Here is a 54530-nt window from a genome sequence, read left to right as displayed (position 1 = left end):
GCGCGGCAGAACAGGTTCCGTTTAAGCCCTCCCTGGAATGTTCCGATCCAGATGGCGGGCTTGGCCGTCCCCGACCTTGCGGCTAGTATGGAGCTCTTCCCTTTCGCGAGATGAACAGCAATATGCGCAGCTACCTCAGGATGATGCTGTTTGCCCTTGGCCTGCTGGCCGGCGTGCAGATCCCGGGTCTGATCGACCTCTACTACCAGCGGCTGGATGCCCGGCTGCAACAGGCCAGCCTCAGCCTTGCCCCCTTTCAGGAGACGGCGGATCAGCACTTCAACGGCGATCTGACGGCCCTGGTCAACCACTACCGCACCAACCCGGATCCGGTCTTCGCCAAGGATGCAGCCAGCCTGCAACTGCTGGTCAGCCAGCGTCAGACCCTGCAGCAGGAGAGCGTCTACAAGAACGCCCCCTGGTACCGGCAGCTCGCCCACCTGCTGCTGCGTGCCGAGCCCCAGCTCTGGCAAGATACCCTGCAAAACTACAGCTACGTGGTACCGCTCAAGCAGGCCGCCATCGTCTGCGGCATGGCGGCGGGGTTGCTCTCGGCCCTTGTCGGCGATCTGCTGCTCGGCCTCCTGCTGCTGCCGTTTCGCCAGCGCCAGTCCAGGGTACGCTACGGCCAGCGCTGATCCCTCAGCCAGTACCCGCCAACAACAAGGGGGCCCGCGGCCCCCTTGTCGTCTCTTGCTCTCCCCTACAGCTCGTAGGGCAAGCGCGATTCGCTGACCAGCCGGTTGAGCGCCTTCACCACCTCGGGATCGAACTGACTGCCTGAGCGCGACATGATGTACTCCATGGTCTGGGCCAGCGACCAGGGCTCCTTGTAGGGGCGCTTGCTGAGCAGGGCGTCAAACACGTCGACCACCGCCACGATGCGGGCCGACAGCGGGATCTGCTCGCCGGCCAGCTGCTCCGGGTAACCCTTGCCATCGAAGTGCTCATGGTGGCCACGGGCGATCTCGGCCCCCAGCGACAGATAACTGGTCCCCTCCACCATCTCCCCCGCCTTGTGCAATATGCTGGCACCGATGTCCGCATGCTGCTCCATGATGGCCCGCTCATCCGGCTCGAACCGCCCCGGCTTGTGCAGGATATGGTCCGGCGTGCCCACCTTGCCCACGTCGTGCAGTATGCTGGCCATGCCGATCATGTCGACGAAGCCGGGGGTCAGTTCGTCGGGATAGGCCCCCGCCTGTTGCAGCTCGGCCACGATGGCATCGGAAAGCTTCTGCACCCGCAGCACGTGATCGCCGGTATCCGAATCGCGAAACTCCGCCAGCGCCGCCAGCGCCACCACGGTTGCCTCCTGGGCACGCAGCAGCTGGTTGTAGAGATAGAGGTTGTCATACGCTGCAGAGATCCGCTGGCAAAACACGTCCAGCAGATCGCACTCGAGCGGGTCGAGCGGCTGAGTGGGGGTGAAGTTGAGCACGAACTCGCGCCCGTTCTGGGCGGCGATGTAGAGCGCATCCTGGGGATGCTCGAAGCGGTTGCAGCGATTGGCCAGCGCACTCATCACAGAGTCGTGCAGGGCCGGGAAGGCAGTGAGCGGCACGTCGCTCAGCAGGGATTCATAGTCACCGGTAGCGGCCAGGATCTCCAGCTCCTGCGAGCCGGGCCGGCGCTCGGCGCAGATGGCCCCCTCGGTGCCCACATCGAGAATGGCGCTGATCTGCTTGAGCACCCCGGAGGCAAATTCCCGCAGCGAATGCAGGTGATAGAGATCCCCCGCCCCCTCCAGTATCTTGCCGAGCCCCTGCCGGCTCTTGTCGATGGCACAAAGGGTCTCGTAGGAGCGCAAGGAGGCGATGACGGTGGTGTAGAGCTTCTGCACCGTCAGCTCGGTCTTGGTCTTGTAGTCGTTGATGTCGTAATCGAGGATCACCCGCTGCTCGGGGGCCTGCCCGGGCTGGCCAGTGCGCAGCACGATGCGGACCAGGCCGTTCTTCATCTCGTTGCGGATCTGGTGCACCAGCCGCAGGCCGGCGTCCTCGGTCTCCATTACCACGTCGAGCAGGATCAGGGCGATGCGCGGGTTGGCTTGCAGCATGCGGGCAGCCTCGGCACCGCTGTAGGCGTTGAGCAGGGCTAGCGGGCGGGATTTGTACTGAATGTTGGAGAGTGCCAGCCGGGTGGCATGATGAATGTCCGGTTCGTCATCGACGATCAGCACCTGCCAGGGGTTGGCCATCCTGGTCACCACGGCCTCATCGTCATCCAGCTCGATGATGTCGTCATCCAGCCAGATCTCGTCCTTGTCTTGGGCACTGCTCATATCGTTCACGCCTCCAGGCGCTGCATGAGGGTACAGACAGTATGTACCATCAGGCCGCGATGGATCACAAGCCCCGCGCGATCCGCCTGCCACCATCCATGAACAGATGACTCACTCGAACGGTTCGAGATAGGCCTGGATCGCCTTGCGCAGCCAGGCCAGCACCCTGCCGTGGTAGGCATTTTCCGACAGATAGACGCCGTAGTCCCGCCACTGCAGGCTGAACTTGTGCTTGAGGGTGAGCAGGGAGCCTTGACGCAGCTGGCTCTGGATCAGCGGCGATGGCAGTACGGCCCAACCGAGGCCGTCGAGCACCGCATCGCGCATCAGCTCGAAACTCGACAGCCCGATGTGGTGGCCGCCGATGGGCAGCAGGCTCTTGACCGAGAATTCGTCCACGTAGGAGAGGGTGACCTGGGTGTGGCCGGTCAGATCCTGCTGCAGTACCCGCTTCAGGCTGGCCAGCGGATGGCTCGGCGCCACCACCATCAGGGTACGGATCGGGTTGAGCACCTCGATGTTGAGGCCGCTGCGCTCCTGCTCCTCGGTGATGAGGCCGAAAGCGGCGTCGACAAACCCCTCCTCCACCAACGCGGGCAGCTCGGGCGGCGAGGCCAGCACCAGCGAGATGCTGGTGCCGGGAAACCGGTGACGCAGCTGGCCCAGCATCTCCCGCCACACCGCCTCGGGAATGGCATCATCCCGCGCCACCCGCAGCGCCACCTCGGCGCCGGAGGCGTAATGTTCGCACTTGAGCTTGAGACTGTTGGCCGCCTGCAGCAGCCGCTTGCAGTCGTCCAGCACTTGCTCGCCAATCTCGGTCAATCGACTCTGGTTGGCCCCTCGTTCAAAAAGTTCGACGCCAAGCTCCACCTCCAGTGCCGCTATCGCCGTACTGACCGCACTGCGACTCTTGCCAAGCCGTCGCGCCGTGTTGGCAATAGAGCCGCTACTGGCTGATTCCACAAAGAGTTGTATCTGGTAGAGCTTCATGATCCGGGTCGAGAGCTGGGTATCCGATATTCACCTTACCTCGCCCGCTTCTGCCAAGGCAAACCGTCAGCGTCTGAATTATCGACGCTCAGCGATTCCAGCCTCCCGCCGGGTGGCGACTATCATGGCCCCCGTCGCAGCAACAAAAGGACATTTTATGTTATTCAACCGCATGCTCCTGGCCCGCATCTTCCTGACGGGCGCCATCCTGACCGAGGTCGCCGGCACCTCCAGCATGGCCATGATCCCGGAGAACGAAGCCGGCTGGCTCAACTACCTGCCCATGTGGCTGCTCATCTCCTTCTCCTACCTGTTGTTGGCCAAAGCCGCCAAAACAATCTCCATTGGCATTGCCTTCGCGCTCTGGGAGGGACTGGGGATCGCGCTGATCACCGTCGTCTCCGTGCTGTTCCTCGACTACCAGCTGAATGCTCAGGAGTTGATCGGACTGGCGCTGGCCATAGTGGGGATTGTTCTGGTGACGATGGGCGAGCGCCACGATGAACCGGCCGCTCGCACACCCCGTGCCAACGAGGAGGCCGTATGCACCCGCTGATGATAGTACTGGGCGCGGCCTTGCTGGATATCGGCGCCAACATGGCGATCAACCGTTCGGTCGGTTTTCGTCACAAGGGGTGGGGATTCCTCGGCATCCTGCTGGTGCTGTGTGCCTTCACCCTGCTGTCGGAAGCGGTCAGCACCGGCAAGATCGATCTGGCCGTGGCCTACGCCACCTGGGGCGCCATCGGCATCCTGGGCACCGCCCTCGGCGGCCTGCTGCTGTTTGGCGAGCGACTCAAGCCCATCGGCTGGATCGGCATGCTGGTGATGGCCGTCGCGGTCACCCTGCTCACCACCGCCTGATCCCGAGAATGCATCCATGAAAAGCAGCCGCCAGGTACACCGGGCGGCTGCTTGTTTTTGGGCATGATTTCATGATGGCGAGCGCCTCGTCACTAGGCTTCGTACAGCTCCATCGGCAGGCCGTCGGGGTCGGCGAAGAAGGTAAAACGGCGGCCGGTCAGCTCGTCCACCCGCACCGGCTCCACCTCGACGCCATGACCCTGCAGATGGGCGATGACCCGGTCGAGATCCGAGACCCGAAAGGCCAGGTGGCGCAAACCGCACGCCTCCGGCCGGGAGGGGCGCGGGGGCGGCGCCGGGAAGCTGAACAGCTCCAGCTGGCTGCCGTCCGGCAGCGCCAGATCCAGCTTCCACGACTGGCGCTCGGCCCGCAGGGTCTCGGCGATGATGGGCAGCCCCAGCACCTGGTGGTAGAAGTGGCGCGAGCGCGCATAATCGCTGGCGATGATGGCCACGTGGTGGATGGCATCAAACAGAGGATGTGACATGAGCACTCCGGGCAGACGGGCAGCCAGAGCTGCCCGCCGCGGTCAGTTGAAGAAACCGTTGAACCAGTTGTCCAGCGCATTGACCGGGCTGGACACCGGAGTGGCACAGCTCATGGGCTCGGCCAGCCCGGCCAGCTTGGCCGGCACCTGCAGACTGCCGGGGCAGTCGCTGGCAACTCGGGCGCCGCTGGTGCGAGAGAAGCTGGCCCAACTCACCCCCTGCGGCATGTTCATGGCCAGGCTGTTGACCCCGCGCTGGCTCATGTAGCCACTGAACAGCTGCAGGGCACCGCTGGCGCCTGTCAGGCCGGCCGGGGTGTTGTCGTCGCGACCGACCCAGATGCTGACCAGCTCGTTGTTGTCGAGCCCGGTAAACCAGGAGTCGCGCAGCTCGTTGGTAGTGCCCGTCTTGGCCGCCATGGTGGCGCCAGGGAACTTGGCACCAAGCGCCCGCGCCGTGCCCTGGCTTACCGTCTTGGTCATGGCGAACAGGGTCAGCCAGCTGGCCTGCTCGTCGGTCACCCGCTTGGCCGCCTCATCATGCTGATAGAGCTTGCTGCCGTCGCTGTTGACCACGGCCCGGATCGCCGACAGCGGCTGGGTCAGCCCCTGGTTGGCGATGGGCAGGTACATCTGGTTCACCTCCATCGGCGAGAGGGCCACCGCCCCCAGCACCAGGGACGGATAGGGCTGGATCTCCTGCTCCACCCCCAACTTGTGCAGGGTGTCCACCACCTTGTCCAGCCCCACCTGCAGCCCCAAGTTGACGGTCGGCACGTTGAGGGAGCTGGCCAGCGCATCCATCAGCGGCACGCTCTGGCGGAACTTGCGGTCGTAGTTTTGCGGGGTCCAGATCTGGCCATCCTTGCCGCGAATGCGGATCGGCTGATCTTTAAGCGGCGTGCCCAGAGTCAGGCCGTTGGAGAGACCGGTCAGGTAGACCGCGGGCTTGACCAGCGAGCCTATCTGGCGGCGGGCATCCAGCGCCCGGTTGAAGCCGGCGTAGCGCGGATCCCGGCCCCCCACCATGGCCACCACCTCGCCCTTGTGCCAGTCGGAGACCACCATGGCCGCCTCCAGCTTCTTCTTGCCACGTTGCTTCTCGATGGTGGCCAGACCCGACTCCACCGCCTGCTCGGCGGCGTGCTGGGCGATGGGATCCAGACTGGTGAAGATCTTGAGGCCGGACTGTTTGAGCAGATCCGGGCCGAAGCGGCTCTGGATCTCCCGCTTGAGCAGCCCCATGAAGGCCGGGGTACGGCCATAACTCATCTGGCCGCGGGTAATGATGCCGAGCGGCTGCTTGCTGGCCAGTTCATACTCGGCCGGCTGCAGGCTGCCGTGATCCATCAGCAGCTTGAGCACCAGATCACGGCGCGCCTTGGCCCGCTCCGGGAAGCGCCAGGGATCGTAATAGGAGGGGCCCTTCACCATGCCCACCAGCAGGGCCACCTGATCGATGTCCAGCTCGTTGACCGGAATGCCGAAGTAGAAGTAGGAGGCGAGCCCGAAGCCATAGACCCCCTGGGAGAAGTTCTGCCCCAGATAGACCTCGTTGAGGTAGGCTTCCAGGATCTCGTCCTTGCTGTAGCGATAGTCGATGAGCACCGCCATGTAGGCTTCCTGCGCCTTGCGCCACAGGCTGCGTTCCCGGGTCAGGAAGAAGTTCTTGGCCAGCTGCTGGGTCAGGGTACTGCCGCCCTGCACGGTGCGCCCCGCCAGCAGGTTGGCCGCCATGGCGCGCATGATGGCCACCGGCGAGACGCCGCCGTGCTGGTAGAAGTCCCGATCCTCGGTGGTGAGCAATGTGATCAGCAGGCTGTCCGGCACCTCGGCGAGGCGCACCAGCAGGCGATCCTCCCGATCCTCGGTGTTGAGGCGATCGAGCAGCACCGGGTCCATCTGGGCGTAACCGAGCTGACGCTGGTTCTCCAGCGACTGGATCCCCTCCAACCGCGCGCCGTTGAAGGTGAGGCGCAGGCCGCGGGCGGCATCGGCCCCGTCATGGAAGGCAAACGGCCGGCGAACAAGCTCGATGCTGTTGCCGCTCACCGCATACTCGCCCGGGGAGTGGGGCTGGCGCACCTGCTTGTAGCTCAGCATGTTGAGCTCGCGCAGCATCTGGGTCTGGGAGAGGCGCTGGCTGGGATAGAGCTCCAGCGGCCGGCTGTAGACCATCACTGGCAACTGCCACTTCTCGCCGTCGAAGCGTTCACGCACCTTGGTATCCAGGTAGATGCCAAACACCACCATGAAGGCCGCTCCCACCAGGGAGAGCTTGAAGCCCAGCCAGAACAGCGTGCGCCAGATGGTGCGTTTGGGCGCCACCTTCTTGGGAGTGCGCTTGCGTCGTTGCGTTGCCATAAATCCTCTTTGCTTCTCTTTCTACTTATGTTGTCGCATTCGCGAACGTCCGATCGGGCCTGACCAATCGAACCGGGATCCTGAGTTTCATTTCGCCAGACCAAGGGATACCCCCTCATCCCCAACCCTTCTCCCATCTCGTTGAAAAAGGCAGAGGAAAAGGGCGCAAACACCCAGCGCGATCGGTTCCCTCTCTCTGGGAACGAGTCAGGGTGAGGAGCGTCTGCTGGCGCTGGGCTTCGCCATGCCCGGCAGCAATCTACAACCCCATCTTCTTCTTGGTGACTCTGGTCGGCATCGCTTCCAGCGGGTTGTCCGGCCAGTAGTGGCGGGGGTAGCGTCCCTTCATCTCTTTTTTCACCAGCTCGTAGGAGCCGGCCCAGAAAGCGGCCAGATCGGCGGTGATCTGCAGCGGCCGCTGGGCCGGGGAGAGCAGCTCCACCACCAGCGCCACCCGGCCGTCAGCCACGCACGGAGTCGTGGCCTGACCGAACATCTCCTGGATGCGCACCGGGATCACCGGCGCCTGACCCGGCTGATAGCGGATCCGCACCCGACTGCCGGTCGGCGCGGTGAAGTGGCCAGGCAGCGCCTCGTCCAGCCGTCTTGGCAGGGGCCAGGGCAGAGACTGGCGCAGGATGTCGGCAAGGTCGAGCTTTTTCAACTGCTCCAGCCGGGTCATGCCGCTCACCGCCGGCAGCAGCCATTGCTCGAGGTTGGCCAGCAGGCTCGCCTCATCCATGGCTGGCCACCCTTCGTCGGGCAGCCAGTCGGCGGCGCAACGCAAGCGGGCCAGCAGCCCCTCGCTGGTGTCATCCCAAGGCAGCACATGCAGCCCCTTGCGCCGGATCCCCTGCAGCAGGCAGCGCCCCTTCTGTTCATCAGAGAGTTCCGTCAGCGGTCGCTGGCTCAGCACCAGCTCGCCGATCACCTGCTGGCGTTCGGCCCGCACCCGCTCCTCGCGCTCGTCCCAGTCGAACCACTGGCGCTCGCCGACCAGCTCGGGCAGCTGGCGCACCAGCTCATCCAGCTCCACCGGCTCGGCGATGAAGATACGGCTGCCGCGCTCGTTCTGGCCCATCTCGATGGCAATGAGCGCCCCCTGCCCCTGACAGGGGTGACCTTCTACCAGATCGCAGCTCACCCCGCCACTGAGCTGATAACGGCTGCCGCTGCGCAGCTTGCCGATGCGATCGGGCCAGGCGAGGGCGCACAGCAGCCCCAGCCATTGCCCCTGGGCATTGGCGGGGCGAGTGCCGAGCCGCTCGAACCAGCGGGCCGCACTCTGGCGCAGGGCCCCCTGGCGGCGGTGGAACAGCACAGAGAGGCGCTCCGATCCTCGCAGATCTTCTTCCAGCAGCGCCACCAGGAAAGCCGCATCGGCGACAATCCCTGTCAGACCCTCGGCCTCCAGCTCGCGCGCGCGCAGCAGCATGCGGGCAAGCCGGGGATGGGTACCGAAGGTCGCCATGGCGCGGCCGGCCGGGGTAAGTTGTTGCTCACCCTCCGGCTTCATGGCGCCGAGGCTCACCAGCAGCCGCTGGGCGCTGGCCACGGCGGCGGCCGGCGGCATGTCCAGCAGCGGCAGATCTTCGACCTTGGCCCCCCACTGGGCGGCGTCCAGCAGCAGGCCGGTCAGCTCCTGGGTGAGGATGTCGGGCGGGCTCTGCTCGGCGAGGCGCTCCTGCACCTCGCTGCTCCAGAGCCGGTAGCAGACACCGGGGCCGAGACGCCCGGCACGACCCGCCCGCTGGGTGGCGGAGGCTTTGGCGATGGGGCGGGTCTCCAGCCGGGTGACGCCGCTCTTGAGGTCGAAGGAGGCGCGCCGCTCCAGCCCGCTGTCGACCACCACCGAGATCCCCTCGATGGTGAGGGAGGTCTCCGCCACATTGGTGGTGAGCACCAGCTTACGACGCCCAGCAGGCGCCGGCTCGATGGCCGCCTGCTGGGCCGCCATGTCGAGGCGGCCGTAGAGGGGGGCGAGGGTCACCTCGTCCGGCAGCCGTCCTTCCAGCCACTGCGCCAGCCGCTCGATCTCCCCTTGGCCCGGCAGGAACACCAGCAGGCTGCCGGCGTGGGCGGCCAACGCCTCCAGCACCACGGCGCCGACCTGGGGCTCCAGCCACTGCTGGCGATTGGCGGGGCGGTAGTGGTAGTCGATGGGAAAACCGCGCCCCTCGGAGCGCACCACAGGTGCCTCCGGCAGCAGCGCCTCGAGCGCCATACCGTCCAGGGTGGCAGACATCACCAAGAGCTTGAGGTCATCGCGCAGCCCCTGCTGGCTCTCGATGGCGAAGGCCAGCGCGGTGTCGGCGTGCAGGCTGCGCTCGTGGAACTCATCGAAGATGACCAGGGAGACGCCGGTGAGTTCGGGATCCTGCTGCAACATCCGGGTCAGCACCCCCTCGGTGACGATCTCGAGCCGGGTCTGGCTGCTGGTGCGGCTCTCGCCGCGTACCCGCAGGCCAATGCGCTCGCCCACCTTCTCCCCGAGCTGGCGCGCCAGAAAGCCCGCGATATTGCGCGCCGCCAGACGTCTGGGCTCCAGCATGATGATGCGACCGGGCAGCCGGTGCTGGCGCACCAGCTCCAGCGGCAGCAGGGTCGATTTGCCCGCGCCGGGGGGCGCCTGCAGGATCACGCTGGCATGGTTGTCGATGGCGGCAAAGAGTGCGGGCAGCACCGACACTATGGGGAAGGAAGACAAAGGGATCAGCACCTTCTTGTTGCAAGCCGTAAAACGGCGCCTATTCTGCCACAGCCTGCCCGGCCACCGTGAGTGGATGTCGGCCGGCGAGACAGGAGCGGACGGCTGCCATAGAATGGGCCACCCGTCCGCATCAAAGAGGCACCCTCACCCGAATGGCCAAACTCTTCTTTGCCCTGCCCGCCGAGGCGCTGGCCGCCGATATCGTCGCCTGGCGCGATCAACTGCCCTGGCCGGGCCAGCCGGTCCCCGCCGCCAACCTCCACCTGACGCTGGCCTTCCTCGGCGAAGCGAACGAGACCACCACCGCGCAGCTGATGGCTGCCGTCGAGCGCCAGCACTGTCCGCCGCTCACCATAGCGCTCAATGAAACCGGCTGGTTCGGCCGTGCCAAGGCCGCCTGGATTGGCCCGAGAGAGTGGCCCAACGAGCTGACCGTGCTGGCCAGGGCGCTGCGTCGCCATGGCGAGAAGCTGGGGCTTGGCAACGGCGAGCAGGGCTATCGCCCCCACGTCACCCTGTCACGCAAGGCGAGCGAACCGCCGGCGCTGCTGCCCGCCCCCGACTTTGTGCTGCGGGCCGACCGCTTCTGCCTCTATCAATCCCTCTCGACCCCGGATGGGGTGCGCTATGAGCCCCTCGCCTGCTGGCCGCTGCGGGCCAGAGAGAAGATGGCATCCTGACCGGCTGCCATGCCCAGACTCATCGATTAAGAGAGCCATACCATGATCTTCGATCCCCCCCTGCAATCCGGGCAGCTGGTCGCCCGCTACAAGCGCTTCCTGACCGACGTGCGACTCGACAACGGCGAGGTGATCACCATCCACTGCGCCAATACCGGCGCCATGACCGGCTGTGCCGAGCCGGGCACCCGGGTCTGGTACTCCACATCAAGCAACCCAAAGCGCAAGCTGCCCCACAGCTGGGAGATCGCCGAGAGCCCGGCCGGTCACTTCATCTGCGTCAACACGGCCCGCGCCAACCAGCTGGCCCGGGAGCTTATCGAGCAGGATGCCCTCGCCCCGCTGCGCGGCTATGCCAGACTGCGCACCGAGGTGAAATACGGCGAAGAGAACAGTCGCATCGATCTGCTGCTGGAAGATGACCACCTACCTGCCTGTTATATCGAGGTGAAATCGGTGACCCTGCTCGACGAGCGGGAGCAAGCCGGCATGGGTTACTTCCCCGATGCGGTAACCACCCGTGGCGCCAAGCACTTGCGTGAATTAATGGCCATGAAGGCGGCAGGGCACAGAGCCGTGCTGTTATTTATGGTTTTGCACTCCGGAATCGTGAGAATGCGCCCGGCAGCGCATATAGATCCGCACTATAGTCTGCTTATTGAGCAAGCAATTGCGGCAGGGGTTGAAATTTTATGCTATCGACCCCATGTTGGGGTGCAGAGCATGGTGGCACAAGATTTTATCCCGTTTGAATCTTGTCACCTGCTACCCGAGGGCAGCGAATAAATGTTGGAGTGGGTAACATTATTGGTACGGCTTGTTTGCCTCCAAGTTACCCTTCTGCTATAGATGTCGCCCTCAATTTATGGATGGCACGGGTAGCGTGCTGAATTAGGAGACAGGGCATGCCAACAGGCGAAAACAGGAAATCTCTGGGCCCCCTGGCCATTGCGGGTGTGGCGCCTTACCAGGAAAAACCGGGTGAGGAGTACATGAATGACCAACAAAAGGCACATTTTCGCAAGATCCTGGGAGCCTGGCGCAACCAACTGATGCAGGAAGTTGACCGCACCGTTGACCACATGAAGGATGAGGCTGCCAACTTTCCGGATCCAGTGGATCGCGCCGCGCAGGAAGAAGAGTTCGCGCTGGAACTGCGTACCCGCGACCGTGAGCGCAAGCTGATCAAGAAGATCGAGAAGACCTTGCTGCTGCTCGAAGACGACGACTTCGGTTACTGCGAACACTGCGGCATCGAGATCGGCATCCGCCGTCTGGAAGCCCGTCCGACCGCCGACCTCTGCGTTGACTGCAAGACGCTGGCCGAGATCAAGGAAAAACAGATGGCCGGTTGATACCGACCTCTGGCATGACACAAAAAAGGGAGCTCGCGGGCTCCCTTTTTTATTGAGCTTTTGGCCGGGTCGTCCCAGAATGCTGCCTCAATGCCTTTTTTATCCGAATGACCATGTCCGTGAATGCCACCCCGTCATCCCCGCCCCTCCCTTATATAGGCCGCTTTGCCCCCTCCCCTTCGGGTCCGCTCCACTTCGGCTCCCTGATTGCGGCGCTCGGCAGCTTCTTGCAGGCCAGGGCACAACAGGGGCGCTGGCTGGTGCGCATCGAAGATATCGATCCGCCGCGGGAGATGGCTGGGGCCGCCGACCTTATCCTCAAGACCCTTGAGGCCCATGGCCTGCAGTGGGATGGCGAGGTGATGTACCAGAGCCGGCGTCACGCCCGCTACGACGAAATCATCGAGCAGCTCTACCGGGCCGGCGATCTCTACTGGTGCCGCTGTACCCGGCGCGAAATCATGGCGAGCGGCGGTTTTTACAACGGCCACTGTCGCACCCTCGGACTGAGTGCAGAGGGCTGCGCCGCCCGCCTGCGCCAGCATCACCCGGTCTACGACTTCGAGGATGGCCTGCAGGGTCGTATCGCGGTACCGGCGGCGCTGGCCGAGGAGGATTTCATCGTGCGCCGGCGCGATGGGCTCTACGCCTACAACCTGGCGGTGGTGGTGGACGATATGGACTGCGGCATCACCGAGATAGTGCGCGGTGCCGACCTGCTGGAGCCGACGGTGCGCCAGATTGCCCTCTACCAGACCCTGGGCGCCCCCGTGCCCGCCTGGGTGCATCTGCCGCTGGCGGTGCAGGCCGACGGCAACAAGCTCTCCAAGCAGAATCACGCGCCAGCGCTGGCACAGGACGAGGTGCGCCCGGCCCTGTGGCGGGCACTGCACTTCCTCGGTCAATGTCCGCCCCCCGAGCTGCTGGCGAGCCGGGTCGACGAGCTCATCGACTGGGGCATAAGCCACTGGCAACTGGCCAAGGTGCCCGCCAGCGAGAAGATCCCGCTGGCTGACGGCTGAGCCGAACCGGCCGTGTTTATCTGATTGGACGTGAATCGCCCGAGGTTGGTCGTGATTTTACCGGGATAATCCGTTTCAAACGGGATCAATTGCCAGCACGGTTTTTCATTTGGTTAGACGTGAGCTATTGAATAGACCGCTATTTTTTGCGGCAATCCTGATTCAAACGGGATCAATTACCAGCACGGTTTTTCATTTGGTTAGGCGTGAGCTATTGAATAGACCGCTATTTTTTGCGGCAACACTGATTCAAACGGGATCAATTGCCAGCACGGTTTTTCATTTGGTGAGGCGTGAGCTATGATAGGCCGCTATTTTTTTGGCCTCCCGTCAATTTGAAGTCATAACGAGGTGTACCATTTTTTCCCAGATCGCAAACTTTTGCCGCAAGGTGCTCGGCAAGGAAGACGGCGAGCAGTCGGTGGAGTCCCCCATTCCGGCCCGTGTCGCCGGGCAACGTCGTACCTTAAGCCGTGACCAGCACCTGATTTCGCGCAAAGAGATCAGCGAGAATGCACTCAAGGTGCTCTATCGCCTGAACAAGGGCGGCTACGAAGCCTACCTGGTCGGCGGCGGGGTACGGGATCTGCTGCTCGGGAAGACGCCCAAGGATTTCGACATCGCCACCGATGCGACGCCGGAGCAGATCAAGTCACTGTTCAGCAACTGCCGCCTGATCGGCCGCCGTTTCCGGCTGGCCCACATCGTCTTTGGTCGTGACGTGATCGAAGTGGCCACCTTCCGCGGTCACCACCATCAGGTCAATACCAGCAAACATGTGTCGGCCCAGTCCGATGAAGGGATGCTGCTGCGCGACAACGTCTACGGCACCATCGAAGAGGATGCCGAACGTCGCGACTTTACCGTCAACGCCCTCTACTACAGCGCCAAGGACTTCACCCTGCACGATTTCGAGGGTGGGCTGGAAGACCTGGCCGAACGCAAGCTGGAACTCATCGGCGACCCCGAGACCCGCTACCGGGAAGATCCGGTGCGGATGCTGCGCGCCGTGCGCTTCGCCGCCAAGCTGGACATGACCATCAGCCCGCGCACCGCCGCCCCCATCAAGGAGCTGGCGCCGCTGCTGCAGGATATTCCGGCGGCCCGCCTGTTTGAGGAGACCCTCAAGCTGTTCCTGGCCGGCGATGCCCTGACCACCTACAAGCTGCTGCGCGAGTACGGTCTGTTCCAGCAGCTGTTCCCGCAGGTAGCCGCGCTGTTTACCCCGCACGGCAACTCGCCCTACGAGCAGTTCATCGAGCAGGCGCTGATCGATACCGACACTCGCGTTCGTGAAGAGAAGCGCGTCACCCCCGCCTTCCTCTACGCCACCCTGCTGTGGGGCTGCGTCGAGGCCCGGGGCCGGGTGCTGGAGAACGAGAGCGGCCTGCCCTGGTATGACGCCTTCATGTTGGCGATCAACGAGGTGCTGGACAACCAGGTGCGGATCATCGCCGTCCCGCGCCGTTTCACCACCGATGTGCGCGATATCTGGGCCCTGCAGCAGCGGCTGACCCGCCGTCAGGGCCGCCACCCCGAGCGGGCCATGGAGCATCCAAAGTTCCGCGCGGCGTTCGACTTCCTGCTGCTACGCAACCGGGTCGAACGTGGCCTCGGCGAGCTGGCCAGCTGGTGGGAACGCTACGTGGAGTCCAACCCGGACGTGCGCCCGCAGCTGCAACGGGAAGCGACTCGCCGCCCGGCCAGCGGTGAGCGTGGTCAGAGCGGTGCGGCCCGCAGCAACGATGGCGAGAAACGCAGCAGCAACAGCCGCAACCGTCGTCGCCCCCGTCGCCGCAAACCGAAAGCGGCCGAGTGACAACTGACGTGATGACCGAGGTCTTCGTCGCCATCGGCTCCAACCTGGCCGACCCCGTCGGCCAGGCTCGCCGCGCCATCGCCGCGCTGGCGACCCTGCCGGATTCCGTGCTGGTGCAGGCCTCGTCGCTTTACAGCAGCCGCCCCATGGGGCCTGCTGATCAACCGGACTACGTCAATGCCGTGGCCCGGCTCAACACCCGGCTGGCGCCGCTGGCGCTGCTGGATCAACTGCAAAAAATCGAGCTGGAACAAGGACGTGTGCGCAAGGATGAGCGGTGGGGGCCGAGAACCCTGGATCTCGATCTGCTGCTCTATGGCGATCAGGTGATCAACTCTGAGCGCCTCATCGTTCCCCATTACGGCATGCAGGAGCGGGAGTTCGTGCTGCTGCCCCTGGCCGAAATCGCGCCCGCTCTGGTGCTGCCCTGCGGCACGCCGCTCGCACAACTGGTTGCCCGCTGCCCGCGCAATGGCCTTGCCATCATTGCCGCAAGTGCAGACGAACAGGAGCCTCTATGAGCAAGATCACCACCACCAACCTGCTGAAGATGAAGCAGGAAGGCCAACGAATCACCGCCATCACCGCCTATGATGCCACCTTTGCCAAGCTGTTCGACGACGAGGGCGCTCACGTGCTGCTCATCGGCGATTCGCTGGGCATGGTGCTGCAGGGTGGCCAGGATACCCTGGCGGTCAACATGGACGAGATGGTCTATCACACCCGTTGCGTGGTGCGCGGCACGACCAATGCCCTGGTGGTGAGCGACATGCCGTTCATGAGCTATGCCACCCCAGAGCAGACCTATCAGAATGCCGCCCGGCTGATGGCGGCCGGCGCCCGCATGGTGAAGATGGAAGGGGGTGACTGGCTGTGCGACTCCATCCGCCATCTGACCCGCAACGGCGTGCCGGTGTGCGGCCACCTCGGCCTCACCCCGCAATCCGTGCACGTGTTTGGCGGCTTCAAGGTGCAGGGGCGCGACGAGTTCCAGGCCCAGGAGATCTACCGTCAGGCCCTTGAGCTGCAGGCCGCCGGCATCCAGCTGCTGGTGCTCGAGTGCGTGCCCACTTCGCTGGCCGAGCGCATCAGCAAGGCGCTGCGCATTCCGGTGATCGGCATAGGTGCCGGCCCGGCCACCGACGGCCAGATCCTGGTGATGCACGATGCCTTCGGCATCACCTCCGGCTATGTGCCCAAGTTCACCAAGAACTTCCTGGCCGAGACCGGCGACATGCGCGCCGCCATCCGGCTCTATGTGAAGCAGGTGAGCGAAGGGACCTTCCCGGGCCCGGAGCACTGCTTCAACTGATGTGATGCCGTGACGAGAGCGGGGGCCTGCGCCCCCGTTTCGCCCTCCGGGGCAGAGTGAGCCCCCTCTTTTGATGATTCATCCCAAGGTAACCGCCGATGATGATGCCGCGCGTTGACACTTCGCGCTTATCCGCACGGGCTCCTGCCCGCCTCTCTTTGATCTTTTCGAAGGTGAACAGTTGATGTTGGTCGTTAACAATCCCGCCGCTCTGCGTGAACAGATCGGCCAATGGCGCCGTGAAGGGCGCGCCATCGCATTCGTGCCCACCATGGGCAACCTGCACCAGGGCCACCTTACCCTGGTGAAGGAGGCGCACAGCCACGCCGAGAAGGTGGTGGTCAGCATCTTCGTCAACCCGATGCAGTTCGACAAGGCCGAGGATCTCGCCAACTACCCGCGCACCCTGGAGCAGGATTGCGCCGCGCTGGAGGCGGCCGGGGTGGACATGGTGTTCACGCCGACCCCGGAGATCATGTATCCGCAGGGGCTGGCCAGCCAGACCTTCGTCGAGGTGCCGGGTCTCTCCACGCTGCTGGAGGGGGCGCTGCGTCCGGGCCACTTCCGCGGCGTCAGCACCGTCGTTACCAAGCTGTTCAATCTGGTGCAGCCTGACGTGGCCTGCTTCGGACAGAAGGATTACCAGCAGCTGGCGCTCATTCGCAAGATGGTGGCCGACATGGCGATGCCCATCGAGATCGTCGGCGTGCCCACGGTGCGGGCCGAAGACGGGCTGGCGCTCTCCTCGCGCAACGGCTACCTGACCGCCGCCGAGAGAGCTATTGCCCCTGAGCTGGCGCGCACCATGAACTGGATCGCCGAGCAGATTGAAGCGGGTGACCACCACCTGCCCTCCCTGGTGGCCCAGGCCAGCCAGCGCCTCGACAAGGTCGGTTTTCGGACCGATGCCATCGACATCGTCGATGCCGCCACCCTGGAAGCGGCCACTGACGAGAGCGAGCAGCTAGTGATCCTGATGGCGGCGTATCTCGGCAAGGCCCGCCTCATCGACAACCGGGTGGTGGCGCTGGCCCGCCCCTGAGTCGCTGCGCCACTGACAACAAAGCCCGCATGTGCGGGCTTTGTTGTATCTGAGCACTTCCTGCCTACTCGGCGCTGATCGGGTAACCCGCCCCTTTCCAGGCGAAGATGCCGCCCGGCACCCGATAGACCTGCTGATACCCCTGAGTGACCGCCCAGGCTGCCCCGTTGTGGCTGCGGCCACACTTGACGAAGCCGCAGTAGAACACCACGGGCCGGGTCTTGTCGTCTCCCAGCAGGGCCAACAGCTGCTCGGGTGTGCCGCTCCCCTCGACGATCTGGCTCCAGTCATCGCCGGACTTGGCCTCCTTCACGAAGGCAAAATTCCTGGCCCCCGGAATATGCTCCTTCTTGTAGGAGTCCTCGAACGGCATGGTGTCGATGATCACCAGCGCCTCTCCTTTATCCGTCCGGGTCTTCAGCTCGGCCACGGTCAACAGCTGATAGCCCCCCTGCTGGGTCTCCTGGGAGAGCTGTACCGCCGCCTGCTCCAGTTTGGTCTCCTGCTCGAACTGGTTGTCGCCACAGCCACCGAGGGCAAAGCTGGCCGCAATCAGCGAGGCCATCAGGGTGCGGGATTGCAATCTCATCATGTCACTGCTCCTTTGGAACGGTAAAAACGGGGCGGGAGTGACGCAGCAAGGCGCCCGCAAGCGTCAACAGCAGCAGATCCCGCAAGAGGGCCTGTGGCAGCGAGCCGAGATCAGCCCTGCCAAGACAGCCGCAAGAGATGTCGAGCCCGATGGCGATGCCATAGCCCAACACCGGAATAAACAGGGCGAGCAGCCCGATCACCAGCCACAGTCCCCAGCGCCGGTTGGCGATGACCGCCACGCCTGCGCAGAGCTCCAGCCCGATAAGCCCCCAGACGGCAAGGGGAATGAACGGCGACCAGAGCAGACCGAAGGCGCCGATCTGCTCGGCGAACAGCTCCGGCGCAGCCAGCTTGAACCCGGCGGAGGCGACGAAAAATCCCCCCAGCGCCAACCTGGCCAGCACCCGCAGATACACGGCCACGGGATAGCTCTTTATCATCCATGCCCTCCACTGCCAACTCCCCGAGCAGGACTCACCATGCCCTAGCCGGCGGCCGGATAGCGGGCCAGTTCGCAATACTCACCGTCTTCGTCACAGCGAAAGACGGCGGCGGTTTCGCCGCGCTGGCACCACTGCTGCCACTCCTCGGGCGGGCAGTGCAGGCGGATGGCGAGGCCGCAGCCGGCACTGAGCCGGCGCGGTACGTCGCAGACCCGAAACGGGTGGGGCTGCTGCTCCAGCCGCTTGCGCAGCCTGACCGTACCGAGGGTGGAGTGAAACAGGTAGAGGAACTCTGCGTTCATGACTTACCTCCCGTGCGGGCACGCGCACCGAACAAGGCCGCCCCCAGCGCACCGGCAAACTGGGCGTCAGGGTGGGTGGCCACGTCGCAACCCAATCCTTGCGCCAGATAGTGGCGGAAGGTGGCGCAGTGGCTGACACCGCCGGTAAAGAGCACAGTCGGCCTGGCGCCGAGGCGGCCGATGAAGTTGGCACTGCGCCGGGCCATGGAGCGGACGATGCCGGCCAGGATCGACTCGGCCGGAATGCCCGCCGAGCGCAGGCTGATCGCCTCCGATTCTGCAAACACGGTGCACATGCTGCTGATGTCATGGGGCTCTGCCCCTTCCAGCAGCTCGTCGAGCTGTTCGACCCGCGCCCCCAGGGTGCGGGTGATCACCTCGAGAAAGCGGCCGGTACCGGCGGCGCACTTGTCGTTCATCAGAAAGTCGGTGAGGTTGCCGTCGCCATCGAGCTGGATCACCTTGCTGTCCTGGCCGCCGATGTCGATGACGGTGTGCACCGACGGACAGAGCAGGCGCGCCCCCAGCCCATGACAGGAGATCTCGGTGACCCGCCGATCGGCGAACGACGCCAGATCGCGGCCATAACCGGTCAGGGTCAGATGGGGGCGCTCCGGCAGCCCGGCCGAGAGCGTCTCCCAGCCTTGCTCGATGGCGGCCAGCGGACGAAAGGGGGTCGGCACCAGAAAGCGGCGAACGATGCGCCCGCCCTCTCTGTGGTCGAACAGGATCCCCTTGGTCGCGGTGGAGCCGGAGTCAATCCCGATGGTGAGTGACACGGCACCTCCTCACAGCATTTCGATAAAGGCCGCCAGCCGGGTAGCCAGCTGTCCCTTGTCGGCACTGGAGTAGTCGGTCTCCACCGCCATGTAGGGGATGCCGTGGCGATCACGCACGTGGCGTTTGATAGCGAGCGACTCCACCGCATAGGTGTGACAGGCCTGCAGGATCACGTCGATCACCCCGTCTGCCTGATACTCCTCCACCATCTGGCTCAGCAGATTCATGCGCTGGTGGTTGGGGGAGATGCAGGAGCAGCCGATGGCCAGATACTTGTCGGTCAGCGCATCGAACGGGTCACCCTGTTCGCTCACGCACTGCTCGGTCGCCTTGGCGCCGGTGCAGTTCTCATAACCCACCACCCAGCCGCCGTGCTCTTCAATGAGACGCACCACCTTATCGGCGGCGCCGCCGATGGGGCAGCCGGTGATGAGGATGCGCGGACGGGCATCGAGCCGCTTGCCGTCGGCGTACTCGGCCTTGATGCGGCGGGTCATCTCCTGCAGCTCGCCGATGAGCTGCTCCTTGTCGAAGCGGAAGGTGGCGCCATAGACCACCTTGAGGATGTCGGTGCCGCTCAGCGCCGGCGGGTTGAGCTGACCCAGCCGGTAGAAGTCGGCCAGCGCGCGGCGCTCGCGGTTCTTCAGCACGATGGCGTCGCGCAGCGCGTGCTCGCTGATGGGTTGGCCAAACTGCTGCTCCAGCAACTCCTTGAAGCGGACTATTTCGCTGCGCCACAGGGTGCGGGAGGCCTCGTCATCGGCGCGGTTGGGCAGCTGCATCACGTGCACCGGTTTGAACTCGGCCATGTACTCGTACATCTTCTTCTTGCCGTCGCAGGTGGTTTCCCCCACCACCAGATCAGAGAAGTAGAAGTAGGGGCACTTGTCGGTCTTGCCGAAACCGTAGCTGCTCTTGATCAGCGGGCATAGGTTGCGGGGCAGATCTTTCTCGGCCTCCTCTATGGTCTCGTCGCTGGTGGAGCAGAGCGATACCACCACGGCGCCGGCGGCCATCACCACTTCTTGCGGCATGAAGGTGCAGTAGGTGCCGACCAGGGGGATCTGTCGCTCCTTGAGTGCCATCACGGCCAGAAAGCCCTGCCGGCGGGCATCTGAAAAACTGTCGAAAATGGCTGGCAACTCGGTGATCAGTGACATAGGCGATCCTGCCCTGGTGAGAAAAAGAAGAGACGGAGGGCCGCCATTGCGCAGACCTTCCAACCGCGGGAATTATACCTTTGGGGGTAATCTGAAAATTGCGGTGGATCACAAGGTGCCGGATAAAGCCTTGATAAAAGGGTGGTTATTGGCCCTGTTCGAGATGGGGCCAGCGCAGGAGAGGTAAAAGAGGCAACAAAGAAACGGGCACCGAAAGGTGCCCGTTGCATTGCATCAGTGGCGCAGCCCGGTGCCGCGTGAGATGAGCCACCAGGCCAGACCGTAGAGAGCCACAATGAAGCCGATGATGATGAGGTAGGCGGTGCCGAGCGGCACGTCGGAAATCCCGAGAAAGCCGTAACGGAATGCGTTCACCATGTAGATGATCGGGTTCACCTGGGAGACCCCCTGCCAGAAGGGTGGCAGCAGGCTGATGGAGTAGAAGACCCCGCCCAGGTAGGTGAGCGGCGTCAGCACGAAGGTGGGGATGATGCTGATGTCGTCGAAGGTCTTGGCAAACACCGCATTGATGAGGCCGCCCAGCGAGAAGAGGATGGCGGTCAGCAGCACGGTGAAGCAGACGCTGAACAGGTGGTGGATCTGCAGCGGCACAAAGAACAGCGACACCAGGGTGACGATGAGGCCGACACAGAGGCCGCGCGCCACGCCACCGCCGACGTAACCGGCGATGATGACGTAGTTGGGCACAGGCGCCACCAGCAGCTCCTCCACGTTGCGCTGGAACTTGGCGCTGAAGAAGGAGGAGGCGACGTTGGAGTAGGAGTTGGTGATGACCGACATCATGATGAGGCCGGGCACGATGAACTCCATGTAGCTGAAGCCCCCCATGTCACCGATGCGGCCGCCGATGAGGTTGCCGAAGATGACGAAGTAGAGGCTCATGGTGATGGCGGGCGGCACCAGGGTCTGGATCCAGATCCGGGTGAAGCGGCTGATCTCCTTGGCCAGAATGCTCTTGAAGGCGATGTAGTAAGTGGTCAGGTTCATGCTTTTCTCCCCTCCTCGACCAGGCTGACGAACAGCTCTTCCAGCCGGTTGGCCTTGTTGCGCATGCTCAGTACCTGCACCTGCTGGCTCGACAGCTGATCGAACAGGCTGTTGAGGGACTGGCTCTTGTCCAGATCCACCTCCAGGGTGCGCTCGTCCTGCATGCGGCCGTTGAACTCGGGCAGGTTCGGCACGGCGGAGCCCGGCGCCAGATCCAGCATGAAGGTCTCGCGGCCCAGCTTGCCCAGCAGCTTCTTCATGCTGGTGTTCTCGATGAGGCGCCCTTTGTCGATGATGCCGATGTTGCGACACAACATCTCCGCCTCTTCCAGATAGTGGGTGGTGAGTATGATGGTGACGCCCTGCTCGTTGAGATCCTTGAGGAAATTCCACATGGAGCGACGGATCTCGATGTCCACCCCGGCGGTCGGCTCGTCGAGGATCAGCAGCTTGGGCTCATGCATCAGGGCGCGGGCGATCATCAGCCGGCGCTTCATGCCGCCGGAGAGAGTGCGGGCTGGCATGTCGCGCTTGTCCCACAGGTCGAGCTGACGCAGGTACTTCTCGGCGCGGATCTTGGCCTCGGCCCGCGGCACGCCATAGAAGCCGGCCTGATGGGTGACGATCTGGATCACCTTCTCGAACTGGCTGAAGTTGAACTCCTGCGGCACCAGCCCGAGCTGGGCCTTGGCCTCTTCCAGGTGAGTGTCGATGTCGTAGCCGAACACCTTCACCTTGCCGGCACTCTTGTTCACCAGCGAGCTGATGATGCCGATGGTGGTGGACTTGCCCGCCCCGTTGGGGCCGAGCAGGGCGAAGAAATCCCCCTGTTTGACAGTGAGATCAATGCCTTTAAGGGCTTCGACGCCCCCCTGATAGGTCTTCTTCAGGCCGCTGATTTCCAGTGCGTTCATTGCAACCCCTGTGATGGCTCATCCCATCTCGAGACAGAAAAGGCGGCCAAGGCCGCCTGCAGACAGAAAATGGCGCTCTGCCACCTTGCCCGTCATATTCTTGAACCTTGCTTACTCTTGCGGTATTACCTTGCCGATGAACGGCAGATTGCGGTACTTCTGGGCATAATCGATGCCGCAGCCCACCACGAATTCATCCGGAATGGAGAAACCGATCCAGTCCACCGGCACCTGTACTTCACGGCGGGACGGCTTGTCCAGCAGGGTGCAGATGGCCAGGGATTTCGGCTCGCGCAGAGAGAGGATCTCGCGCACCTTGTTGAGGGTGTAGCCGGTGTCGATGATGTCTTCGACGATCACCACGTCCTTCCCTTTGATGTCGTCATCCAGGTCTTTCAGGATGCGCACGTCACGGGTACTGTGCATGCCGGAGCCATAGCTGGAGGCGGTCATAAAATCCAGGGTGATGGGCAGCTGGGTCTGGCGGCACAGGTCGGCCAGGAAGACGCAGGAGCCGCGCAGCAGGCCGATCATGACCACTTCATCAGAGCCCTGGTAACGGGCGGTGATCTCTTCACCCAATTTGGCGATCCGGGCGGCGACTTCAGCCTCGGAGATCATCACCTCGACAGTGTGTTTCATCACTTACTCCATAATGGCCAAAGCAAATTTGGCCGTTCATTAACGTCAAAACCGATGATTCTACCATTCAAGCCGAAGGGCGTCAGGCATACGTGATGCTTTTATCGGCTTATTTTAATTGATAGAGTTAGCAGGCCCTCGGGCATTATCGGTGACAATACTATAAACACCATAATCAATAACTATTAGATGAAAAAACTATGGAACCACGCGCAGAAATTAGACGTCGAACCCGGCTTTCGCCGGAGGCCCGACGCAATCAATTGATGGAATGTGCCATCGAGGTGTTCTCCCGTCGCGGCATCGGCCGTGCGGGTCACGCCGAAATCGCAGAACAGGCCAAGGTCTCAGTTGCTACCGTGTTCAACTATTTCAACACCCGTGAAGAGCTGGTGGATGAAGTGTTGGCCGAGATCGAACGTTTCGTGCATCAAATGCTGGAACAGGCCTACTCCGGCCAGGGCCCGGTCAGCGACAGCATTCGCCGCCACGTGAAGCTGTTTGTTGACGCCGCCTACGATCAGCCTGACCACGCCAGCATCTGGCTGGAGTGGAGCTCATCGGTGCGGGAAGAGGTCTGGCCCCGTTACGCCAAGCTGCTGGACAAGGCTCTGGAACGCATTGCACCTCACCTGCAACGCGCCATGGATGCCGGCGAGATCCAGAGTGTGCTGTCGGCGCAGGATCTGGCCCGCTCCCTGACCGGCTTCGGCTACGTCATGATGCAGATGATCAATCAGCCACAACGCCCGAGCCGGGAAGAGGTGACCGATTTTCTGTTCAAGTACGTAACCGCCCCCATCCAGGCAGCCTAATCCGCTCCAGCAAAAAAGCGGCGCCGAACTGTTCAGGTCGGCGCCGCTTTTGTTTGTCCGCTATCCGCTCATCTCACCCTTTGTCGTAGCCCCAGCGGCGAGTCAGTGCGTGCTCGATCCCCAGATGATCGAGGATCCGCGCCACCATGAAGTCCACCAGATCCGCGATGCTTTTTGGCTCATGATAAAAGCCCGGCGCCGCCGGCATGATGGTCACGCCAAGGCGGGCCAGTTTCAGCATGTTCTCCAGGTGGATCGCCGAGAAGGGGCTCTCGCGGGGCACCAGAATGAGCTGGCCACGCTCCTTGATCACCACGTCCGCCGCCCGCTCCAGCAGGTTGTCGGAGGTGCCGTTGGCAATGGCCGAGACGGTGCCCATGGAGCAGGGGCAGACCACCATCTGCTTGGGCGCTGCCGAGCCGGAAGCCACCGGTGAGAACCACTCCTCCTTGCCACAGGCGACGATCTGCCCCTCCTTGGCGCCATATTGGCGACAGAGGTAGGCTGAGAGCTCTTTCGGCGAGCCCGGCCACTCCTGCTGCTGCTCGGTCTTGAGCACCACACGAGCCGCCGAGGAGGCGAGCAGGTAGACCCGATAGTCCGCCTGTACCAGGCATTCCAGCAGGCGCAGGGCATAGGGGGCGCCGGAGGCTCCGGTCAGCGCCAGGGTGATCGCTTTGTTCATAGCTGGCCGTGATAGTCCTTGAGGCGGGCGATCAGCTTGTCATGAATGCCGCCGAAGCCGCCGTTGCTCATGATCAGAATATGATCGCCATCGCGGCACTCGGCCACCAGCCGGTTGATCAGGGTCTCCAGATCGTTGAACACCTTGGCCGGTCGAGTCATGTGGGCGGTCACCTCGCCGAGATCCCAGCCGATGTTGGGCGGCTGGAAGAAGAACACCTCGTCGGCGCCGTCGAAACAGCCGGCCAGCTCTTCCTTGTGCACTCCCAGCTTCATGGTGTTGGAGCGGGGCTCCAGCACCGCCAGGATGCGGGCCTTGCCCACCTTGGCGCGCAGGCCGCCGAGAGTGGTTTCGATGGCGGTGGGGTGGTGGGCGAAGTCGTCATAGATACTGATGCCGGCCACTTCCCCCTTGAGCTCCATCCGTCGCTTGGGAGACTTGAACTGGCAGAGGGCCGCAATGCCGTGCTCCACCATGACACCGGCGTGACGGGCGGCGGCGATGGCCATCAGGCCGTTGTTGACGTTGTGCTCGCCGATGCACTCCCAGTGCACCTCGCCCTGTTTCACGCCATCCAGCCATACCTCGAAGGCAGAGCCATCGTCGGCCAGCTTGACCGCCTTCCACTTGGCATCGTCCTGACCCACCAGCTCCACTTCGCTCCAGCAGCCCATCTTGCGCACGGCGGTGAGGTTCTCATCCCCCTTGGGGAAGAGCACTCGACCGTTGCTCGGCACGGTGCGCATCAGGTGGTGGAACTGGCGCTGGATGGCGGCGAGATCCGGGAAGATATCCGCATGGTCAAACTCCAGGTTGTTCATCACCAGGGTACGCGGGTGGTAGTGGACGAACTTGGAGCGCTTGTCGAAGAAGGCGCAGTCATACTCGTCCGCCTCGATGACAAAGAAGGGAGCCGAGCCGAGACGGGCGGAGACCGGGAAGTTGCCGGGCACGCCGCCGATGAGGAAACCGGGCTCCAGCTTGGCGTATTCCAGTACCCAGGCCAGCATGCTGGCGGTGGTGGTCTTGCCGTGGGTGCCGGCGACGGCCAGCACCCAGCGATCCTGCAGCACGTGTTCCAGCAGCCACTGGGGGCCGGAGATATAGGGCAGATTGCGATCCAGCACATACTCCACACAGGGGTTGCCGCGGCTCATGGCGTTGCCGACCACCACCAGATCCGGCGCCGGATCGAGCTGGGAAGGATCGTAGCCTTCGGTCAGTTCGATGCCCTGTTGCTCGAGCTGGGTACTCATGGGGGGATAGACGTTGGCGTCAGAGCCGGTGACCCGATAACCAAGCTGTTTTGCCAACACCGCCAGACCACCCATGAAGGTGCCGCAGATCCCGAGAATGTGAATATGCATACCGCTTCCTTTCGCAGTAAAGGGAAGTGCGCATTCTAACAAGGTGACGGCAATTTGGCAGACCCAAGCTGCACGGTATCCAACAACTCTGTCGCAGTGGCCCTGAAATATGGTCATTTGACGCGACATCGCTATAATATCGGCCTGCAAACTTGACTCCAACACTCAAAGGAAACGTCATGAGCCTGAATCTGGTACCGGCTGGCAAGAGCCTGCCCGACGACATCTACGTCATCATCGAAATCCCGCAGAACGCCGACCCGATCAAATACGAAGTCGACAAGGACAGCGGTGCCATCTTCGTTGATCGCTTCATGTCTACCCCGATGTTCTATCCGTGCAACTACGGCTACGTGAACGCCACCCTGTCTCTGGATGGTGATCCGGTTGACGTGCTGGTTCCGACTCCCTACCCGCTGCTGGCCGGCTCCGTCATTCGCTGCCGCCCGGTTGGCGTGCTGAAGATGACCGACGAATCTGGCGAAGACGCCAAGATCGTGGCCGTTCCGCACTCCAAGTTGACCAAGCAGTACGACCACATCCAGGATGTGAACGATCTGCCCGAGCTGCTGCGCGCCCAGATCCAGCACTTCTTCGAGCGCTACAAAGAGCTGGAAGCTGGCAAGTGGGTCAAGGTTGAAGGCTGGGGCGACAAAGCCGCTGCCGAAGCAGAGATCAAGAGCTCTGCCGAGCGTTACGCTGCCAAGTAAGCGTAACCTTCGTGAAAAAGGCGCCTCAGGGCGCCTTTTTCGTGGGCTGTTGCTGGGGCTGACCCGGCGTCACACCGCTGGGATCCCCCTGTATATAAATGTCACGTCCATCCTGCTGATAGGGCCGATAGTAATTCCCCCCGCAGCGATAACTGCCGCCAGCATCGCTCATCAGCTCGCAGTTTACCGGCAGCACCTCCAGCCACTTGATGGCCTGCTGAAAGCGCAGCCACTCCTGCCACTCATGTTCCTTCGCCAGCTTGTCGCGCAGGGCAAAGGTATCCGCGCTGGACATTCCCTGGTTGACGATGACAGGCCCCGCCGCGGCCGGCAGCGTGGCCAACAGCAGCAACAAGGGTGTGATTCGCTTCATGACGGTTTCCTGCATGACTTATTTCCAGAATTAAATTAAAAGCCCGATCAATCTGTTATCAAAATCACAAATGTCAGACTCATCCAAAATCGGCCAGCTCACCTAGTTGTTTATTATCACCCCGAGCAGGATGCACATCATGAAACTGGCACAAGGTCTGTTGTTGAGTCTAGTGTTCGCGTCCATGGCCGGGGCCAACGAGGTCACCCTGAGCTGGCAATGGCAATCGAGCGACGGTCAGCAGAAGCATCTGCAACTGAACGCAGACGAGCGGGTCATCGCCGCCAGCCGCCACGAGATGATCCTGCTCGATGCCTCCCTCAACTATCCGCTGGAAACCCTCTACTCCTACATCAGCCCGCGGCTCTACAACAGCATCAACCTCATCAATCAAACCAGCCCCGAGACAGCCACCAAGTTTCGCAATCTGGAGCAGGCCTTCACCCTGCACGACGACAGCATGGAGTCGACCCTGTTCTGGCAGGCCTATCAGCAATATCAGGACGACGCCTTCTATCAGATGCGGGTGGTGCCCTGCGTTCACCCCGCCAACCGCAAGCTGCCTTGTGTGCGCCCCAACTATTCCCAGCTGTTCTACCAGTTCAAGGGCGACCTGAGGCCCCTGGCGAAACAGTTCCTGGCCAAAGATCTCGCCACCAGTGTCGGCCTGCTGCAGGAGTGGCTGAGCGGCATTCCCACTCCGCCCGAACAGATGGATCACTTCGCACCGCCGCTGCAGGCCTTGCAGAACAACAAGGCGGACAGCGACGAGAAGGCGCTGCTGATGGCAAGCCTCTTGGCCGAGCTGGCTCCCCAGTACATGCTCAGCATCATCTATCCGAACATCAGCATCGGCAGCGTCTCGCCAGCCTGGCTGGCCATCACCGCCGACAGCGGTTTGAAAGGAGATACAGTGGTGATCGGCAATCAGCGTCACATTCTGCTGACCGGCTCTCCTTTGCTGGCCCAGCAGATGACCATGGCCAAGATCCCGCTGGTGAGCGAGCCGCTCTACTGAGGCCTATCCCCTTCCTCAAGTCTGGCTGCAGACCGCGGCCAGACTCCTCAAACCAGTTGATAAGCAATTGATTTTTATCGACTGCGTGCCATCCTAGCCGCCTTTGTCCACCAGCCCCCGTGCTGGCGGGCAGTCGAACACCTCAATGCCGGCTTTTATTTAACACTTTTTAAACAGATCCGATCAGTTTAGGATGAGTTCCGCCCCATTCCCTCAATGCAAAAATCGTTATAACATAACAAAAGGAGTGTCATCAGGATGAAACATCTCGTACTTACTCTGGCGCTGCTGCCAACGCTGGCCCTGGCTCACAACATCAAGGAGTCGGCCCAGGTGCCGCTGGTCAACATCGGCGACAAGGGTGAGCTGGTACTGAAAGAGAAAGAGATCGGCTATCAGCCCTGGCAAAGCAAGGTACTGACCGGCAAGGTCTTTCTGATCCAGCACATCGCCGGTCGCTCCAGCGCCAAGGAGCTCAACGCCCCCATGATCGAAGCGATCAAGGCGGCCAAGCTGCCCCACGACAAGTACCAGACCGTCACCATCATCAACAGCAATGACGCCATCTGGGGCACCTCCGGCTTCGTGAAGAGCAGTGCCGAAGACAGCAAGAAGGAATTCCCCTGGTCCGCCATGGTGCTGGATGCCAAGGGCATGGCCCGCAACGCCTGGGATCTGGCGCCGGAAAGCTCGGCCATCATCCTGCTGGACAAAGAGGGCAAGGTGCTGTTCGTCAAGGACGGTCAGCTCGATGCCAACAATATCGCTACCGTGATGGGGCTCATCCAGTCCCATCTCTAAGCCAGAGAAAAGGGGCGCTGATGGCGCCCCTTTGATAGGGGTCTATGGGTCGTACCAAGCTGAAAATCTGGTTGCTGCTGCTGGGCTGGTTGTGGTTGCAACCCGTGCTGGCACAACATCCGCTGGAAGCCGACCTGCCCGGCCACAACCACGCCTGCGTCCTCTGCGCCCTGCATCTGGATGGCAAGCTGGCACTCACCCCGACCCTGGTCATCCCCTCGCCACAAATCGTCATCGGCAAGCGCCTTGACGCCGCCTTGCCCAAACCTCATGCCACCCCCTCAGGCCAGTGCCGCATCCGCGCGCCGCCACAGCTTCATCGCTTATCCGGCTAAATCCATTTTTCAATAAACTTTTCAAAGGATTAACGATGAAAGCAGTCACCCTGTTACTGGCGGCCGCCGCATTTGGCGTGCAGGCAAACCACGATGAACACGACAGTCACGGCCACGGTGCCCACGAGCACGGCCACGGCCACCTCAACCTGGTGCTCGATGGCAACCAGCTGATGATCGAGCTGCAGGCCCCCGCCGCCGATCTGGTGGGCTTCGAGCATGCCGCCAAGAGCGATGAAGAGAAGGCTCAATACGCCAAGGCCGTGGCCCAGCTCAAGCAACCCGATGCCCTGCTGCGCTTCGACCCGGCCGCCGGCTGCACGCTGACCCAGCAGGCGTTGCAGGCCGCCAAGGAAGATCACGACCATGACCATGACCATGACCATGACCATGACCATGACCATGACCATGACCACCAGAAGTCTGACGGCAAGCACGACGAACACCAGCACGACGATGCTGGTCACGCCGACATGGGTGCCATGTACACCTACACCTGCGCGGAGCCAGCCAAGCTGACCGGACTGGAAGCCACCCTGTTCAGCGTCTATCCGAGCCTGGAGAAGCTGAGCGTGCAGGGCATACTGCCCAGCGGCCAGACCGCGGCCGAGCTGACCCCCTCCGCCAACAAACTGAGCTGGTAACGCCATGAAAAATGCCGTGGTTGAGATCCGCGATCTGGCCTTTGCCTGGCCGGGTCACGAGGTTGTACTCGATCTGCCCGCCCTCACCATCGGCGAGGGGGAACGGGTGTTCATCAAGGGACCGTCCGGTTCGGGCAAGTCGACCCTGCTCGGCCTGCTGGCCGGGATCCAGACCGCCAACCACGGCACCCTGGAGGTGCTGGGCCAACCGCTGGCCCGGCTCTCCGGCCGTGCCCGTGACCACTTCCGGGCGGCCAATCTGGGTTACATCTTCCAGCAGTTCAACCTGCTGCCGTTTTTATCCGTGCAGGACAACGTCACCAGCGCCCTCACCTTCTCCCCCGAGAAGCGGGCCCGGCTGCAGGGCAGCCCGGCCGAGGAGGCGCGCCGCCTGCTGCGGGAATTACAACTGCCCGAGGAGGCGCTGCACAGGCCCGTCCATGCCCTCAGCATCGGCCAGCAGCAACGGGTGGCCGCCGCCCGCGCGCTCATCGGCTCACCGCCGCTGGTGATCGCCGACGAGCCCACCTCGGCGCTGGATACCGACAACCGGGCCGCCTTCATCAAGCTGTTGTTCGAGGAGTGCGACAAGCAGGGCTCGACCCTGATCTTCGTCAGCCACGACCCCTACCTCGAACCGCTCTTTCCGCGGGTGGAAAACCTGCAACAACTGAACAGGAGGGCAACATGCTGAAACTCGCCCTGCAAAGCCTCTGGGCCCGCCGCCTCACCGCCGGGCTCACCCTGCTGGCGGTCGCCATCAGCGTCACCCTGCTGCTCGGGGTGGAGCGAGTGCGCAATCAGGCCCGCGAGAGCTTCGCCAATACGGTGTCGGGCACGGACCTCATCGTCGGCGCCCGCTCCGGCCAGGTGAACCTGCTGCTCTATTCGGTGTTTCGCATCGGCAATCCCACCAACAACGTTGGCTGGGACGCCTATCAGGCCATCAAGCAACAACCCGGCATCGCCTGGACCATCCCGCTTTCCCTTGGTGACTCCCACAAGGGGTTTCGCGTGCTTGGCACCAATGGCGACTACTTCACCCACCTCAAATATGGCCAGCAGCAGGCACTGGTCATGCGTGAAGGGCGAGCATTCGAGACGCCGTTCGAGGCGGTGCTCGGCGCCCAGGTGGCCGAGAAGCTCGGCTATCACCTGGGGCAGTCCATCGTCATCGCCCACGGCGCCGGCAATACCTCGTTCAGCCAGCACGACAACCTGCCGTTCAAGGTGGTGGGGATCCTGGCACCGACCGGCACCCCCATCGATCGCACCATCCATGTGCCGCTGGCCGGTATCGAGGCGATCCACCTGGGCTGGGACACCGGCCGTCACAGCAAGAACGTGACCGCCGAGCAGGCACTGGCGCAGGATCTCACCCCCAAGACCATCACCGCCTTCATGGTGGGGCTCAGCAACCGGATCCTGGCGTTCCAGCTGCAGCGCAGCGTCAATACCTACCGGGGCGAGCCGCTGATGGCGATCCTGCCGGGGGCCGCCCTGCAGGAGCTATGGAGCCTGATGAGCGTGGCGGAAACTGCGCTGTCGGTGATCGCCGGCTTCGTGGTGGTGGCAGGCCTCATCGGCATGCTGACCACCCTGCTGGCCGGCCTCAACGAGCGGCGCCGGGAGCTTGCCATCTTGCGCTCCCTCGGCGCCGGCCCCTCCCACCTGTTCCTGCTGCTGGCGCTGGAGGCGATGGCCCTCACCACTGCCGGCATTGCGCTCGGGGTGGCCGCACTCTACCTGGGCCAAGCCCTTGCCACCCCCTGGCTGCTCGGTCACTATGGCCTGCAATTGAGCCTGGGGCTGCCAAGCGCCCACGAGTGGCAACTGCTGGGGCTGGTCTGGCTGGCCGGCATGGTGATAGGCCTGTTGCCCGCCGCCCGCGCCTATCGCTACAGCCTGAGCGATGGCATGAGCATTCGCGTCTAGCCAGGCGCCCATAAGAAACGAGAAGGACAGATGATGAAGTGGAAAATCGTGGCGCTGCTGGCCGCCCTGCTGACGCTGCCGGCCATGGCCGCCGACTACAAGACCATCGACTGGGACGTGCTCATTCCGGAAGGTGAAAAACTGCTGCCCCCACCCCAGGTGAGCCACGATGGCAATCTTGCCTCCGTGCCGCAGCCGGTGGGCGGGGTCAACAAGAAGCTGGACAACCAAGAGGTGCGTATCCCGGGTTTCGTGGTACCGCTGGAGGGGGATGCCAAGAAGATCACCGCCTTCCTGCTGGTGCCCTACTTCGGCGCCTGCATCCATGTGCCGCCCCCGCCCACCAACCAGGTGGTCTATGTGAGCTACCCCAAGGGGGCGCCGGTGGACGACCTGTGGGACGCCATCTGGGTGAAGGGCAAGATGCGCACGGTCAGCTCCAGTCACGAGATGGCCACCGCCTCCTATTCGCTGGAGGCGGTCGAAGTCAGCGTCTACGAAGAGCAGTAACCAGGCACACACGGCCTCCCACGGGGGGCCGTTTTGTTATCCGCGACGGCAAGAACCCGGCCAGCCCCTGCCTGAGGGATTGCCCGCCATCCCGGTTGGAGTAACATTCAAGGCTAGACCTTGCGATCACGGAGCCAGCATGGCTGACCTGCCCCCGCCCAAGAAAGAGAGTTCCATCCTGAGCAGCCAGGAGCAGACCCTGCGCCTGGCCCGCAGCCGCGGCATCGACGGCATGCTCACCCGCAACAGCGACAGCACCTTCGAGCAGCGCGCCGCTTTTCGCCAACTGGCGGATCAGGCCGCCCGCCAGCGCAACCTGGAATCCATCATGGTGATGGCCTCCCGCCACTGCGAGGAGACCGCCGCCGGCGGCGAGATGGACAGCGACTGGCTGACCCACTTCCTGCAACTGGCGGAAGACATCAGCATGGTGCCCATGCAGCAGCTGTGGGGCCGCATCTTCGCCATCGAGATCGCCACCCCGGGCCGCTTCTCCATCCGGGCGCTCACCACCCTCAAGGAGATGACCCAGCGCGAGGCCCAGCTGTTCCAGCGCATCTGCTCCCTCTCCTGCCACTACGTGGGCAGCGACGAGCAACGCCTGCTGCTGGGGCTGCACAAGGGGGCCAGCCTGCTCAGCCGCGCCAGGGTCACCCGGCTCGGCCTTGGCAAATACCGCATCCCCTACAACGCCCTGCTGCAGTTGTTCGAACTCGGCCTGCTGCACCGCGGCGAGCTGGAGTCTGGCCCGCTGCCCGCCGACGGGGTGGAGCTGGAGTTCGGCGATCAGCGCTGGCGCCTGCAGCGCAAGCAGGCCAACATCACCCTGCTCTACTACCGGTTGACGCCGGTCGGCAACGAGCTCGCCCAGCTGCTGCAGGAGCCGCCGCTGGAGGAGTACCTGCAGGATCTGAAAACCGTGCTGGTGCAGGGGCTGCAGATCGAGACCATGATGCTGACCCCGCCCGCCGGGCCTGAGCCGACCCCGGCCGAACCAACCCCCTGATCCTCCGGAGCCCGTCAGGGCTCCGCTGTTTTACGCCTCCCGCCGCCGCTCGCGAAATGGCGCCATCGTTGCCAAAACGGTTCCTGAAATGCAAATCCCCCCCCTCTGACTCACCAGCCCCACACCCGCAGATCCGCTCGCCACCGGCCATCCCCCCCCCCCCGCCGTGCCGCATGAGTGCCGCATGATCGACGATTTTCACCCCCGCTGGTGCAGCCCTTGCATTGGTGATGACTCCTTCCCCACAACCCGGTTTCGGAGCACACCATGAGAGTCAATCAGCCTGTCACCCAGCATGAGCGTCGCTATCCCGAACACCAGCACCTCATCTCCACCACGGATCTGGAGAGCCGCATCACCTATGCCAACGAGGAGTTCTGCCAGATCGCCGGCTTCACGCTGGAGGAGCTGCAGGGAGAGCACCACAACCTGGTGCGCCATCCGGACATGCCCAAGCAGGCCTTCGCCGACCTCTGGCACCATATCCGGGCCGGCAAGAGCTGGATGGGCCCGGTGAAGAATCGCTGCAAGAACGGCGATCACTACTGGGTCAGCGCCTTCGTCACGCCGATCAAGGATGCCCACGGCAAGGTGGTGGAGTATCAATCGGTGCGTACCGCCCCCAGTGAGGAGATCAAGCAGCGGGCCGAGCGCATCTATGCCGGGCTGCGCGCAGACAAGGCGCCGCTGGCGCTCAGGCTGCCGGCCTTCTCCCACACGCTGGCAATCATCCTCTGCCTGCTGCCGAGCCTGGTGGCCATGATGGCGCTGGGCTATGAGCAGGCCTCCGGCTGGCTGCTGGCTCTGGCCGTGCTGCCTTTGCTGCTGGCGGCCATGATCACCCAGGCCCTGAGCCGTCGCCTCGGCAAGCTCGACAAGCTGGCCCGCAGCCGCTTCGACAACCCGCTGATGCAGCTGCTCTACACCAACAAGGTCGACAACATCGCTGCCATCGAGCTCGCCATGCTGATGAATCAGGCCGAGTTCAACGCCGTGCTGGCGCGCACCCAGCAGACCTGCAGCCGGATCCTGCACTCGGCGGAGGGCGATCTGCGCAATGCCGAATCCATCACCAGCAACCTGCAACAACAACAGGCCGAGACCAATCAGGTTGCCACCGCCATCACCCAGATGGCCGAGTCGATCCGCGAGGTGTCCCACAGCTCCACCGCCGCCTCCGACCTGCTGGATGAAACCGCCGACCTCTTCCGGGAAGGCAACCGCAGCGTGCAGGAGACCATAGGGGCGGTCGAGGGGATGCACGGCGAGATCGCCACCTCCAAGACGGTGATCCACACCCTGGCGACCCAATGCCGGGATATCGACGGCATCCTGGATGTCATCAACAGCATCGCCAACCAGACCAACCTGCTGGCCCTCAATGCGGCCATCGAGGCGGCCCGTGCCGGTGAGGCGGGCCGTGGTTTCTCGGTGGTGGCAGACGAGATCAGATCCCTGGCCATCAAGACCCAGGCCTCCACCGGCGAGATCCAGAAGATGATCAACCTGCTGCAAACCAGCGCGGCCAACGCCGAGCAGGCGATGGAAAAAGGGGGGGATCTCTCCGCCAGCTGCCAGCAGAAGGCCTCCGCCACCGGTACCATACTGCAGCAGATCAACAGCATGTTGCAGCAGGTCGCCTCCGGCAGCAGCCAGATAGCCCAGGCCGTGCAGGAGCAGTCCCAGGTCACCGCCGATATCGACCGCAACGTGCTCAGCATCAAGACCCTGGCCGATGACTCAAGCCAAGGCAGTCAGCATGCCGTCCACGGCATCAACCAGCTGGTGCGGCAACTGAGTGACCTGGATCGGCTGGTACGCCAGTTCCAGCAACAACCCGCCTCTCCACAACTCGCCAACCCCAGCCCCGCCGGCCAGGTGGTGCTGGCCCGCTGATCCCGAGACCGTGCGCTAACAACAAAAAGGGCCCCTGTCGTCACCGGCAGCGGGCCCATTTATCTCTGGTGGGAAACGCGGATTTGACCGGGCTGGGACGCCCATGCCATCACTGGCCCAGCCTTGATGTCATTACCTTGGCATCTGCTCTGCAACTCATTCCACAAAGTGGCATCCCGCAGTTCATTCCCCCCGCCCAAATACGCAGCGAGCATTGAGCAAGCAAGGGCGTTGAGATACCCCTATCGCCCGCCCCCCCATGGCAGCTCAATTTATTGATCTTGCCCGAGAAATCACTCACTCCCCCTTCCCTAACCAGCTCCGTTCGGTAACATGACCATCAAAATCACCTCTTGTCGGAGTCAGCAATGTACCAGACCAGAGCCACACCACAGGGAAAAGCAGCAAGCTGGAAGCTGGAATTCAGGGGCGGTAGCCTTGCTTGAGGAAGAGCCACGCGGGTGGCGACCGGCTGCACGTTATTAACAAGGATGACAGCCCTGATTTTGTTGGCGCCATTATTTCACTGACCAAGTGATAGCACTAAAAAACGCCACACCCAGCCAGGCTACTAATTTCACTGGAAACGCTTCGCCATAATAAGGCAGCATCTCCTTCAGGCATAATATGCCAATGCGTAATATCTCCTTGGCGCATTAAAAAATTAAAGAGTTCAGAGGAAACATGAACAACACAGACGCAGTACCGCCATATGAGACTAAGGAAATAGGCACACCACTGGATTACACATCTGACATGTACCGCGTCTATTTCGAGATTCGTGATCATGATGGTATGGCCAAGGAAATCATCTCTGGTTTTCTGGGCCCCGCACGGGCTGAAAAAATAGTAACCTTGGCCCATGGCTATGAAATTGAGCTCCCCATTCAATGCATACCAGAAATAATCCGGCTGCTGGCAACTGAAAACATAGCGATATATCAGGTCGTACGTTATGCAAAAACCAATAACAGCTGGGGCTAGTATTATTACCATGATGCCATGGCAACCTGACCCACTTGCATTTTATGGACTCGGCAGGATTTCTGCGCTCTGCATGGTTGCGCCTTGTTCTGATTGCCAAGGGTAAAATGAGAATGCGAACAATATATTTATTTTTGCTCTTTTTGACATGCTCGACAAGCGCCCAAGAGGTCATGACTCGCACTGCCAGCAGGGATGATAGTTCGCCTATCTCCTATTACTTGGTCCAACATTCCCATGATACAGATACCTTGCTATTGATTCTGCAAGGCTCTGATTGCAACAGCGTGCTTAACATTAACTCGATACTCTCTGACTATAAAAATGTTTGGCCAGAAGCTGATATTCTGCTGGTCGAAAAGTACGGCATTGACAGCAAATTAAAATACAGTACCGATCCGGCACGCAAGGATTGTCCTGCTCAGTATCTTGAAAAGGACAGCCCTGCACAGCGGGTCGCGGATATCAAGGCTGTGCTCGATACTGTTCGAAAAAATGGGCAATACAAGACATTAATTCTCTTGGGCGGCAGTGAAGGGGCCGTTATCGCCAACCTGGTGACCGTAGAGGTTGACTATATCGATGCCACTATCGCCTTTAATGGCGGTGGCCGCTGGTTTATCGATGACGTCTCACACAGCATCGCGGCAAAGCATAACAACCCAGAAGAGGCGAGAAAAGAGATCGATGGTTTTAAAGGGTTTGCCGTACATGTTCTTAACAGCAAACCATTTGAACTTGATGTGAGCGGACACGGCTATCATTGGTGGCAGCAGATGCTCTCCCTCGATCAACTTGATACCCTGCAAAACATAAAATCTCCTTTGCTGATCATTCAGAGTGGAATGGATACTTCGGTATCACCGCAAAAAACAGATGAGTTGATGCAACGCCTTAAAGAGCTCGGGAAGAACAATATCGAATATCGGCGTTACGAAGCACTGGATCATGGGTTGAAAAACAGTGACGGGAAAAGCCTTCGCAAAGAAGTCATCGGCGATATGAATTTATGGTTACAGTCCAAGCTAGGCGACCCGAAGAAGTTCAATCCCCACTGATTTAGACCTGCTGACAATGCATTGATGTAAAGCTTTTTATAACGACTATCAGGATGGAGTGCAGTCATAAAGTAACCCCCCTCCTTCCAATCATGGTTATGCGAACAACTAATAGAGATATAGGAATGGTAATGGAACAGGAAAGTTTAGTTGAGATAGCGATTGAGTATTTCAAGAAAGTAGATGCAGGTGATCCCAGTTATCTTGATCTTTTCTCGGATAATGTTGATTTTTTCTTCCCCAAATTTGGTCAAGCTAAAGGAAAGGATGCATTGGTTGAGTTTGGCAATAGAATTGGTAGCTCGCTCACCAGCATCTGGCACGATATAGATGGCTTTAAGATAACGACTGCTGGCAACACCGTGATTGTCGAGGGGCAAGAAGGGGGAGTAATGAGTGATGGCACCTCTTGGCCTGACAATAATATCTCTATGGGCCGTTTTTGTAGTGTATTCGAATTTACAGGCTCACTGATAAGCCGCATGTATGTGTATGTTGACCCTGACTTTCCGAGTAGAGATGTGGCAAGGATTGCTGTGTTGTCAGGGAAAGTTGACCAATAACTAAACGTTCAATATTTACTCGCAACAAGTGGCATTTTCACTATGCATTGGATTATGTGATTAAGGTGGTTTTCAGTCGTATTGGTATAGCATTACTCCACATTAACAAGGTGGCTGTATTTATCATAAATATGAGGTGAAGATATGTTATTAAAATATAACTTTAAATTAGATTCTATTGAGAAGGAACGTACCAAGCGACTAATTGACTTTCATATCGATGAAAGAAAATTTCAAGATATTTTGTTTCGCTCATTGGATAGATTATTTCCTGACGATGAGTTGATTATGTTAATGCAATCGCAACGCTGGCGTGAAGAACCAGATCTAATGGCGCTTGACAAAAATGCAAACTTATATATTTTTGAATTAAAAGCATGGGAGTCAATTCAAGAAAACATTCTACAAGTTCTCCGTTACGGCCAACTTTATGGTGATGCAGATCTAGAAAAAATTACTCATTGGTTCAATAAATTCCATGGAATTGATGTTGGTCTAGAAAAATCTTTCGAAGATAAGTTCAATAAGAAACTAAATGAAAACAATTGCAACCAAAAGCAAATTTTCATTGTAATGACTAATGGCATGGATTTCAAAACCAGAGAGTCTATTAAATACTGGAGGTCTTGTGGTTTAGATATCCGACCTTGGATTTATCGTGTCTATGATGGAAATGGTGATTGCATGAATGTAGAAATAACTCCATTCCGTGTTGATGATAATCCATATGAAGATATCGCTGAAGGTTATTACATTTTAAATACCAACTATAATAATAACAAAGAAGACCACAATGACATGATTAAAAACAAAAAATGTGCAGCCTATTTTGAACCATGGAAATATAAAATAGAAAGACTAAATAAAGGCGATGTCGTTTTCCTTTATCAATCAGGTGTAGGTATTGTTGCTTTTGGTGAAGCATCTGGAAAGCTATGCTTAGCGGATTACCATGGGAATCCAGATTATAAAAATGAAGAATATTATATGAAACTCAATAATTTCCACACAGTTAAATCGCCACTCTCCGCTGCAAAAATAAAATATATCACAGATGTTGACTATCGTTTTATGAGCACAATGTTTGGCATTGATCTAGAAAGTGGTAAGAAAATCAGAGCTGAACTTGAGTCAAGTAAATGAATCTAACATTTTGAAGCTGAACACATGACATGCCACCAATTAAATAAAAGTCATGTACTTTGGAGGGAAAATGAAGCTAGACAAGCTCAATAGAGAAATCAAAATGTATTGTCCAACCTGTGGAAATACCGACTTTTCATTCGTGGAACATGATGATGAGGGGCTAGTAATTTGTACTCAATGTGAACGTCAAATGGCAAAACCTCAATTGCTTGAAGAAAACTCCGAGTTATTGGCTGAAGCTCAAAATAAAATAACAAATGAAGTTCAAAAACAGATCGAAGCCGAAATAAAAAAGCTTCGGAATACCTTTAACGGTAATAAGTACATCAAATTTAAGTAAGGTATAGTCGAGTATGTATTTTGGCGATAGTGTTGCGCTTCTAGCTTTGTGCTTATCAGGATATGCCACTTGGAAAACTATTCAATTTAACAAACGACAAGACGAGCTAGTTGAAACTCAAAAAGAGCTTAATAAGCTGTTGCTTGCTAAGGAAACCGAAGAAGTTCTAGATGATAAAAAAGCTGATTTAGGAGCTTCAATTATCAAACTTGGAAATAATAAATACCGCTTGAAGATTTGGAACAAAGGTTGTGCTGTTGCAAGGAATGTAGAGATCGACTTCCCAAATGGGAATGAATTTATCAGTGATTCAGAATTAAACGATAAGTTTCCGTATGAATGCTTGGAAAAGCATGCATCTGTTGAACTCATTGCTTATGTACATTCTCAAACAGCAAGAAAACAGACATTGTGCCTGCGTTGGTCCGATGAGCACAAAAATAAGAATGAAAAGCTAGTTTATCCCACGTGGTAAAACTCGCATAACAAACCATTTGAGAGTAATCCAAAATGTTTAGTATTACCGGTCTAAAGTTGGCTTCCGTGTTTACGGTACAATCCTTCAGGTATGATGGTAGCGTTGTTCACAACTTAATGTAGTATTATCAGCCAGAGAAAAATATCCGCCTTTTAGCGCTACATAGTCGCCCCCCTTTAAGCAGAAAGCCACTGACAACAAGGGGAATCATTGACAAGAAACAAACAAGGGAGAAAGCTCCCCCCCATGTTTATCAATATTCAGTTCTGACAATCAACCTCAGTCGATCAATCCCCGCTGCCTTAGCGCAGTAAGCAACTCATCCACCAGCGCTTCCACCGGCTTGCCGGCGTTGAGCAGATGGATCTCCGGCTGCTCCGGCGCCTCGTAAGCGGAATCGATGCCGGTGAAGTTGCGAATTTCCCCGGCTCGCGCCTTCTTGTAGAGCCCCTTGGGATCGCGCTCTTCACAGACGGCGAGAGGCGCATCCACAAAGACCTCGACAAACTCCCCTTCACCCACAAGATTGCGCACCAGTTGCCGCTCGGCACGGAACGGCGAGATAAAGGCGGTGAGGACGATAAGGCCCGCATCCACCATCAGTTTTGCCACTTCGCCGACCCGGCGGATATTCTCCTGGCGGGCGGCGTCGTCGAAGCCGAGATCGCCACAGAGGCCGTGGCGCACATTGTCCCCATCCAGCAGATAGGTGTGCTTGCCTTGCGCGGCCAGCGACTGCTCCAGTGCCCCCGCCAGGGTGGACTTGCCCGCCCCCGACAGGCCGGTGAACCAGATCACCAGCGGCTTCTGTCCCTTCTGCTCGGCCCGGCTCTGTTTGTCGACGGCATGGGCATGCCACACGATATTGCTCATCCAAAACTCCTTGCTTGGCGCTCGCGCCTCAATGCTGAAACGGTCTGGCTCCTTGAGCTCAGCCTCTGGCCACTCGCCACTGACGGGGCCATGGTCGTCGTGTATTCCTACTCCCTGCAAGACACTAGGCCCCCAGTTGCGCCGCCTTAAAACGGAAACAGCAGGGGCACCATGACGATCACCCCGATGCTGTAGGCCAGGGAGACCGGCAGGGCCAGCTTGAGGTAGTCCGGCATCTTGTAGTTGCCCGCCGCATAGACCATCAGGTTGGTCTGGTAGCCGTAGGGCAGGATAAAGCTGGAGCTCGCCCCGAACAGCACCGCCAGAATGAACGGCATGGTGGAGACATCCATGCTGAGCGCCAGCTGGTAACCCATGGGGAAGGCCAGCGCCGCGGCGGCGTTGTTACTCATCAGCTCGGTCAGCACCAGGGTAAACAGGTAGATACCGATAAAGGCGATGATGGGGCTGGCACCGTTGAACTCCCCCATCAGCCAGTCGGCGATGAGCTTGGCCAGCCCGCTTTTTTCCAGCTGATCGGCGATGGCCAGCGCCCCGCCCACCACCAGCCAGATATCCAGCGGAAAGCGGCGGCGGATCTCGTCCAACGTCAGGATGCGGGAGAACAGCAGCACCACCAGCATCACCAGCAGCCCCTTGAACAGCGGCACCAGATCGAGCACCGACAGGGTCAGCACCCCGAGGAACCCCGCCACCACGGCGGCGCTGCGCGTGGCATCGAGCCGGGTGGAGGCCTCCAGCCCGCTCACCACCACGAACTCGCGGGAGAGGGACTTGTTGCCCGCAAACTTGGGGCCGGGCGCCAGCAGCAAGGTGTCCCCTGCGTGCAATTCAATCTGGCCGAGGCCGCCGGTGAGCTGGGTTTCACCCCGACGCACCGCCAGCACCACCGCATCGAAGTGGGTGCGAAACTCCGCATCCTTGATGGTCTGACCCACCAGGCGCGAGCTATGGCTGACGATCACCTCCACCAGGTGCTGGCCGTTGAGGCGGTGCTGGCCGTAGAGATCCAGCCCCTTGAGCTCCTGCAGCACGCCGACGCTCTCCACGTCACCGCAAAACAGCAGCATGTCCCCCTCGTGCAGCTCGTGTTCCGGCTGCACCGGGCAGATCACCTGATTGCCCCGGATGATCTCGGCAAGATAGAGGCTTTTCAGGCTGCGCAGGCCGTTCTCCTTGACGCTGCGCCCGGCCATGGGCGAGCCGGGGCCCACCTTGGCCTCGAGAAAATAGCCGGATTCGCGGCTCATCTCGGTATCCTGCTCCGGCAGATGGCGGGCAAACAGCAGCACGGCGATGAGGCCGGTCAGCAGAGTCCCCGCCCCCACCATAAAGAAGTCGAACATGCCGAGCGGCTTGGCCCCCATCTTGATGAGGAAGCTGTTGACGATGAGGTTGGTGGAGGTGCCGATCAGGGTCAGCACGCCGCCAAAGGTCGCCGCGAAGCACATGGGCAGCAGCAGCCGGGAGGGCGCATGGTTGGGGTTGCGTTTGACCGCCCCCAGCATGGAGGCCACCACGGCGGTGTTGTTGACGAAGGCCGACAGGAAGGCGGTGGAGAACCACACCTTCACCAGCACCTTGTTGAAGGAGCCGGTGCCCACCAGGTTGGCGAACCAGCTCATGACCCGGGTCTTTTCCACCGCCAGGGAGACCAGCAGCAACAGCACCAGGGTCAGCAGGGCGCTGTTGGTGTAGCCCGCCACCACGGCGTTGATGTCCGCTAGGCCGCTCAGGTAGGTGATGAGCACGGCGCCCGAGAAGAGCAGCGCCGGCCGGAGTTTGCCCTGGATCAGCAGGGCGACGAGGGCAGCCAGCAGACCCAGCACCAGGGATTGTTGCCAGGTCATGGGCTTACTCCTTGCCGGAATCGTTGCTGATGGTCAGCGCCTGCCAGTGGGGGAAGTGCTTGCGCACCAGGGCGTTGAGCTCGACTTCGAACTCGCTGTATTGCCCTGCCACAACCTTGGTCGCCAGCCCTTCCACTATCATGCCGGCACCGACGGTGACGTTGGTCAGCCGGTCGATCAGGATGAAGCTGCCGGTATCGCGGATCTCCTGATACGGGTCGAACGCCACCGGGTCGGTCAGGCTGAATTCACACAGGCCGATCTCGTTGAGCTTGAGCTCGGAGGCCGGCAGCTCGTCGAGCTTGTTGATCTCGATACGGTGGCGGATGGCCTCCACCTGGCCACGGCTCTTCTTGGTCGCCAGCTTGACGTCATAGACCCGGCCCGGCTGCAGGGACTCTTCCCCCATCCAGACGATGTGGGCCAGCACGTTCTGGGTCACCTGGGGCTTTTTCGCCGCATCTACCAGCAGGTCGCCCCGGCTGATGTCGATCTCGTCCGCGAAGGTGACCGTGATGGCCTGACCCGGCAGGGCGTACTCCAGATCCCCGTCGAAGGTGACGATACGAGTCACAGTGCTCTCCTTGCCGGACGGCAACACGGCCAGCTTGTCGCCCACCCGCAGGATGCCGGAGGCCAGGGTGCCTGCGAAGCCGCGAAAATCGAGGTTGGGGCGGTTCACGTACTGCACCGGCAGACGCACCGGGTGACGCTCCAGCTCGCGTTCCACCTCGGCAGACTCCAGCAATGAGAGCAGGGTCTCGCCCTGATACCAGGCCAGCTTGTTGCTTGGGTTGACCACGTTGTCACCGTCCAGCGCCGAGACCGGCACGATATGGATGGTGTCGACGCTGAGCTTCTTGGCGAACTCGCGGTACTCCAAGCTGATGCGCTCGAACACCTCCTGACTGAACTCCACCAGATCCATCTTGTTCACTGCCACAACGAACTGCTTGATGCCGAGCAGGCTCGCAATAAAGCTGTGGCGACGGGTCTGATCCAGCACCCCCTTGCGGGCGTCGATCAATATGATGGCCAGATCGCAGGTGGAGGCGCCGGTGGCCATGTTGCGGGTGTACTGCTCGTGGCCCGGGGTATCCGAGATGATAAATTTGCGCTTGGCGGTGGAGAAATAGCGGTAGGCCACATCGATGGTGATGCCCTGTTCGCGCTCCGCCTGCAGGCCGTCCACCAGCAGCGCCAGGTCCAGCTTCTCGCCGGTTGTGCCGAGCTTCTGGCTGTCGGACTCCAGCGCTTTGAGCTGATCTTCATAGATCTGCTGGGAGTCGTGCAGCAGGCGGCCGATGAGGGTGCTCTTGCCGTCGTCCACGCTGCCGCAGGTGAGAAAACGCAGCAGGCTCTTGTGCTGCTGGGCGTGCAGGTAGGCTTCAATGCCCTGTTCGCTGATGGCGGTCTGAATGTGGTTGTTCATGTTGCGATTCCTTAGAACATTTTTTTAGAAATAGCCCTGACGCTTCTTCTGCTCCATGGAGCCGGCCTGATCGTGGTCGATGAGCCGCCCTTGCCGCTCGCTCGAGGTGGTGATCAGCATCTCTTCGATGATCTCCGGCAGGGTGGTGGCATTGGATTCGATGGCCCCGGTCAGCGGGTAGCAACCGAGGGTGCGAAAGCGCACCAGCTCCTGCTTCACTTCATCTTCCGGGCCGATGGGCATGCGCTCGTCATCCACCATGATCTTGATGCCATTGCGCTCCACCACAGGGCGATGAGCGGCGAAGTAGAGCGGCACTATGTCGATATTCTCGAGATAGATGTATTGCCAGATGTCGAGCTCGGTCCAGTTGGAGAGCGGGAAGACCCGGATGCTCTCACCCTTGTTGACCTGGCTGTTGTAGATGCGCCACAGCTCCGGGCGCTGGTTCTTAGGATCCCAGCGGTGAGACTTGTCACGGAAGGAGTAGACCCGCTCCTTGGCACGGGACTTCTCCTCGTCGCGGCGGGCACCACCGAAGGCGGCATCGAAGCCGTATTTGTTGAGCGCCTGCTTGAGCCCCTCGGTCTTCATAATGTCGGTGTGCTTGCCGCTGCCGTGCACGAAGGGGTTGATGCCCATGGCGAGCCCGTCCGGGTTCTTGTGAACGATCAGATCCAGCCCGTACTTTTTGGCGGTCTCATCGCGAAACTTGATCATCTCCTTGAACTTCCAGTCGGTGTCGACGTGCAGCAGGGGGAAGGGGATCTTGCCCGGATAGAAGGCCTTGCGGGCCAGGTGCAGCATGACGGAGGAGTCCTTGCCGATGGAGTACATCATCACCGGGTTTTCAAATTCGGCAGCCACCTCGCGGATGATGTGGATGCTCTCGGCTTCCAGTTGCTGCAGATGGGTCAATCTTTCACGGTCCATGTCTGGGTCCTCGGTTCATTGCTGACGCGCCTGGTCGGTACGCGGTCTTGGTTCAGGTCGGTGCCGCCATGGCAACACCGTCAAATCGATTGCTGTCTCGGCCTCAGGCCAGGCTCACCAGCTTGAGCTCGTGGCCGCTGTTGGCCCCCTGCCCCTGCGCCGTCTCGCCAAACCAGGCCAGCTGTTTGCGCAGGGCAACCACCTCGCCGATGACGATAAGGGACGGGCTCACCGCCTGGGCGGCCAGCTCGGCCAGCTCCGCCAGGGTGCCGGTCAGCACCCGCTGCCGCGCCGTGGTGCCCCGTTCGATGATGGCGATGGGGGTGGCGCTGCTGCGGCCATGGTTCACCAGCTGCTGCTGGATATGCTCGGAGCGCATCAGTCCCATGTAGATAACCAGGGTCTGGCTGGTGGCGGCGAGCTGCTGCCAGTCGGGCTCCTTGCCCTCTTTCTGACAGTGGCCGGTAATGAAGACGGCGCTCTGGGCATGGTCGCGGTGAGTCAGCGGAATGCCGGCATAGGCGGTGGCACCGGCAGCCGCCGTGATGCCGGGCACCACGGAGAAGGGAATGCCTTCCTCTGCCAGCACTTCCAGCTCCTCGCCACCACGGCCGAACATGAAGGGATCGCCCCCCTTGAGCCGCACCACCCGGTTGCCCGCCCTGGCGTATTCCACCAGCAGGCGATTGGTCTCCTCCTGCGGCACGCTGTGGGCTCCGGCCTTCTTGCCGACCGACACCAGGGTGGCGTCGCGGCGCACCAGATCGAGGATCTCGGCGGAGACCAGCTGGTCATAGAGCACCACTTCAGCCTGTTGAATTTGTTGCAGCGCCTTGAGGGTCAGCAGGCCCGGATCGCCGGGTCCCGCCCCAACCAACACCACCTCACCCACTTCGCTTTTCGCATTGTCGAGCCCCTCGTTCAGCCACTGCTCGGCACCCTGCCAATCGGCTTTCTCAATCAGGCCGGCCAGGGTGTTGGAGGCAAACGCCCGCTCCCAGAAGCGGCGACGGTCGGAAATGGAAGAGAGCACCCGCTTGGCCCGGTCGCGAACCCGACCGGAGAGCTCGGCCAGGCCGCCGAGGTGGCGCGGCAGCAGGCTCTCCAGCCGCTCGCGCAGCAGACGCACCAGCACAGGCGCCTTGCCGCCGCTGGAGACCGCCACCATGATGGGGCTGCGATCGATGATGGAGGGGAAGATAAAGCTGGAGCGCTTGGGGTCGTCCACCACGTTGACGAACAGGCCGAGCTGGTTGGCGCTCTGATAGACCAGGGCGTTCACCTCGAGATCGTCGGTAGCGGCCACCACCAGGATCTGGCCCGCCAGATGGGCAGGTACGAAGCGCTCCGCCAGATGGGTGAAGCGACCGGCAAATTCATGGAAGTCGGGTTCCAGCTCGGGGGAGACCAGGGTCAGCCTGGCACCGGCCGCCAGCAGCAGGCGCGCCTTGCGCAGGGCCACTTCGCCCCCACCCACCAGCAGCACAGGGCGACCGTCCAACTTGGCAAACATCGGCAAATAATCCATTTCGGCCCATCCCTCGGAACACGACTAATATGGGGCGACTATAGGCAGGGCTGCTTATCCCTCAAAATAATAAAAAATGCTTTTTAATGCGTTTTAGTAATTAACAAAGCCGTATGATGACAAAGGCGCTTGTGGTGCCGCACGCAAGGCCATAGGCTAGTGAAAGTGTTTCATAAGGAGCTAAATGATGAATGAGTCATTGATTGTGCTGGGGATCTTTGTGTTTCTGGTGCTTCTCACCCTGAGTGCCGGTATCAAGATAGTGCCGCAGGGCTACAACTGGACCGTGGAGCGCTTCGGCCGCTACACCCGCACCCTCTCCCCCGGCCTCAACCTGCTGATCCCCTACATAGATCGCATCGGCCACAAGATCATCATGATGGAGCAGGTGCTGGACATCCCGGCGCAAGAGGTGATCTCCCGCGACAACGCCAACGTCACCATAGACGCCATCAGCTTCGTGCAGGTGGTAGATGCCCGCAAGGCGGGCTACGAGGTCAACGATCTCACCAGCGCCATCCGCAACCTGACCATGACCAATATGCGGACCGTGCTGGGCGCCATGGAGCTGGACGAGATGCTCTCCCAGCGCGACACCATCAACGAGAAGCTGCTGCGCACCATGGATGCGGCCACCGCCCCCTGGGGCATCAAGGTGACCCGGATCGAGATCAAGGATGTACGTCCGCCGCTGGCGCTGGTCGAAGCCATGAACGCCCAGATGAAGGCCGAGCGCCAGAAACGGGCCGAGGTGCTGGAGGCCGAAGGGGTGCGCCAGTCCAAGATCCTGAAAGCGGAAGGTGAGAAGCAGTCCCAGATCCTCAAAGCAGAGGGTGAGCGTCAAGCCGCCTTCCTCGCCGCCGAGGCGCGGGAGCGGGCCGCCGAAGCGGAAGCCAAGGCGACCCACATGGTGTCAAAAGCCATCGCCGAAGGGGATCTGCAGGCCATCAACTACTTCGTGGCCCAAAAATACACAGAGGCGCTGGCCCGCATTGGTGAAGGCCCCAACAGCAAGGTGGTGATGATGCCTCTGGAGGCGGGCAGCCTGATCGGCGCCGTGGCCGGCATGGCCGAGCTGTTCAAGGATGGCAAGGGCGGCAAGTCATGACAGCCCTGTTCGAGGGGCTGACCCACTGGCACTGGCTGGGGCTCGGCTTCGTGCTGCTGGCCATCGAAGTGCTGGGCTCGGTGGGCTTTCTGCTCTGGACCGGCATCGCCGCGCTGGAGGTGGGTCTGCTGCTGCTGGTCTGGCCCTTCGGCTGGCAGGCCCAGCTGCTGCTGTTCGCCCTGCAATCCCTGCTCACCACCTGGGCCTGGTGGCGCTGGCAGCACCGCCGGGATCGATCGGAGCAGGATGCCGCCGCCCCCATCAACGAGCGGATGCAGGGGTATCTGGGGCGCGAGCTGGTGCTGCTGGATGACGTGACTCAGGGGATGAGCCGGGTACACTTGGACGACACCGCCTGGACGGTGCGCTGCAGCCAGCCACTGCTCGCCGGCAGCAAGGTGCGGGTGACGGGGCATGACTCCCATATCCTGCTGGTAGAGCCGCTGCCCTGACACGGGGCTGGCGCCTGTGACCAACAACAAAGGGCTCCGCGGAGCCCTTTTTCATTCTCATGCAAGCCATGCCGGCGGGCTAGAAGGCGTCGCTGTCGAGGGCGGCGCGCAGCAGATCCTTCCAGCTGATGATGCCGACTAGGGCGCCGTTTTCCAGCACCGGCAGGCAGGAGACGTTCTTCTCCAGCATCAGCTTGACCCCTTCCCGCACCGTAAGCTGGGGGGCGATGGTGATGGGGTGGCGGCTCATGATCTGGTGGGCGCGCCGGTTGAGGGTCTCGGTGTCGCGGCTCATCTCGGCCTCGGAGTCGAGATAGGGGCTGATGGCGCGAAAAAGGTCGCGATCGGAGATGACTCCTACCAGCTCCTCCTCTTCCAGCACCAGCAGGTGGCGAAAGTGGGCCTGCTCGAAGATCTCCTTGATGACGCTCAACCTGTCGTCCATGGATACGGTGGCGACCCGGGTCGTCATGATGTCCCTGATATGCAGCATGCTAGCCTCCACCGTCATACTGATTGATAGTTCTGTTATGACATGTTTTTGTGGTGCCAGCCAGTAGCAGCCCCGTACCTAAAGTGCAAACCGGCGCCATTTCACGTAAGATCCGCGCCAGTTTTTCTCCTTCATTTGAGCCAAGCAGACCAATCCATGATAGTTGCCAGTCAAATCGAACTGATCCGCGGCGGCCGCAAGCTGCTGGACAACGCATCCGCCACCATTCACCCCGGCCACAAAGTGGGTCTGGTGGGCAAGAACGGCTGTGGCAAGTCCACCTTTTTTGCACTGGTACGGGGCGAGCTGGCCATCGACAGCGGCAGCTTCAGCCTGCCCGCCGGCTGGCAGATTGCCGGGGTGGCGCAGGAGACCCCGGCGCTGGACTGCTCCGCCCTCGACTACGTAATCGACGGCGACAAGGAGTTCCGCGCGCTGGAGGCCGAGCTCGCCCAGGCCGAGCAGGATGACAACGGTCTGCTGGTGGCCGAACTGCACGGCAAGCTCGACACCATAGGCGCCTACAGCATCCGCGCCCGCGCCGCCGAGCTGTTGCACGGCCTCGGCTTTGGCGACGAGCAGCTTGGCTCGCCGGTGCGCAGCTTCTCCGGTGGCTGGCGCATGCGCCTGAACCTCGCCCAGGCGCTGCTCTGCCGCTCCGATCTGCTGCTGCTCGATGAACCGACCAACCACCTGGATTTGGACGCCGTCATCTGGCTGGAGAAGTGGCTCAAGGGCTATCAGGGCACGCTGGTGCTCATCTCTCACGACCGCGACTTCCTCGACTCTGTGGTGACTCGCATCATCCATATCGAGAACGGCAAGCTCAACGAATACAGCGGCGGCTACTCCGACTTCGAACTGCAGCGCGCCGAACACCTGGCCCAGCAGCAGTCCATGTACGAGAAGCAGCAGCGGGAGATGGCCCACATGCAATCCTATGTGGACCGCTTCCGCTACAAGGCCTCCAAGGCCCGTCAGGCCCAGAGCCGCCTGAAGGCCATGGAGCGGATGGAGAAGATCCTGCCCGCCCACGCCGACTCCGAGTTCAGCTTCGAGTTTCGCGAGCCGTCGGCCCTGCCGACCCCGCTGATTGCCATGGAGAACCTCAGCGCCGGTTACGGCGACAAGGTGATCCTGGAGAAGATCAAACTCAACCTGGTACCGGGTTCGCGCATCGGCCTGCTAGGTCGCAACGGCGCCGGCAAATCCACCTTCATCAAGATGCTGGCGGGCTCCAACCCGCCGCTCTCCGGCAAGCTGGAAGTGAGCGCCGGGGTGAGCATCGGCTACTTCGCCCAGCATCAGCTGGAGACCCTGCGCCTGGATGACTCACCCCTCGATCACTTGGTACGCCTCGCGCCGGACAAGACCGAGCAGGAGCTGCGCAACTATCTGGGCAGCTTTGGCTTTCACGGCGACAAGGCGCTCGACAAGGTTGCCCCCTTCTCCGGTGGCGAGAAGGCGCGGCTAGTGCTGGCCCTTATCACCTGGCAAAAGCCCAACCTGCTGCTGCTGGATGAACCGACCAACCACCTGGATCTGGAGATGCGCCACGCTCTGACCATGGCGCTGCAAGGGTTCGAGGGCGCCATGGTGGTGGTCTCCCACGACCGTCACCTGCTGCGTACCACCACAGATGACTTCTATCTGGTGCACGGTGGCCGGGTCGAGGCCTTCGACGGCGATCTGGACGACTACCACAAGTGGCTCGGCGAGCAGGAGAAAGAGGCCAACGCCAAACAGGACGACGGCGTCGTCTCCGCCAACTCGGCGGTGGCGCGCAAGGATCAGAAGCGGCGCGAGGCGGAGTTCCGGCAACAGACCCGACCGCTGCGCCAGAAGCTGGAGAAGCTCGAAACCAGCATGGAGAAGCTGCAGGCCAAGCTGGCCGCGGTGGAAGAGCAGCTGGCCGACCCCGCCATCTATGAAGAGAGCGCCAAGCAGAAGCTCTCGGAACTGCTCAAGTCCCAGGGCCCCATCAAGGAGGAGCTGGAAGGGGTGGAGCTTGAGTGGATGAGCCTCTCTGAGGAGCTGGAAACCATGGAGCAGGCCTTCCTTGCGTGACGAACAGCTGATGACGAGCGAGCGGATCGACGCCCACGAACTGCCGGGCCCGCTCGACTTCTGGCAGTGGAGCGGCGAGGTTTACGGCGCGCGCAGCCAGGACTGGCTCAGCGTGCAGGCGCAGGGGGGCAACGTCAATCTGGCCCTGTTGCTGCACCGGCTGGATCAGAGCAGCATCCCGGTGGATCTCACCGACCTGCAACCGGCGCTGGTGCAAACCGAGGCGGTGCTCGGCCCCTGGCGCACCCTGCGAGCGAGCGCCAAGGCGCGGCTCGGCGAGCAGGAGTATCAGGCCATGCTGGCCCACGAGCTGGAGCTGGAGCGCCTGCAACAGGGAGTGCTGCTGCAGACCCTGCGCAGCCTCACCCTGTTTCGCGGCGACAGCCGCAACCTGTTGAACTATCTATTGTTACTGGGGGCCCAGCAGGGCCCCCTCAGAGACCTAATATGCTGAGTTATCGCCACGCCTTTCACGCCGGCAACCACGCCGACGTGCTGAAACACGCCGTTCAGGCCCTGATCATCGAGTCCCTCAAGAAGAAGGAGAAACCCTTCATCGTGCTGGACACCCATGCCGGCGGCGGTCTCTACGACCTGCGCGGCGACTGGTCGCAGAAGAAGGCGGAGTATGCCGACGGCATCGGCCGGCTGTGGGACGAGCGGGCCCAGTGGTCCGCCATGGCGCCCTATCTGGGCGTCATCGAGGAGATGAACAGCGATGGTCAGTTGCGCTACTACCCCGGCTCGCCGGAACTGTCGCGCCGCCTCGCCCGCGAGCAGGACAAGCTGGCGCTGATGGAGCTGCACAACAACGAGGTGGAGGACCTTCGCGCCAACATGGGTTACGACCCCCGCGTCGCCGTCCACCATCGCGATGGCTTTGAGGGGCTGGTGGCCCTGCTGCCGCCCACCCCGCGCCGCGGCCTGGTGCTGATAGACCCGCCCTATGAGCTCAAAGAAGACTACTTCGCAGTGGTCGATACCCTGAAAAAGGCGCAAAAACGCTGGGCCACCGGCATCTACGCCCTCTGGTATCCCATTCTGGGTGAAGAGGCGGACAAGTCCCGCGACATGCTGCGCGCCATCAAACGGGAGAACTTCGGTAACGTGCTGGTGGCCGAGCTGGAAGTGGCCGGCCAGACCAAGGACTGGGGCATGAACGGCTCAGGCATGCTGATAGTGAGCCCCCCCTGGATGCTGGACGAGCAGATTGAAGCCTTCCTCAAACCTCTGTGCGCCAAACTGGCGCAGGGCGCCGGCGCCCAGTACAAGGTGGAGTGGCTGAACAAGGCCGAGGCCTGACCGTTCATCCGTCACAAAAACGACAAAGCCCCGCGAGGGGCTTTTCTATTACTGCGGCAGTTGTGGCTAAAGGGACTGCTATTGCCGGGTGCCAACCTCTGCGGGGAGATCCCGCCAGAGCGCCAGAATAAGCAGCGCCAGCAGGGCGAAAGGCGGGGCCAGGCTGAGCAGCATGCACAGCACTGTGATCAGCGCCGGATGCTTGCTCTTGCGGCGGGCCAGTCGCCAGGCCACGACGCCGACGATGATCATCAACAACAGGATAAACTGCCCCATCAGGGTGGCGTTGATATTCATATGCATGAAAGCTCCTTTTTCATGGCAAAGGCTCACTCTAGCGCCGCTGTGGCCCCAGGCAACTCCCAATCCGGTGAGAGTGCTCTCACTTGATAGGTCGTCCCTATCCAATCATTAGATGAGAATGATTTTCATTTAATGCAATTTCGAGGGATACTCTGCTCATCACCAGAGGGAGCCGCCATCATGAAAAAGACCATCAGCTTTGCCGTTTTGCACTTCACTGTGGCCTTCACCGTGGCTTACCTGCTGACCGGTGAACTGCTCACCGCCAGCCTGATCGCCCTGATCGAACCCGCCGTCAACACGGTCGCCTTCTACTTCCATGATCTTGGCTGGCACAAGCTCAAGCCCCACCACAGCCTGCAGGCCAAGACCAGCAGCTTCGCCCTGGTGCACTTCTCGGTGGCCTTCGGCGTCGCCTACCTGCTGAGCGGCGAGCTGCTCACCGGCGGCGTGATGGCGATGATCGAGCCTGCCATCAACACGGTCGTGTTCTTCTTCCACGAGCGGCTGTGGCGCGCCCGCCAGTCCCTGGCGCTGGCCTGATCTCCCTCCCCTTGTCTGGGGCCGCCCGGCGCAAAAAATGCTCGGCGGCCCAGCGCCATTGTGCTTTAGTAGCCGGGTCCCCCTTGCTGGAGCCCCCTCGATGAACAAGACCTTACTTGCCACTCTGCTGTTTGCCCCTTTATTGGCCACCGCTGCCACCCCCTCCTTCGATTGCGCCAAGGCGAAAGGCGCCGCCGAAACCCTGATCAGCAAGGATGCCGCGCTGGCGGCGCTGGATAACGAGCTGGCGGCCCTCTACCCCAAGGCAATTGCCGCGTTCTCACCCGAGCAGCAGAAAACCGAGCGCGCCATCCAGCGCGGCTGGATCAAGGGGCGCAACGACTGCTGGAAGGCGAGCGATCTGCGCCAGTGCGTGGAAGAGAGCTACCAGCTGCGGATCACCGAACTGCAGATCAAGGGCGGCCAGCTGATGGTGCCAAGCCCGGTGGACTACCAGTGTGGCAATAATGTCACCCTCTCCACCTACTTCTACAACGAGGCCAAGCGGCCCGCCGCGGTGATCAACCTGGACGAGGGTACTGACCCGCTGCAGGTGCTCGCCTATGAAACCCCCAGCGCCAGCGGTGCTCGTTATGAAGGGCAAAACCTCACCCTCTTTACCAAGGGGGGCGAAGCCAGGCTGGAGCGTGTCGGCCAGCCAACTCTCACCTGCACGCAGCGCTAATCCAGAAACCGATCACTTGGGGACGGCGGCATCCACGCCGCCTTCTCCTGCCCGCCCCCTCTGCTCTCGCCATATCTATCAATTTATTGATCTTGCTCAGAAATAACTCACTGCCCCCTGTTCCCCCATCCAAGGGGCGTTACTATAGCCAAATGGCAACACATACCTCGTCGGAGTCTCCCCATGAGCCATGCCAACCCTCTCACAGGTAACAAGCAGCACACTGGAAGCTGAAATTCAGGGGCGGTAGCCATGCCAGCGACTTGCCAGCTCCTGTCGATCACAGCGAGGGGCGGCCGGCGACTCATCCACAACATGCAAAGCAAGGTGGTGTATGGAAACACAAACATTGCATCGCGGTCGGCTGATCGACCATCTCCAGCTGGTGGTGAAAGACCTGGCTGCCAGCCAGCGTTTTTACACGGCCGCACTGGCCGCCCTCGATATCCCCATAGGCGGCACCGGTGAGGGTTACTTCTGGGCAGACGAGCTGTTTGTCACCGCCATCGACAGCCCGGCGGCGCTGGGGGTATTGACCGGCCGTCATCACCTCGCCTTTCAGGCACAAGACAGGGCCATGGTGGATCGCTTCTATCAGGCAGCGCTGGCCAATGGGGGCCAAGACAACGGCGCCCCCGGTGAGCGCAATTATCACCCCGGCTATTACGCCGCCTTTGTGCTCGACCTAAATGGCAATAATATAGAATCAGCTTGACTCCAACTCACATAAATAAATTTGTGAACGGCAGGTTACATTTAAATAATTAAGGTTTGTATATAAAAACCTTCTAAGCATCACTTAAAAAGGTTAAGCATGAGTAATACAGAAGAAAGAATAAACCAAGAATGGATCACTCTTAATGCAATTCGTGGAATGACGAAAATTGCATCAAAAGGGAGTATGACAAAATCGACATATGATAATGCTTTGGATCTAGGTGGAGCTCTATATCCAGATTTATTAGGCCCAGAAAATAGTTTATTAAAAAGAGACCGAGAGAGTGATACAACAAAAGAGTATCGTCAAAAAGCAGAATTAAAATCCATAAGAGATGGCTATAATATATCAGCTCTAGATTTAGTGCTAACAGACATAGAGGATTATGAATCTTTAATTGCTACAGCTCAAATAAATAAAGATGAAAAAAGAATAGACCAACTAAAGAGACGACTAGCTCAACTTAACACAGCAAAAAAAGAATTAGATATGGATGCACACTCCGAAAATCAGTTAATATTTCGGGATGCATATAATGTAGATAGAGATCTACCTGAATTATCAAAAGGTCATGCACATAGAGACTTTCAACTTCCCGATGGGAATTATCTTCGCCTTCGAGTTCTTCATCCAGAAAAAACTGAATACATTACTGGTGCTGATATAATTTATGAACGTCATAACAACGAAACTGGTACAGTCAGTACGCGAATTCAACTTCGAAGTGCGACACTCGCCTATGCCGCCTGACGGTACTCTTCGAATACCTTGACAGGCTGCCT

Annotated in this window: 60 protein-coding genes; 37 read left to right on the top strand and 23 right to left on the bottom strand. The window is 60.7% G+C overall.

Annotation, left to right across the window (positions count from 1 at the left end; all coding sequences use genetic code 11):
- Positions 1-110: 110 nt before the first annotated feature.
- Positions 111-638, top strand: coding sequence for a DUF2937 family protein (locus PG897_RS20500; RefSeq protein ID WP_043171248.1), 528 nt, complete (start codon positions 111-113; stop codon positions 636-638).
- A gap of 65 nt (positions 639-703) precedes the next feature.
- Here the strand turns inward: PG897_RS20500 and PG897_RS20495 are convergent, their stop codons facing one another.
- Together PG897_RS20495 and PG897_RS20490 are read right to left on the bottom strand one after the other, a co-directional pair.
- The gene (locus PG897_RS20495) at positions 704-2284 is read right to left on the bottom strand and encodes a response regulator (RefSeq protein WP_010636269.1); all 1581 of its coding nucleotides are present in this window, start codon (positions 2282-2284) and stop codon (positions 704-706) included.
- 111 nt (positions 2285-2395) lie between these two features.
- The gene (locus PG897_RS20490; protein WP_005304434.1) at positions 2396-3277 is read right to left on the bottom strand and encodes a LysR family transcriptional regulator; all 882 of its coding nucleotides are present in this window, start codon (positions 3275-3277) and stop codon (positions 2396-2398) included.
- Between the two features lie 157 nt (positions 3278-3434).
- On the opposite strand from PG897_RS20490, the gene PG897_RS20485 reads away from it, so the two are divergent.
- Together PG897_RS20485 and PG897_RS20480 are read left to right on the top strand one after the other, a co-directional pair.
- A complete protein-coding gene (locus tag PG897_RS20485) occupies positions 3435-3833 on the top strand; it encodes an SMR family transporter (protein ID WP_005304437.1) in 399 nt (132 codons plus the stop codon).
- A complete protein-coding gene (locus PG897_RS20480) occupies positions 3821-4141 on the top strand; it encodes an SMR family transporter (RefSeq protein ID WP_017780532.1) in 321 nt (106 codons plus the stop codon). Before PG897_RS20485 ends, PG897_RS20480 begins: the two co-directional genes overlap by 13 nt.
- 92 nt (positions 4142-4233) lie before the next feature.
- Here the strand turns inward: PG897_RS20480 and gloA2 are convergent, their stop codons facing one another.
- From gloA2 to hrpB, 3 genes are all read right to left on the bottom strand, one after another.
- Positions 4234-4629, bottom strand: coding sequence for an SMU1112c/YaeR family gloxylase I-like metalloprotein (gene gloA2 / locus PG897_RS20475; RefSeq protein WP_043171249.1), 396 nt, complete (start codon positions 4627-4629; stop codon positions 4234-4236).
- Between the two features lie 42 nt (positions 4630-4671).
- A complete protein-coding gene (gene mrcB, locus PG897_RS20470) occupies positions 4672-6993 on the bottom strand; it encodes a penicillin-binding protein 1B (RefSeq protein ID WP_043171251.1) in 2322 nt (773 codons plus the stop codon).
- A gap of 259 nt (positions 6994-7252) precedes the next feature.
- On the bottom strand, positions 7253-9700 hold the full coding sequence (gene hrpB, locus PG897_RS20465; protein ID WP_270829327.1) for an ATP-dependent helicase HrpB: 2448 nt from the start codon (positions 9698-9700) through the stop codon (positions 7253-7255).
- Between the two features lie 155 nt (positions 9701-9855).
- On the opposite strand from hrpB, the gene thpR reads away from it, so the two are divergent.
- From thpR to panC, 8 genes are all read left to right on the top strand, one after another.
- Positions 9856-10383 (top strand): RNA 2',3'-cyclic phosphodiesterase, encoded by a 528-nt coding sequence (thpR, locus tag PG897_RS20460; protein ID WP_201882855.1) that lies wholly within the window; start codon positions 9856-9858, stop codon positions 10381-10383.
- A gap of 42 nt (positions 10384-10425) precedes the next feature.
- Positions 10426-11169: a DNA/RNA nuclease SfsA gene (gene sfsA, locus PG897_RS20455; RefSeq protein WP_017780529.1), complete on the top strand. Its 744-nt coding sequence runs from the start codon at positions 10426-10428 to the stop codon at positions 11167-11169.
- A 119-nt stretch (positions 11170-11288) separates the two neighbouring features.
- Positions 11289-11738, top strand: a complete 450-nt coding sequence (gene dksA, locus PG897_RS20450) for an RNA polymerase-binding protein DksA (protein WP_005304459.1) — start codon at positions 11289-11291, stop codon at positions 11736-11738.
- Positions 11739-11851: 113 nt separating this feature from the next.
- The gene (gluQRS, locus tag PG897_RS20445; protein WP_201882856.1) at positions 11852-12760 is read left to right on the top strand and encodes a tRNA glutamyl-Q(34) synthetase GluQRS; all 909 of its coding nucleotides are present in this window, start codon (positions 11852-11854) and stop codon (positions 12758-12760) included.
- Positions 12761-13079: 319 nt separating this feature from the next.
- A complete protein-coding gene (pcnB, locus tag PG897_RS20440) occupies positions 13080-14579 on the top strand; it encodes a polynucleotide adenylyltransferase PcnB (RefSeq protein WP_270829326.1) in 1500 nt (499 codons plus the stop codon).
- Between the two features lie 11 nt (positions 14580-14590).
- Positions 14591-15100, top strand: a complete 510-nt coding sequence (folK, locus tag PG897_RS20435; RefSeq protein ID WP_043171255.1) for a 2-amino-4-hydroxy-6-hydroxymethyldihydropteridine diphosphokinase — start codon at positions 14591-14593, stop codon at positions 15098-15100.
- Positions 15097-15891 (top strand): 3-methyl-2-oxobutanoate hydroxymethyltransferase, encoded by a 795-nt coding sequence (gene panB, locus PG897_RS20430; RefSeq protein WP_005304470.1) that lies wholly within the window; start codon positions 15097-15099, stop codon positions 15889-15891. The genes folK and panB overlap by 4 nt, the downstream gene beginning before the upstream one ends.
- 184 nt (positions 15892-16075) lie before the next feature.
- Positions 16076-16933 (top strand): pantoate--beta-alanine ligase, encoded by an 858-nt coding sequence (panC, locus tag PG897_RS20425; protein WP_042007042.1) that lies wholly within the window; start codon positions 16076-16078, stop codon positions 16931-16933.
- Positions 16934-16997: 64 nt separating this feature from the next.
- Here the strand turns inward: panC and PG897_RS20420 are convergent, their stop codons facing one another.
- From PG897_RS20420 to hpt, 8 genes are all read right to left on the bottom strand, one after another.
- Positions 16998-17525 (bottom strand): rhodanese-like domain-containing protein, encoded by a 528-nt coding sequence (locus PG897_RS20420; RefSeq protein ID WP_201882857.1) that lies wholly within the window; start codon positions 17523-17525, stop codon positions 16998-17000.
- Between the two features lies 1 nt (position 17526).
- Positions 17527-17967 carry a MauE/DoxX family redox-associated membrane protein gene (locus PG897_RS20415; protein ID WP_042007044.1) on the bottom strand — a complete coding sequence of 147 codons (441 nt, stop codon included), beginning with the start codon at positions 17965-17967 and terminating at the stop codon, positions 17527-17529.
- Between the two features lie 44 nt (positions 17968-18011).
- Entirely contained in the window at positions 18012-18272 is a 261-nt protein-coding gene (locus tag PG897_RS20410; RefSeq protein WP_017411022.1) for a DUF3343 domain-containing protein, read from the bottom strand.
- The gene (locus tag PG897_RS20405; protein ID WP_201882858.1) at positions 18269-19051 is read right to left on the bottom strand and encodes an acyl-CoA dehydratase activase; all 783 of its coding nucleotides are present in this window, start codon (positions 19049-19051) and stop codon (positions 18269-18271) included. Before PG897_RS20405 ends, PG897_RS20410 begins: the two co-directional genes overlap by 4 nt.
- A 9-nt stretch (positions 19052-19060) precedes the next feature.
- The gene (locus tag PG897_RS20400; protein ID WP_201882859.1) at positions 19061-20212 is read right to left on the bottom strand and encodes a double-cubane-cluster-containing anaerobic reductase; all 1152 of its coding nucleotides are present in this window, start codon (positions 20210-20212) and stop codon (positions 19061-19063) included.
- A gap of 234 nt (positions 20213-20446) precedes the next feature.
- Entirely contained in the window at positions 20447-21220 is a 774-nt protein-coding gene (locus PG897_RS20395; RefSeq protein ID WP_005304632.1) for an ABC transporter permease, read from the bottom strand.
- Positions 21217-22134: an ABC transporter ATP-binding protein gene (locus tag PG897_RS20390; RefSeq protein ID WP_005304633.1), complete on the bottom strand. Its 918-nt coding sequence runs from the start codon at positions 22132-22134 to the stop codon at positions 21217-21219. Before PG897_RS20390 ends, PG897_RS20395 begins: the two co-directional genes overlap by 4 nt.
- A gap of 111 nt (positions 22135-22245) precedes the next feature.
- Positions 22246-22776, bottom strand: coding sequence for a hypoxanthine phosphoribosyltransferase (gene hpt, locus PG897_RS20385; RefSeq protein WP_005304637.1), 531 nt, complete (start codon positions 22774-22776; stop codon positions 22246-22248).
- A gap of 200 nt (positions 22777-22976) precedes the next feature.
- On the opposite strand from hpt, the gene PG897_RS20380 reads away from it, so the two are divergent.
- Positions 22977-23591, top strand: a complete 615-nt coding sequence (locus PG897_RS20380) for a TetR/AcrR family transcriptional regulator (protein ID WP_005304640.1) — start codon at positions 22977-22979, stop codon at positions 23589-23591.
- 73 nt (positions 23592-23664) lie between these two features.
- Here PG897_RS20380 and PG897_RS20375 read toward each other — a convergent pair whose 3' ends face one another.
- Both PG897_RS20375 and mpl read right to left on the bottom strand, forming a co-directional pair.
- Complete coding sequence (locus tag PG897_RS20375; RefSeq protein WP_139726209.1) at positions 23665-24276, bottom strand: flavin prenyltransferase UbiX; 612 nt, start codon at positions 24274-24276, stop codon at positions 23665-23667.
- On the bottom strand, positions 24273-25643 hold the full coding sequence (mpl, locus tag PG897_RS20370; RefSeq protein ID WP_010636250.1) for a UDP-N-acetylmuramate:L-alanyl-gamma-D-glutamyl-meso-diaminopimelate ligase: 1371 nt from the start codon (positions 25641-25643) through the stop codon (positions 24273-24275). Before mpl ends, PG897_RS20375 begins: the two co-directional genes overlap by 4 nt.
- A gap of 179 nt (positions 25644-25822) precedes the next feature.
- Here mpl and ppa point away from each other — a divergent pair, with 179 nt between their 5' ends.
- Positions 25823-26353 (top strand): inorganic diphosphatase, encoded by a 531-nt coding sequence (gene ppa / locus PG897_RS20365; protein WP_005304649.1) that lies wholly within the window; start codon positions 25823-25825, stop codon positions 26351-26353.
- A gap of 25 nt (positions 26354-26378) precedes the next feature.
- Here the strand turns inward: ppa and PG897_RS20360 are convergent, their stop codons facing one another.
- Entirely contained in the window at positions 26379-26741 is a 363-nt protein-coding gene (locus PG897_RS20360) for a hypothetical protein (RefSeq protein ID WP_017780517.1), read from the bottom strand.
- 124 nt (positions 26742-26865) lie between these two features.
- On the opposite strand from PG897_RS20360, the gene PG897_RS20355 reads away from it, so the two are divergent.
- The 15 genes from PG897_RS20355 (at position 26866) to PG897_RS20285 (ending at position 39437) form a co-directional block, all read left to right on the top strand.
- Complete coding sequence (locus tag PG897_RS20355; protein WP_201882860.1) at positions 26866-27744, top strand: hypothetical protein; 879 nt, start codon at positions 26866-26868, stop codon at positions 27742-27744.
- A gap of 258 nt (positions 27745-28002) precedes the next feature.
- Positions 28003-28545 (top strand): YtfJ family protein, encoded by a 543-nt coding sequence (locus tag PG897_RS20350; protein ID WP_010636247.1) that lies wholly within the window; start codon positions 28003-28005, stop codon positions 28543-28545.
- A 44-nt stretch (positions 28546-28589) separates the two neighbouring features.
- Complete coding sequence (locus PG897_RS20345) at positions 28590-28880, top strand: hypothetical protein (protein WP_201882865.1); 291 nt, start codon at positions 28590-28592, stop codon at positions 28878-28880.
- Between the two features lie 35 nt (positions 28881-28915).
- On the top strand, positions 28916-29524 hold the full coding sequence (locus PG897_RS20340; protein ID WP_019840506.1) for a DUF2796 domain-containing protein: 609 nt from the start codon (positions 28916-28918) through the stop codon (positions 29522-29524).
- A 4-nt stretch (positions 29525-29528) separates the two neighbouring features.
- Positions 29529-30218 (top strand): ABC transporter ATP-binding protein, encoded by a 690-nt coding sequence (locus tag PG897_RS20335; RefSeq protein ID WP_005304683.1) that lies wholly within the window; start codon positions 29529-29531, stop codon positions 30216-30218.
- Positions 30212-31459: an ABC transporter permease gene (locus tag PG897_RS20330; RefSeq protein ID WP_017766291.1), complete on the top strand. Its 1248-nt coding sequence runs from the start codon at positions 30212-30214 to the stop codon at positions 31457-31459. The genes PG897_RS20335 and PG897_RS20330 overlap by 7 nt, the downstream gene beginning before the upstream one ends.
- Before the next feature lie 30 nt (positions 31460-31489).
- A complete protein-coding gene (locus PG897_RS20325; RefSeq protein WP_017787621.1) occupies positions 31490-31969 on the top strand; it encodes a DUF3299 domain-containing protein in 480 nt (159 codons plus the stop codon).
- A 139-nt stretch (positions 31970-32108) separates the two neighbouring features.
- Positions 32109-32975 (top strand): TIGR03899 family protein, encoded by an 867-nt coding sequence (locus PG897_RS20320; RefSeq protein ID WP_201882869.1) that lies wholly within the window; start codon positions 32109-32111, stop codon positions 32973-32975.
- Between the two features lie 267 nt (positions 32976-33242).
- Positions 33243-34871: a methyl-accepting chemotaxis protein gene (locus PG897_RS20315; RefSeq protein WP_201882870.1), complete on the top strand. Its 1629-nt coding sequence runs from the start codon at positions 33243-33245 to the stop codon at positions 34869-34871.
- Positions 34872-35555: 684 nt separating this feature from the next.
- Positions 35556-35855: a hypothetical protein gene (locus PG897_RS20310; RefSeq protein ID WP_181969516.1), complete on the top strand. Its 300-nt coding sequence runs from the start codon at positions 35556-35558 to the stop codon at positions 35853-35855.
- 173 nt (positions 35856-36028) lie between these two features.
- On the top strand, positions 36029-36913 hold the full coding sequence (locus tag PG897_RS20305; protein ID WP_270829324.1) for an alpha/beta hydrolase family protein: 885 nt from the start codon (positions 36029-36031) through the stop codon (positions 36911-36913).
- Between the two features lie 131 nt (positions 36914-37044).
- Complete coding sequence (locus PG897_RS20300) at positions 37045-37476, top strand: nuclear transport factor 2 family protein (RefSeq protein WP_026459113.1); 432 nt, start codon at positions 37045-37047, stop codon at positions 37474-37476.
- 144 nt (positions 37477-37620) lie between these two features.
- A complete protein-coding gene (locus PG897_RS20295; RefSeq protein WP_147323380.1) occupies positions 37621-38619 on the top strand; it encodes a hypothetical protein in 999 nt (332 codons plus the stop codon).
- A gap of 70 nt (positions 38620-38689) precedes the next feature.
- On the top strand, positions 38690-38962 hold the full coding sequence (locus PG897_RS20290; protein ID WP_270829323.1) for an ECs_2282 family putative zinc-binding protein: 273 nt from the start codon (positions 38690-38692) through the stop codon (positions 38960-38962).
- A 13-nt stretch (positions 38963-38975) separates the two neighbouring features.
- Positions 38976-39437 carry a hypothetical protein gene (locus tag PG897_RS20285; RefSeq protein WP_080760971.1) on the top strand — a complete coding sequence of 154 codons (462 nt, stop codon included), beginning with the start codon at positions 38976-38978 and terminating at the stop codon, positions 39435-39437.
- 282 nt (positions 39438-39719) lie between these two features.
- Here the strand turns inward: PG897_RS20285 and cysC are convergent, their stop codons facing one another.
- From cysC to cysG, 5 genes are all read right to left on the bottom strand, one after another.
- Entirely contained in the window at positions 39720-40313 is a 594-nt protein-coding gene (cysC, locus tag PG897_RS20280; RefSeq protein WP_270829322.1) for an adenylyl-sulfate kinase, read from the bottom strand.
- 146 nt (positions 40314-40459) lie between these two features.
- Positions 40460-42184, bottom strand: coding sequence for an SLC13 family permease (locus PG897_RS20275; protein ID WP_010636237.1), 1725 nt, complete (start codon positions 42182-42184; stop codon positions 40460-40462).
- Positions 42185-42188: 4 nt separating this feature from the next.
- The gene (cysN, locus tag PG897_RS20270; protein WP_270829321.1) at positions 42189-43616 is read right to left on the bottom strand and encodes a sulfate adenylyltransferase subunit CysN; all 1428 of its coding nucleotides are present in this window, start codon (positions 43614-43616) and stop codon (positions 42189-42191) included.
- 24 nt (positions 43617-43640) lie between these two features.
- Entirely contained in the window at positions 43641-44549 is a 909-nt protein-coding gene (gene cysD, locus PG897_RS20265; RefSeq protein WP_270829320.1) for a sulfate adenylyltransferase subunit CysD, read from the bottom strand.
- A 103-nt stretch (positions 44550-44652) separates the two neighbouring features.
- Positions 44653-46077 (bottom strand): siroheme synthase CysG, encoded by a 1425-nt coding sequence (cysG, locus tag PG897_RS20260; protein WP_270829319.1) that lies wholly within the window; start codon positions 46075-46077, stop codon positions 44653-44655.
- Positions 46078-46264: 187 nt separating this feature from the next.
- Here cysG and PG897_RS20255 point away from each other — a divergent pair, with 187 nt between their 5' ends.
- Together PG897_RS20255 and PG897_RS20250 are read left to right on the top strand one after the other, a co-directional pair.
- Complete coding sequence (locus PG897_RS20255; protein ID WP_005304750.1) at positions 46265-47185, top strand: SPFH domain-containing protein; 921 nt, start codon at positions 46265-46267, stop codon at positions 47183-47185.
- Positions 47182-47637 (top strand): NfeD family protein, encoded by a 456-nt coding sequence (locus PG897_RS20250; protein WP_005304753.1) that lies wholly within the window; start codon positions 47182-47184, stop codon positions 47635-47637. Before PG897_RS20255 ends, PG897_RS20250 begins: the two co-directional genes overlap by 4 nt.
- 79 nt (positions 47638-47716) lie before the next feature.
- Here PG897_RS20250 and PG897_RS20245 read toward each other — a convergent pair whose 3' ends face one another.
- Positions 47717-48130: a CBS domain-containing protein gene (locus PG897_RS20245; protein ID WP_005304756.1), complete on the bottom strand. Its 414-nt coding sequence runs from the start codon at positions 48128-48130 to the stop codon at positions 47717-47719.
- Between the two features lie 156 nt (positions 48131-48286).
- On the opposite strand from PG897_RS20245, the gene PG897_RS20240 reads away from it, so the two are divergent.
- From PG897_RS20240 to PG897_RS20230, 3 genes are read left to right on the top strand one after another with little or no spacing between them, the layout of a single operon-like run.
- Positions 48287-50197, top strand: a complete 1911-nt coding sequence (locus tag PG897_RS20240) for an ABC transporter ATP-binding protein (protein ID WP_201883085.1) — start codon at positions 48287-48289, stop codon at positions 50195-50197.
- Positions 50190-50651: a DUF2390 domain-containing protein gene (locus PG897_RS20235; protein ID WP_162519079.1), complete on the top strand. Its 462-nt coding sequence runs from the start codon at positions 50190-50192 to the stop codon at positions 50649-50651. Before PG897_RS20240 ends, PG897_RS20235 begins: the two co-directional genes overlap by 8 nt.
- Positions 50645-51499 carry a 23S rRNA (adenine(2030)-N(6))-methyltransferase RlmJ gene (locus PG897_RS20230; protein ID WP_270829318.1) on the top strand — a complete coding sequence of 285 codons (855 nt, stop codon included), beginning with the start codon at positions 50645-50647 and terminating at the stop codon, positions 51497-51499. The genes PG897_RS20235 and PG897_RS20230 overlap by 7 nt, the downstream gene beginning before the upstream one ends.
- Before the next feature lie 78 nt (positions 51500-51577).
- On the opposite strand, the gene PG897_RS20225 is transcribed toward PG897_RS20230, so the two are convergent.
- Positions 51578-51796, bottom strand: a complete 219-nt coding sequence (locus tag PG897_RS20225; RefSeq protein WP_019841112.1) for a hypothetical protein — start codon at positions 51794-51796, stop codon at positions 51578-51580.
- Between the two features lie 186 nt (positions 51797-51982).
- Between PG897_RS20225 and PG897_RS20220 the strand changes: the two genes are divergently transcribed.
- From PG897_RS20220 to PG897_RS20205, 4 genes are all read left to right on the top strand, one after another.
- Positions 51983-52345, top strand: coding sequence for a DUF2061 domain-containing protein (locus tag PG897_RS20220; RefSeq protein ID WP_005304770.1), 363 nt, complete (start codon positions 51983-51985; stop codon positions 52343-52345).
- Positions 52346-52445: 100 nt separating this feature from the next.
- Entirely contained in the window at positions 52446-53030 is a 585-nt protein-coding gene (locus PG897_RS20215; RefSeq protein WP_270829316.1) for an MliC family protein, read from the top strand.
- Between the two features lie 334 nt (positions 53031-53364).
- A complete protein-coding gene (locus tag PG897_RS20210) occupies positions 53365-53745 on the top strand; it encodes a VOC family protein (protein WP_201883091.1) in 381 nt (126 codons plus the stop codon).
- 99 nt (positions 53746-53844) lie between these two features.
- Positions 53845-54498 carry a hypothetical protein gene (locus tag PG897_RS20205; RefSeq protein WP_270829315.1) on the top strand — a complete coding sequence of 218 codons (654 nt, stop codon included), beginning with the start codon at positions 53845-53847 and terminating at the stop codon, positions 54496-54498.
- Positions 54499-54530 lie beyond the last annotated feature (32 nt).

Origin of the sequence: Aeromonas sp. QDB20, from assembly GCF_027707805.1 — a bacterium.
GTDB classification, from domain to species: Bacteria; Pseudomonadota; Gammaproteobacteria; order Enterobacterales; family Aeromonadaceae; genus Aeromonas; species Aeromonas dhakensis.
This window is presented reverse-complemented; position numbering and strand designations above follow the sequence as displayed.

What these genes read in the sequence shown, in the direction of transcription:
- PG897_RS20375 (WP_139726209.1), bottom strand. Translation starts at nt 24,276, where the DNA reads ATGAACAAAGCGATCACCCTGGCGCTGACCGGAGCCTCCGGCGCCCCC.
- ppa (WP_005304649.1), top strand. Translation starts at nt 25,823, where the DNA reads ATGAGCCTGAATCTGGTACCGGCTGGCAAGAGCCTGCCCGACGACATC.
- PG897_RS20340 (WP_019840506.1), top strand. Translation starts at nt 28,916, where the DNA reads ATGAAAGCAGTCACCCTGTTACTGGCGGCCGCCGCATTTGGCGTGCAG.
- PG897_RS20240 (WP_201883085.1), top strand. Translation starts at nt 48,287, where the DNA reads ATGATAGTTGCCAGTCAAATCGAACTGATCCGCGGCGGCCGCAAGCTG.
- PG897_RS20205 (WP_270829315.1), top strand. Translation starts at nt 53,845, where the DNA reads ATGAGTAATACAGAAGAAAGAATAAACCAAGAATGGATCACTCTTAAT.
- PG897_RS20410 (WP_017411022.1), bottom strand. Translation starts at nt 18,272, where the DNA reads ATGAACGCAGAGTTCCTCTACCTGTTTCACTCCACCCTCGGTACGGTC.
- thpR (WP_201882855.1), top strand. Translation starts at nt 9,856, where the DNA reads ATGGCCAAACTCTTCTTTGCCCTGCCCGCCGAGGCGCTGGCCGCCGAT.
- PG897_RS20420 (WP_201882857.1), bottom strand. Translation starts at nt 17,525, where the DNA reads ATGATGAGATTGCAATCCCGCACCCTGATGGCCTCGCTGATTGCGGCC.
- PG897_RS20325 (WP_017787621.1), top strand. Translation starts at nt 31,490, where the DNA reads ATGATGAAGTGGAAAATCGTGGCGCTGCTGGCCGCCCTGCTGACGCTG.
- PG897_RS20210 (WP_201883091.1), top strand. Translation starts at nt 53,365, where the DNA reads ATGGAAACACAAACATTGCATCGCGGTCGGCTGATCGACCATCTCCAG.
- gloA2 (WP_043171249.1), bottom strand. Translation starts at nt 4,629, where the DNA reads ATGTCACATCCTCTGTTTGATGCCATCCACCACGTGGCCATCATCGCC.
- PG897_RS20275 (WP_010636237.1), bottom strand. Translation starts at nt 42,184, where the DNA reads ATGACCTGGCAACAATCCCTGGTGCTGGGTCTGCTGGCTGCCCTCGTC.
- PG897_RS20415 (WP_042007044.1), bottom strand. Translation starts at nt 17,967, where the DNA reads ATGATAAAGAGCTATCCCGTGGCCGTGTATCTGCGGGTGCTGGCCAGG.
- PG897_RS20380 (WP_005304640.1), top strand. Translation starts at nt 22,977, where the DNA reads ATGGAACCACGCGCAGAAATTAGACGTCGAACCCGGCTTTCGCCGGAG.
- PG897_RS20305 (WP_270829324.1), top strand. Translation starts at nt 36,029, where the DNA reads ATGACTCGCACTGCCAGCAGGGATGATAGTTCGCCTATCTCCTATTAC.
- PG897_RS20320 (WP_201882869.1), top strand. Translation starts at nt 32,109, where the DNA reads ATGGCTGACCTGCCCCCGCCCAAGAAAGAGAGTTCCATCCTGAGCAGC.
- PG897_RS20245 (WP_005304756.1), bottom strand. Translation starts at nt 48,130, where the DNA reads ATGCTGCATATCAGGGACATCATGACGACCCGGGTCGCCACCGTATCC.
- PG897_RS20315 (WP_201882870.1), top strand. Translation starts at nt 33,243, where the DNA reads ATGAGAGTCAATCAGCCTGTCACCCAGCATGAGCGTCGCTATCCCGAA.
- PG897_RS20390 (WP_005304633.1), bottom strand. Translation starts at nt 22,134, where the DNA reads ATGAACGCACTGGAAATCAGCGGCCTGAAGAAGACCTATCAGGGGGGC.
- PG897_RS20215 (WP_270829316.1), top strand. Translation starts at nt 52,446, where the DNA reads ATGAACAAGACCTTACTTGCCACTCTGCTGTTTGCCCCTTTATTGGCC.
- PG897_RS20400 (WP_201882859.1), bottom strand. Translation starts at nt 20,212, where the DNA reads ATGTCACTGATCACCGAGTTGCCAGCCATTTTCGACAGTTTTTCAGAT.
- PG897_RS20395 (WP_005304632.1), bottom strand. Translation starts at nt 21,220, where the DNA reads ATGAACCTGACCACTTACTACATCGCCTTCAAGAGCATTCTGGCCAAG.
- PG897_RS20335 (WP_005304683.1), top strand. Translation starts at nt 29,529, where the DNA reads ATGAAAAATGCCGTGGTTGAGATCCGCGATCTGGCCTTTGCCTGGCCG.
- PG897_RS20495 (WP_010636269.1), bottom strand. Translation starts at nt 2,284, where the DNA reads ATGAGCAGTGCCCAAGACAAGGACGAGATCTGGCTGGATGACGACATC.
- PG897_RS20255 (WP_005304750.1), top strand. Translation starts at nt 46,265, where the DNA reads ATGAATGAGTCATTGATTGTGCTGGGGATCTTTGTGTTTCTGGTGCTT.
- PG897_RS20355 (WP_201882860.1), top strand. Translation starts at nt 26,866, where the DNA reads ATGAAACTGGCACAAGGTCTGTTGTTGAGTCTAGTGTTCGCGTCCATG.
- PG897_RS20490 (WP_005304434.1), bottom strand. Translation starts at nt 3,277, where the DNA reads ATGAAGCTCTACCAGATACAACTCTTTGTGGAATCAGCCAGTAGCGGC.
- cysG (WP_270829319.1), bottom strand. Translation starts at nt 46,077, where the DNA reads ATGGATTATTTGCCGATGTTTGCCAAGTTGGACGGTCGCCCTGTGCTG.
- cysN (WP_270829321.1), bottom strand. Translation starts at nt 43,616, where the DNA reads ATGAACAACCACATTCAGACCGCCATCAGCGAACAGGGCATTGAAGCC.
- PG897_RS20290 (WP_270829323.1), top strand. Translation starts at nt 38,690, where the DNA reads ATGAAGCTAGACAAGCTCAATAGAGAAATCAAAATGTATTGTCCAACC.
- PG897_RS20480 (WP_017780532.1), top strand. Translation starts at nt 3,821, where the DNA reads ATGCACCCGCTGATGATAGTACTGGGCGCGGCCTTGCTGGATATCGGC.
- sfsA (WP_017780529.1), top strand. Translation starts at nt 10,426, where the DNA reads ATGATCTTCGATCCCCCCCTGCAATCCGGGCAGCTGGTCGCCCGCTAC.
- PG897_RS20230 (WP_270829318.1), top strand. Translation starts at nt 50,645, where the DNA reads ATGCTGAGTTATCGCCACGCCTTTCACGCCGGCAACCACGCCGACGTG.
- panC (WP_042007042.1), top strand. Translation starts at nt 16,076, where the DNA reads ATGTTGGTCGTTAACAATCCCGCCGCTCTGCGTGAACAGATCGGCCAA.
- mpl (WP_010636250.1), bottom strand. Translation starts at nt 25,643, where the DNA reads ATGCATATTCACATTCTCGGGATCTGCGGCACCTTCATGGGTGGTCTG.
- PG897_RS20345 (WP_201882865.1), top strand. Translation starts at nt 28,590, where the DNA reads ATGGGTCGTACCAAGCTGAAAATCTGGTTGCTGCTGCTGGGCTGGTTG.
- PG897_RS20310 (WP_181969516.1), top strand. Translation starts at nt 35,556, where the DNA reads ATGAACAACACAGACGCAGTACCGCCATATGAGACTAAGGAAATAGGC.
- folK (WP_043171255.1), top strand. Translation starts at nt 14,591, where the DNA reads ATGACCGAGGTCTTCGTCGCCATCGGCTCCAACCTGGCCGACCCCGTC.
- PG897_RS20285 (WP_080760971.1), top strand. Translation starts at nt 38,976, where the DNA reads ATGTATTTTGGCGATAGTGTTGCGCTTCTAGCTTTGTGCTTATCAGGA.
- dksA (WP_005304459.1), top strand. Translation starts at nt 11,289, where the DNA reads ATGCCAACAGGCGAAAACAGGAAATCTCTGGGCCCCCTGGCCATTGCG.
- PG897_RS20485 (WP_005304437.1), top strand. Translation starts at nt 3,435, where the DNA reads ATGTTATTCAACCGCATGCTCCTGGCCCGCATCTTCCTGACGGGCGCC.
- PG897_RS20360 (WP_017780517.1), bottom strand. Translation starts at nt 26,741, where the DNA reads ATGCAGGAAACCGTCATGAAGCGAATCACACCCTTGTTGCTGCTGTTG.
- PG897_RS20295 (WP_147323380.1), top strand. Translation starts at nt 37,621, where the DNA reads ATGTTATTAAAATATAACTTTAAATTAGATTCTATTGAGAAGGAACGT.
- PG897_RS20350 (WP_010636247.1), top strand. Translation starts at nt 28,003, where the DNA reads ATGAAACATCTCGTACTTACTCTGGCGCTGCTGCCAACGCTGGCCCTG.
- PG897_RS20250 (WP_005304753.1), top strand. Translation starts at nt 47,182, where the DNA reads ATGACAGCCCTGTTCGAGGGGCTGACCCACTGGCACTGGCTGGGGCTC.
- PG897_RS20220 (WP_005304770.1), top strand. Translation starts at nt 51,983, where the DNA reads ATGAAAAAGACCATCAGCTTTGCCGTTTTGCACTTCACTGTGGCCTTC.
- PG897_RS20225 (WP_019841112.1), bottom strand. Translation starts at nt 51,796, where the DNA reads ATGAATATCAACGCCACCCTGATGGGGCAGTTTATCCTGTTGTTGATG.
- PG897_RS20500 (WP_043171248.1), top strand. Translation starts at nt 111, where the DNA reads ATGAACAGCAATATGCGCAGCTACCTCAGGATGATGCTGTTTGCCCTT.
- hpt (WP_005304637.1), bottom strand. Translation starts at nt 22,776, where the DNA reads ATGAAACACACTGTCGAGGTGATGATCTCCGAGGCTGAAGTCGCCGCC.
- gluQRS (WP_201882856.1), top strand. Translation starts at nt 11,852, where the DNA reads ATGTCCGTGAATGCCACCCCGTCATCCCCGCCCCTCCCTTATATAGGC.
- cysD (WP_270829320.1), bottom strand. Translation starts at nt 44,549, where the DNA reads ATGGACCGTGAAAGATTGACCCATCTGCAGCAACTGGAAGCCGAGAGC.
- PG897_RS20300 (WP_026459113.1), top strand. Translation starts at nt 37,045, where the DNA reads ATGGAACAGGAAAGTTTAGTTGAGATAGCGATTGAGTATTTCAAGAAA.
- mrcB (WP_043171251.1), bottom strand. Translation starts at nt 6,993, where the DNA reads ATGGCAACGCAACGACGCAAGCGCACTCCCAAGAAGGTGGCGCCCAAA.
- PG897_RS20330 (WP_017766291.1), top strand. Translation starts at nt 30,212, where the DNA reads ATGCTGAAACTCGCCCTGCAAAGCCTCTGGGCCCGCCGCCTCACCGCC.
- panB (WP_005304470.1), top strand. Translation starts at nt 15,097, where the DNA reads ATGAGCAAGATCACCACCACCAACCTGCTGAAGATGAAGCAGGAAGGC.
- cysC (WP_270829322.1), bottom strand. Translation starts at nt 40,313, where the DNA reads ATGAGCAATATCGTGTGGCATGCCCATGCCGTCGACAAACAGAGCCGG.